Origin of the sequence: Cysteiniphilum sp. JM-1, from assembly GCF_008711525.1 — a bacterium.
GTDB lineage: Bacteria > Pseudomonadota > Gammaproteobacteria > Francisellales > Francisellaceae > Caedibacter.
This window is the reverse complement of sequence record NZ_VXKS01000013.1, coordinates 1-57671: the sequence shown is the minus strand read 5'-3', so window position 1 is coordinate 57671 and position 57671 is coordinate 1. Positions and strand designations below refer to the sequence as shown.

The 57671-nt window shown below is 39.2% G+C and carries 49 protein-coding genes, 1 pseudogene and 1 riboswitch (1 of these 51 running past the window's edge); of the genes and pseudogenes, 16 read left to right on the top strand and 34 right to left on the bottom strand.

The window, feature by feature from the left end; translation table 11 throughout:
• The 3 genes from F3D68_RS07250 to F3D68_RS11235 form a co-directional block, all read right to left on the bottom strand.
• Positions 1 to 1366: the 5' portion of a coniferyl aldehyde dehydrogenase gene (locus F3D68_RS07250; protein ID WP_151193775.1), read on the bottom strand. It extends 47 nt beyond the left edge of the window; the window shows 1366 of its 1413 coding nt (coding positions 1-1366); the start codon lies at positions 1364 to 1366; the stop codon falls past the left edge of the window.
• A 69-nt stretch (positions 1367 to 1435) separates the two neighbouring features.
• Positions 1436 to 2425, bottom strand: a complete 990-nt coding sequence (locus tag F3D68_RS07245) for a rhodanese-related sulfurtransferase (protein ID WP_151193774.1) — start codon at positions 2423 to 2425, stop codon at positions 1436 to 1438.
• A 147-nt stretch (positions 2426 to 2572) separates the two neighbouring features.
• Positions 2573 to 3424 carry a LysR family transcriptional regulator gene (locus F3D68_RS11235; protein WP_191092746.1) on the bottom strand — a complete coding sequence of 284 codons (852 nt, stop codon included), beginning with the start codon at positions 3422 to 3424 and terminating at the stop codon, positions 2573 to 2575.
• Positions 3425 to 3542: 118 nt separating this feature from the next.
• On the opposite strand from F3D68_RS11235, the gene F3D68_RS07235 reads away from it, so the two are divergent.
• Positions 3543 to 3968 carry a nuclear transport factor 2 family protein gene (locus F3D68_RS07235; RefSeq protein ID WP_151193773.1) on the top strand — a complete coding sequence of 142 codons (426 nt, stop codon included), beginning with the start codon at positions 3543 to 3545 and terminating at the stop codon, positions 3966 to 3968.
• Positions 3965 to 5194 carry an MFS transporter gene (locus F3D68_RS07230; RefSeq protein ID WP_151193772.1) on the top strand — a complete coding sequence of 410 codons (1230 nt, stop codon included), beginning with the start codon at positions 3965 to 3967 and terminating at the stop codon, positions 5192 to 5194. Before F3D68_RS07235 ends, F3D68_RS07230 begins: the two co-directional genes overlap by 4 nt.
• A 9-nt stretch (positions 5195 to 5203) precedes the next feature.
• On the opposite strand, the gene dxs is transcribed toward F3D68_RS07230, so the two are convergent.
• Positions 5204 to 7069 carry a 1-deoxy-D-xylulose-5-phosphate synthase gene (dxs, locus tag F3D68_RS07225; protein ID WP_151193771.1) on the bottom strand — a complete coding sequence of 622 codons (1866 nt, stop codon included), beginning with the start codon at positions 7067 to 7069 and terminating at the stop codon, positions 5204 to 5206.
• Positions 7070 to 7286: 217 nt separating this feature from the next.
• Positions 7287 to 7515: riboswitch (cobalamin riboswitch) on the top strand.
• Between the two features lie 27 nt (positions 7516 to 7542).
• Here dxs and F3D68_RS07220 point away from each other — a divergent pair.
• On the top strand, positions 7543 to 9600 hold the full coding sequence (locus F3D68_RS07220) for a TonB-dependent receptor (protein ID WP_151193770.1): 2058 nt from the start codon (positions 7543 to 7545) through the stop codon (positions 9598 to 9600).
• Between the two features lie 93 nt (positions 9601 to 9693).
• Positions 9694 to 10332: a hypothetical protein gene (locus F3D68_RS07215; RefSeq protein ID WP_151193769.1), complete on the top strand. Its 639-nt coding sequence runs from the start codon at positions 9694 to 9696 to the stop codon at positions 10330 to 10332.
• A 184-nt stretch (positions 10333 to 10516) separates the two neighbouring features.
• On the opposite strand, the gene F3D68_RS07210 is transcribed toward F3D68_RS07215, so the two are convergent.
• Positions 10517 to 11008: a hypothetical protein gene (locus F3D68_RS07210; RefSeq protein ID WP_151193768.1), complete on the bottom strand. Its 492-nt coding sequence runs from the start codon at positions 11006 to 11008 to the stop codon at positions 10517 to 10519.
• A 7-nt stretch (positions 11009 to 11015) separates the two neighbouring features.
• Positions 11016 to 11708, bottom strand: coding sequence for an NrdJb (locus F3D68_RS07205; protein WP_151193767.1), 693 nt, complete (start codon positions 11706 to 11708; stop codon positions 11016 to 11018).
• Positions 11709 to 11897: 189 nt separating this feature from the next.
• On the opposite strand from F3D68_RS07205, the gene hutG reads away from it, so the two are divergent.
• Genes hutG through hutI form a run of 4 tightly spaced genes read left to right on the top strand, consistent with a single transcriptional unit; the run spans position 11898 to position 17441 of the window.
• Entirely contained in the window at positions 11898 to 12929 is a 1032-nt protein-coding gene (gene hutG, locus F3D68_RS07200; protein WP_151193766.1) for a formimidoylglutamase, read from the top strand.
• A gap of 29 nt (positions 12930 to 12958) precedes the next feature.
• Positions 12959 to 14659, top strand: a complete 1701-nt coding sequence (gene hutU, locus F3D68_RS07195; RefSeq protein WP_151193765.1) for a urocanate hydratase — start codon at positions 12959 to 12961, stop codon at positions 14657 to 14659.
• Positions 14656 to 16227 (top strand): histidine ammonia-lyase, encoded by a 1572-nt coding sequence (gene hutH / locus F3D68_RS07190; RefSeq protein WP_224728262.1) that lies wholly within the window; start codon positions 14656 to 14658, stop codon positions 16225 to 16227. Before hutU ends, hutH begins: the two co-directional genes overlap by 4 nt.
• A 17-nt stretch (positions 16228 to 16244) precedes the next feature.
• On the top strand, positions 16245 to 17441 hold the full coding sequence (gene hutI, locus F3D68_RS07185; protein WP_151193764.1) for an imidazolonepropionase: 1197 nt from the start codon (positions 16245 to 16247) through the stop codon (positions 17439 to 17441).
• Between the two features lie 369 nt (positions 17442 to 17810).
• On the opposite strand, the gene mpl is transcribed toward hutI, so the two are convergent.
• The 3 genes from mpl to F3D68_RS07170 all read right to left on the bottom strand — a co-directional run bounded on the left by mpl (position 17811) and on the right by F3D68_RS07170 (position 20912).
• Positions 17811 to 19193, bottom strand: coding sequence for a UDP-N-acetylmuramate:L-alanyl-gamma-D-glutamyl-meso-diaminopimelate ligase (gene mpl, locus F3D68_RS07180; protein WP_151193763.1), 1383 nt, complete (start codon positions 19191 to 19193; stop codon positions 17811 to 17813).
• Between the two features lie 182 nt (positions 19194 to 19375).
• Entirely contained in the window at positions 19376 to 20065 is a 690-nt protein-coding gene (locus F3D68_RS07175; protein ID WP_151193786.1) for a 5'-methylthioadenosine/adenosylhomocysteine nucleosidase, read from the bottom strand.
• 85 nt (positions 20066 to 20150) lie between these two features.
• Positions 20151 to 20912 (bottom strand): metallophosphoesterase family protein, encoded by a 762-nt coding sequence (locus tag F3D68_RS07170; protein WP_117003559.1) that lies wholly within the window; start codon positions 20910 to 20912, stop codon positions 20151 to 20153.
• A 290-nt stretch (positions 20913 to 21202) separates the two neighbouring features.
• On the opposite strand from F3D68_RS07170, the gene F3D68_RS07165 reads away from it, so the two are divergent.
• Entirely contained in the window at positions 21203 to 22447 is a 1245-nt protein-coding gene (locus F3D68_RS07165; protein ID WP_151193762.1) for an MFS transporter, read from the top strand.
• Positions 22448 to 22452: 5 nt separating this feature from the next.
• Positions 22453 to 24639: a primosomal protein N' gene (locus F3D68_RS07160; protein WP_151193761.1), complete on the top strand. Its 2187-nt coding sequence runs from the start codon at positions 22453 to 22455 to the stop codon at positions 24637 to 24639.
• A 61-nt stretch (positions 24640 to 24700) separates the two neighbouring features.
• Here the strand turns inward: F3D68_RS07160 and pckA are convergent, their stop codons facing one another.
• Positions 24701 to 26320, bottom strand: a complete 1620-nt coding sequence (gene pckA / locus F3D68_RS07155; protein ID WP_151193760.1) for a phosphoenolpyruvate carboxykinase (ATP) — start codon at positions 26318 to 26320, stop codon at positions 24701 to 24703.
• A 174-nt stretch (positions 26321 to 26494) separates the two neighbouring features.
• Here pckA and F3D68_RS07150 point away from each other — a divergent pair, with 174 nt between their 5' ends.
• Positions 26495 to 28153: a glutamine--tRNA ligase/YqeY domain fusion protein gene (locus F3D68_RS07150; RefSeq protein ID WP_151193759.1), complete on the top strand. Its 1659-nt coding sequence runs from the start codon at positions 26495 to 26497 to the stop codon at positions 28151 to 28153.
• A 1-nt stretch (position 28154) separates the two neighbouring features.
• Here the strand turns inward: F3D68_RS07150 and F3D68_RS07145 are convergent, their stop codons facing one another.
• Positions 28155 to 28721, bottom strand: coding sequence for a DOMON domain-containing protein (locus F3D68_RS07145; RefSeq protein WP_151193758.1), 567 nt, complete (start codon positions 28719 to 28721; stop codon positions 28155 to 28157).
• Between the two features lie 340 nt (positions 28722 to 29061).
• Between F3D68_RS07145 and F3D68_RS07140 the strand changes: the two genes are divergently transcribed.
• Together F3D68_RS07140 and F3D68_RS07135 are read left to right on the top strand one after the other, a co-directional pair.
• Positions 29062 to 30540, top strand: coding sequence for an oligopeptide:H+ symporter (locus tag F3D68_RS07140; protein ID WP_151193757.1), 1479 nt, complete (start codon positions 29062 to 29064; stop codon positions 30538 to 30540).
• Positions 30541 to 30630: 90 nt separating this feature from the next.
• Positions 30631 to 31491, top strand: a complete 861-nt coding sequence (locus F3D68_RS07135) for a mechanosensitive ion channel family protein (RefSeq protein ID WP_151193756.1) — start codon at positions 30631 to 30633, stop codon at positions 31489 to 31491.
• Here the strand turns inward: F3D68_RS07135 and ispD are convergent.
• From ispD to F3D68_RS07095, 8 genes and pseudogenes are all read right to left on the bottom strand, one after another.
• The gene (gene ispD / locus F3D68_RS07130) at positions 31467 to 32162 is read right to left on the bottom strand and encodes a 2-C-methyl-D-erythritol 4-phosphate cytidylyltransferase (RefSeq protein WP_151193755.1); all 696 of its coding nucleotides are present in this window, start codon (positions 32160 to 32162) and stop codon (positions 31467 to 31469) included. The two genes, F3D68_RS07135 and ispD, sit on opposite strands and share 25 nt — an antisense overlap.
• Entirely contained in the window at positions 32159 to 32479 is a 321-nt protein-coding gene (locus F3D68_RS07125) for a septum formation initiator family protein (RefSeq protein ID WP_117001162.1), read from the bottom strand. Before F3D68_RS07125 ends, ispD begins: the two co-directional genes overlap by 4 nt.
• 238 nt (positions 32480 to 32717) lie before the next feature.
• Positions 32718 to 34073, bottom strand: a pseudogene (eno, locus tag F3D68_RS07120) (phosphopyruvate hydratase); the annotation flags it as partial.
• A 79-nt stretch (positions 34074 to 34152) separates the two neighbouring features.
• Positions 34153 to 35070, bottom strand: coding sequence for a ribose ABC transporter substrate-binding protein RbsB (gene rbsB / locus F3D68_RS07115; protein WP_151193753.1), 918 nt, complete (start codon positions 35068 to 35070; stop codon positions 34153 to 34155).
• A 24-nt stretch (positions 35071 to 35094) separates the two neighbouring features.
• Positions 35095 to 36045 (bottom strand): ribose ABC transporter permease, encoded by a 951-nt coding sequence (gene rbsC, locus F3D68_RS07110; RefSeq protein ID WP_151193752.1) that lies wholly within the window; start codon positions 36043 to 36045, stop codon positions 35095 to 35097.
• 19 nt (positions 36046 to 36064) lie between these two features.
• Positions 36065 to 37573, bottom strand: coding sequence for a sugar ABC transporter ATP-binding protein (locus tag F3D68_RS07105; RefSeq protein ID WP_151193751.1), 1509 nt, complete (start codon positions 37571 to 37573; stop codon positions 36065 to 36067).
• Between the two features lie 27 nt (positions 37574 to 37600).
• On the bottom strand, positions 37601 to 38221 hold the full coding sequence (gene yihA, locus F3D68_RS07100) for a ribosome biogenesis GTP-binding protein YihA/YsxC (RefSeq protein ID WP_151193785.1): 621 nt from the start codon (positions 38219 to 38221) through the stop codon (positions 37601 to 37603).
• 207 nt (positions 38222 to 38428) lie between these two features.
• A complete protein-coding gene (locus F3D68_RS07095) occupies positions 38429 to 38914 on the bottom strand; it encodes a low molecular weight protein-tyrosine-phosphatase (protein ID WP_151193750.1) in 486 nt (161 codons plus the stop codon).
• A 200-nt stretch (positions 38915 to 39114) separates the two neighbouring features.
• On the opposite strand from F3D68_RS07095, the gene F3D68_RS11230 reads away from it, so the two are divergent.
• Positions 39115 to 39270, top strand: a complete 156-nt coding sequence (locus F3D68_RS11230; protein ID WP_191092745.1) for a hypothetical protein — start codon at positions 39115 to 39117, stop codon at positions 39268 to 39270.
• On the opposite strand, the gene F3D68_RS07090 is transcribed toward F3D68_RS11230, so the two are convergent.
• The 5 genes from F3D68_RS07090 to F3D68_RS07070 form a co-directional block, all read right to left on the bottom strand.
• Positions 39260 to 40513, bottom strand: coding sequence for an SLC13 family permease (locus F3D68_RS07090; protein WP_151193749.1), 1254 nt, complete (start codon positions 40511 to 40513; stop codon positions 39260 to 39262). The genes F3D68_RS11230 and F3D68_RS07090 overlap by 11 nt on opposite strands.
• A gap of 110 nt (positions 40514 to 40623) precedes the next feature.
• Positions 40624 to 42045 (bottom strand): cryptochrome/photolyase family protein, encoded by a 1422-nt coding sequence (locus F3D68_RS07085; RefSeq protein ID WP_151193748.1) that lies wholly within the window; start codon positions 42043 to 42045, stop codon positions 40624 to 40626.
• Positions 42046 to 42050: 5 nt separating this feature from the next.
• On the bottom strand, positions 42051 to 43049 hold the full coding sequence (gene hemH / locus F3D68_RS07080; RefSeq protein ID WP_411955028.1) for a ferrochelatase: 999 nt from the start codon (positions 43047 to 43049) through the stop codon (positions 42051 to 42053).
• 32 nt (positions 43050 to 43081) lie between these two features.
• Complete coding sequence (tldD, locus tag F3D68_RS07075; RefSeq protein ID WP_151193746.1) at positions 43082 to 44539, bottom strand: metalloprotease TldD; 1458 nt, start codon at positions 44537 to 44539, stop codon at positions 43082 to 43084.
• A gap of 12 nt (positions 44540 to 44551) precedes the next feature.
• Complete coding sequence (locus F3D68_RS07070; RefSeq protein WP_151193745.1) at positions 44552 to 45175, bottom strand: L-threonylcarbamoyladenylate synthase; 624 nt, start codon at positions 45173 to 45175, stop codon at positions 44552 to 44554.
• A gap of 71 nt (positions 45176 to 45246) precedes the next feature.
• On the opposite strand from F3D68_RS07070, the gene F3D68_RS07065 reads away from it, so the two are divergent.
• A complete protein-coding gene (locus F3D68_RS07065) occupies positions 45247 to 45783 on the top strand; it encodes a septation protein A (RefSeq protein ID WP_151193744.1) in 537 nt (178 codons plus the stop codon).
• A gap of 193 nt (positions 45784 to 45976) precedes the next feature.
• Here the strand turns inward: F3D68_RS07065 and F3D68_RS07060 are convergent, their stop codons facing one another.
• The 3 genes from F3D68_RS07060 to F3D68_RS07050 are packed head-to-tail and all read right to left on the bottom strand — an operon-like array spanning position 45977 to position 48535.
• On the bottom strand, positions 45977 to 46897 hold the full coding sequence (locus tag F3D68_RS07060; RefSeq protein ID WP_151193743.1) for a DNA polymerase III subunit delta' C-terminal domain-containing protein: 921 nt from the start codon (positions 46895 to 46897) through the stop codon (positions 45977 to 45979).
• 10 nt (positions 46898 to 46907) lie between these two features.
• The gene (sohB, locus tag F3D68_RS07055) at positions 46908 to 47912 is read right to left on the bottom strand and encodes a protease SohB (RefSeq protein WP_151193742.1); all 1005 of its coding nucleotides are present in this window, start codon (positions 47910 to 47912) and stop codon (positions 46908 to 46910) included.
• A gap of 11 nt (positions 47913 to 47923) precedes the next feature.
• The gene (locus F3D68_RS07050) at positions 47924 to 48535 is read right to left on the bottom strand and encodes a glutathione S-transferase N-terminal domain-containing protein (protein ID WP_117001149.1); all 612 of its coding nucleotides are present in this window, start codon (positions 48533 to 48535) and stop codon (positions 47924 to 47926) included.
• A 166-nt stretch (positions 48536 to 48701) separates the two neighbouring features.
• Between F3D68_RS07050 and F3D68_RS07045 the strand changes: the two genes are divergently transcribed.
• Entirely contained in the window at positions 48702 to 49889 is a 1188-nt protein-coding gene (locus F3D68_RS07045) for a NupC/NupG family nucleoside CNT transporter (RefSeq protein ID WP_151193741.1), read from the top strand.
• On the opposite strand, the gene F3D68_RS07040 is transcribed toward F3D68_RS07045, so the two are convergent.
• From F3D68_RS07040 to F3D68_RS07010, 7 genes are all read right to left on the bottom strand, one after another.
• The gene (locus F3D68_RS07040) at positions 49886 to 50623 is read right to left on the bottom strand and encodes an MIP/aquaporin family protein (RefSeq protein WP_151193740.1); all 738 of its coding nucleotides are present in this window, start codon (positions 50621 to 50623) and stop codon (positions 49886 to 49888) included. The genes F3D68_RS07045 and F3D68_RS07040 overlap by 4 nt on opposite strands.
• A gap of 41 nt (positions 50624 to 50664) precedes the next feature.
• Positions 50665 to 51594 carry an ABC transporter substrate-binding protein gene (locus F3D68_RS07035; RefSeq protein WP_191092744.1) on the bottom strand — a complete coding sequence of 310 codons (930 nt, stop codon included), beginning with the start codon at positions 51592 to 51594 and terminating at the stop codon, positions 50665 to 50667.
• A gap of 36 nt (positions 51595 to 51630) precedes the next feature.
• Complete coding sequence (locus F3D68_RS07030) at positions 51631 to 52044, bottom strand: IS1096 element passenger TnpR family protein (RefSeq protein ID WP_151193738.1); 414 nt, start codon at positions 52042 to 52044, stop codon at positions 51631 to 51633.
• A 172-nt stretch (positions 52045 to 52216) separates the two neighbouring features.
• Entirely contained in the window at positions 52217 to 53596 is a 1380-nt protein-coding gene (fumC, locus tag F3D68_RS07025; RefSeq protein ID WP_151193737.1) for a class II fumarate hydratase, read from the bottom strand.
• Between the two features lie 247 nt (positions 53597 to 53843).
• Complete coding sequence (locus F3D68_RS07020; protein ID WP_191092743.1) at positions 53844 to 55211, bottom strand: LysM peptidoglycan-binding domain-containing protein; 1368 nt, start codon at positions 55209 to 55211, stop codon at positions 53844 to 53846.
• A gap of 20 nt (positions 55212 to 55231) precedes the next feature.
• Positions 55232 to 56257: an Obg family GTPase CgtA gene (cgtA, locus tag F3D68_RS07015; protein ID WP_151193735.1), complete on the bottom strand. Its 1026-nt coding sequence runs from the start codon at positions 56255 to 56257 to the stop codon at positions 55232 to 55234.
• Between the two features lie 90 nt (positions 56258 to 56347).
• The gene (locus F3D68_RS07010) at positions 56348 to 57487 is read right to left on the bottom strand and encodes a hypothetical protein (protein WP_224728261.1); all 1140 of its coding nucleotides are present in this window, start codon (positions 57485 to 57487) and stop codon (positions 56348 to 56350) included.
• Positions 57488 to 57671 lie beyond the last annotated feature (184 nt).

Below are 57671 nucleotides of genomic sequence, written 5' to 3'. Positions count from 1 at the left end.
GAGGGTAAAGCCATAAAGCACTATTGAACCTACCGCGCTGACAAATCGCTTTGGCATTAGAGAATGTTTTAAAGCCTTCAAAACCGTGATAGCGTCCCATACCTGAATTACCAACGCCGCCAAAAGGCAGATCATGCTGCGCGATATGGTTTAACACATCATTGATACACATCCCGCCACTAATAATATTCCTATTAATATACTCTTGTTCAGCACGATCATAACTCAAAAGGTAAGCAGCCAATGGGCGAGGTTTTTGATTAATATAACTTATCACCTCTTCAATCGATTGATAGCTTAATACAGGTAACAATGGACCAAAGATCTCATCTTGCATCACCTGTAAATCACTCTTTGGATTTAATATTAACGAAATAGGTAGTTTTCGACTGTGATCCTTCGTCGCTTTACATTCATCTAGTGCAACAATCTTGATCCCTTGGTCTTTTGCCTCGTCAATATATCCTTGCAAACGATTAAACTGTGCCTCATTAATCACGCTACTATAATCATCATTAGTCATATATTGCGGATACATTTCTTTAAACGCTACGTCCATTTCAGTTACAAATGCCTCAAGTTTCTGCGCATGAACAAATACATAATCCGGTGCAATACAGGTTTGTCCGGCATTTAAGCCTTTGGCAAAAGTAATCATTTTAGCTGCTTTTTTTAAAGGAAAATTTTGACTGATAACTAACGGCGATTTGCCGCCTAACTCAAGCGTCACAGGTGTTAAATTTTTAGCAGCAGCCTGCATTACCTTTCTGCCAATAGCTGTTGATCCAGTAAAAAACAAATGATCAAAGGCAAGTTCGCTAAAACTTTGCGCCACTGTAGCATCACCTGTGACAACCGCCACTTCATCAATATTAAAAGCGCGTTTGCAAATTTCCATAATTATGCGATTGGTTTTAGGTGTATGTTCTGAGAGTTTAATGCACACCCGATTTCCCGCAGCCAATGCATAGATAAGCGGCGACAAACTCAACAAAATGGGATAGTTCCATGGCACCATAATGCCAACAACACCCATTGGCTGATAATAGACATAGTTTTTAGCGGGCTTAAAAATCACACTGGTATGACGTTTCTCTTTAGCCATCCAACTGCGCAAAGATTTAAGGACATACTTAATGGTACCGGTAACTTGAAAAATCTCACTCAACCAAGTCTCATTGGCACTACGATGGCCAAAATCATCACTTACTGCATCAATCAATGCTTCTTCATGCTTTAATAATGCTGAATATAAGCGCTTAAGTTTATCTTTACGTAATGCATAATCAGGATATTGATCAAGTGAAAAGGCTTTTTTCTGTAGTGAAAATAGTTTTAATAAATGCGTTTTATCGATATTTTCCATTGATCTAGCTATCCCTTTGCTTTAAGTAACGAGCTATAAATTAATTTATAGCTCGTTACTTAATTTTTGTTAACGACTCTTATTCGCCAAACGATCTCTTTCGCGCTTTTGCTGTTTCTGTGCTTTACGGATTAACCCAACTTGCTTTGCTTCTTCACCGATATGCAACTCGCCTCGTTCACGTGCTAATTGGCTTTGTTTTTCACGCTCTAAGAAACGCTTTCTTTGTTCAGAGGTATGATTGCCCTTACAATGATGACAAGACACACCTTGCTCATACTCGGGTTTCAACTTGTCTTCTTCAGTAATTGGACGACGGCAAGCATAGCATTGATCATATTGACCTTTGGCTAAATCATGCGTCACAGCAACACGTGAATCAAAAACAAAGCACTCACCTTGCCATAGACTTTTTTCTTCAGGTACTTCTTCAAGATATTTTAAAATACCACCTTCTAAATGATAGACCTCATCAAAGCCCTGTTCTTTCAAAAAGGCAGTTGATTTTTCACAACGAATGCCACCGGTGCAAAACATCGCTACTTTTTTGTGTTTTGTCTTATCTAAATGTTTTTCAACATATTCAGGAAACTCACGAAACGTCTCCGTATGCGGATTAACCGCATTTTTAAACGTACCAATGTCAATCTCGTAATCATTGCGTGTATCAATTAATAAAACGTCAGGATCGGAAATTAAGGCATTCCAATCTTGTGGCTTAACATAAGTGCCACATACTTTAAGAGGATCTAATCCTTCGACACCTAAGGTTACAATTTCTTTTTTTAGCTTCACTTTGGTGCGATTAAAAGGAATATGCTCATCAAATGATTCTTTATGTACCAAATTAGCCAAACGTGCATCAGATTTTAAGAATTTAAGTACCGCTTCAATACCTGCGGCAGTGCCTGCAATCGTGCCATTGATTCCCTCTTTGGCTAACAATAGCGTACCACGCACCATATTATCTTCCATTGTTTTTAGCAATGGTGCTCTTAATGCTTCATAATCGTCCAGTGTGACAAACTTATACAGTGCTGAAACCACGTACTTTGACATGCTATACCCTTTATACCTTATTTATTTCTACTATCTATCATTTGTATTATTGATTTTAAACACACAACCTCAATCAAAATATGATTAATGATGGGTGCCGAGTGAGCGCATTATACACCATTTCATCTAAACGCCAAATAACCGTTTTTATCTGACATTAAAAACCATTTCAATAAGACTCAATAATGGTGAATTTTGCGCATAAACATAATAACTTTGCATATTAGGAATACTCTCAGGAATCTGCTTATTGATACTCAAAAGCATCTCTTTTTCCTGAGCGGCTAACAGGGCTGTTGGTAAAAAGCCATAACCAATGCCTTGGCTAATTGCATGCAGTATTGTCGTATATGAAGAAAAATAAAGTGCATTTTTAATCTGTAACATATCTTTTAATTGAGTTTGCATAATACATTTTAATGTTTTTAACTCCTGTTCAATACCTTTGAAGCCTTTTGCTAAATCACGTGAAATATAAGCATCAAAAATAATATCCGTATAGAGTCTAACATCAAAGCCATGATCTTTAAGCATGTTTTTTTCACCTTCATTAAGTACAACTAAGGCAACATCTACCTCATGTTTAAGCAACAACTCAATGTGCTTTGTTTTATTCTCAACGACAAGGTCATAATCGAATGCTTGATCAAGCTGCATAATCTGGCTGATTTTACAAAATAGACTCTGCTCAAATATTTGTGATAAGGCAATTTTAAGTGTTGGTTTTTTGTGCTTTAAAAAAGGCAGCTCCAACTGATTAATGCGATCAAATTCAAGTAACATTGGTTTAATCAGCGTGTAAAAAGCATGGCCTTTGTTATTAGCAATTAATTTATTATTGGTTCGTTCAAACAATTGAAAACCAACAATATCCTCCAAGTTTTGTAGCTGTTTAGTCAAGGCTGGAGGCGTTAAAAACATTGCTTCTGCACTTTGGCGCAAGCTTTTTAACTCATAGACGGATATAAAAACACGCAACTGTTGCAAGGTATAGTTCATTTAGCTTCTCACCTAATATCATTCAAAATAAGTTAACACCATATTAAATATTATTCAATTTTAATTAACATTAAATTTTGTATACTGCTAACAAGTTCAAAAACCGAAGGTAATTATCATGAATCAACATAATTTAACAATCGTCCGTAACTTTTTAGCTCATCAAAAAAATGCGCAAGCAGATCAAGCATTAGCGCTTATTGCCGAAGATGCACTATGGCATAGTGACAGTATTGGTGCACCATGGAGTGGCGACTTTCACGGTAAAGCTGAAATCATTCGTCACTTTGCCAATATTCGCCAGTCAGTGACCAGTTTTAGCAAAACACCAATGGATATCGTTGCCAGTGACAACACCAGTTTTGTTTATGAGTATGGCTATCTTGAGTGTACTTTTAAACATAATAATGAGTTTTTTGCCACTTACATCATCTCGATTTATGAGATTAAAGATAATCAAATCATCTCTTATCGCGTTTTAGAAGACTCTAATACGCTATATCACACTTATCACAAGACATCTGATACCAAGGAAACCTTATGAATACACGTATAAAACTACTGATTTATTTACTTGCTTTACTGTCTATCTTAACTGTAAACATCTACATTCCAGCGATTCCGACATTACAACAAACTTTCGCTACTACCAAGGCACATATTAGTCTTACCGTTAGCTTTTATATGCTTGGCTTAGCGATAGGTATTCCTTTATATGGAGCGATCGCCGATCATATCAAAACTTCTAAAGTGCTTATTTTCGGACTGACACTTTATATTATTGCGAATGTAATCGCGATATTTTCACCGAATATATCCACCTTTATCTTTGCACGTTTTATTGAAGGTTTAAGTGCTGCCAGTGCGCTTTGCTTATGGCAAGTTTTAAGCTTCACCTACTTTGAAGATAGAGCAAAACATATGATTAATTCAGGCTTTATCATCATTGGTTCAATGCCTGCATTGGCACCGATGTTTGGTGGATTTATCCTATCGTTTAGCCACTGGCAAGCGCTTTTTGTTACCCTAACTATTCTGGCAATTATCCTCATTGCGCTGACATTAAGTCTACCTGTGCCAAACACTGCATTGCAAACTAAAAAGCCACAGCACCCGCTAGAACAAACACATATCGTATTGTCAATTTTAAGACAATATAAACACTTGGTTGTTGATGCGCAGTTTATGGTACTTGCCTTTGCCAGTGCTACGATCTACATGTCGGTATATGTCTACTTATCACAGGTTCCTTTCTTGCTAACAAAGCTTCATTTTGCGACAAAGAGTTTTAGCCTGTTCTTTATACCGATTTCAGTAGCGTTTATTTTGGGAGGCATCTTCTTTAAATTTTTACTGAAAAAAGGCACTTCATTTAAACAGATGTTTATGCTACCTGTCGCAGTTACAATCATTGTTTTTGTATTAGTTGTCATTGCTGAGCTAGCTGGTGTTACTCTATCGGCATGGTTATTAGCCATTCCATTTTTTATCTTTACCATTGGCGCGGGTATTGGCATGCCAAATCTAGTGAGCCAAGCATTGTCACTTCATCCTCATCGCCGTGGAACTGCTGCATCCGCTATTGGGTTAGTGCAAAATCTATTTGCTTTTGCCTTTAGCAGTCTTGGCGCATATCTAACCCGCTTTGGTTATGATGGACTTATTATTTCTTATGCTATTTTGACTGGATTACTACTTACCTTCTTTGGTGCTTACCTTGCCATATCTCAGCGCAAGAAACCATCCCTTGAGACTTGTCCTATTGCTTAATTTATTAACTTAAACAATTGATTCAACTAACTGAATAATACCCTCTACTGAAATACCTACTTCTGCCAGTAATGCATTTTTATCACCATGATCCTGATAATGATCGGGCAACCCGATGTTACGCACTTTGATTTTACTTAATAGGTCATTAGCAATTAGATATTCATTCACCGCAGATCCAGCGCCACCCATAATCACATTTTCTTCTAATGTAATAATCATCTCATGTGATTTGGCTAGCTCTTTAATTATCTGCGTATCTAATGGCTTAACAAAACGCATGTCTATCACGCTAGCATTCAGTTGTTCAGCTGCTTTGATGGCTATTGGCAGCAAGGTGCCAAAGTTTAAAATTGCCACTTGTTGACCTTGGCGCACGCATTTTGATTGTCCCATTCTCAAATCAAAACTTTCTGTAATCTCAGCACCTATGCCTGTACCACGCGGGTAGCGCACCATCGCCGGACCTTGATGTTTAAAGCCTAAGCTTAACATGTGATAACATTCGTTTTCATCACTTGGCGTCATGACAACGGTATTGGGGATACAACGCATAAAGCTTAAATCAAAAATTCCCGCATGTGTCGCACCATCAGCTCCTACAATGCCAGCACGATCCACAGCATAGAGAATATCTAAATTCTGTAAACTCACATCATGAATCACTTGATCATACGCACGCTGTAAAAAGGTTGAATAAATGGCAACAACAGGTTTATAACCCTCACAAGCAAGACCCGCGGCAAACGTCACCGCATGTTGCTCAGCAATCGCAACATCATAATAACGTTTAGGATATTCTTTTGAAAAGCGAATCAAATCTGATCCTTCACGCATGGCGGGCGTGATACCAACAAGCTTGCCATCTTTTGCTGCCATATCACATAGCCACTGCCCAAAGATATTCGAGTAGCTTAGCTTGGCTTGTGATACACCTTTAGTCGCTAAATTTGAGTTAAACTGTGGATTGACATGATGAAACTTAATCGGATCTTCCTCTGCTTTTTCATAGCCTTTACCCTTTTTGGTTAAGATATGCAAAAGCTTAGGACCATCATGGTATTTAATCGTTTTTAATGCTTCAACCAAAGCCTCAATGTCATGTCCATCAATCGGACCCACATAGTAAAAATTAAGTGCCTCAAATAAATTAGCCGGCACAAACATCCCCTTGGCTTGGGTTTCCAAGCGTTTTGCCAGCTCAAAGGCGCCTGGGAGTTTTTTAAGAAATTTTTTACCAGTTTCACGAATATTGTTATAGGTTGAACCCGATAGAATTTTAGTCAAATGACTGGTAAGTGCGCCAACATTCTCAGAGATAGACATCTCATTATCATTTAACACGACTAAAACATCTGAGTGCATACCGCCAGCATGATTTAATGCTTCAAACGCCATGCCTGCGGTTAAGGCGCCATCACCAATAATGGCAACGGATTTAGCATTTGATCCTTTGAGTTTATCCGCTTCTGCCATGCCTAAAGCGGCCCCTATTGATGTACTGGAGTGTCCTACACCAAAGCTGTCATAAACACTTTCACTACGCTTAGGAAAGCCTGAGATGCCACCTGGCTTTTTGATAGTGATCAACTCGTCTGCACGCCCTGTTAGGATCTTGTGCACGTAGGTTTGATGTCCCACATCCCACACCAAATGATCATTCGGTGTGTCATAGACATAATGTAAAGCAATAGTTAGCTCCAAAGCGCCTAAGCTACTGGCAAAATGCCCACCTGAGACATCTAACGTCTCAACAAGAAAGGTGCGTATTTCAGTCGCTAGATGTGTTAATTGAGAAACGGCAAGTTTGCGCAAATCACAAGGCGAGTTAATCTTTGATAACAAGGGATAATTTGCACGATTTGTTTTTGACATAACAACAAGCAATTTGTCTATTTTAGTTCTGTGGCATAGTATCCTTTACTATGCTGGCTTTCTCAAGTAAAACCCTTAATATTCTTTGCTTTTAATGTTATTAACTTAATAGTCAATTGTGCCTTATGCAAAGTCAAAAAGGTCACCTAGATGTAAATGAAAGCTTCGACTAACGCTTAAGCCAACGGTTACACTTGCCATTTGCTCTAAAGCACTCTAATATCGGCGCTTGTTAGGTGCTCATCGTTCTTTATACATGAGTTAAAAGGGAAATTGGTGTAAATCCAATACTGTACCCGCAACGGTAAACCACGCTTTCAAAGATAGCTTAAAAAGCGTTTGCAATCATTCACTGGGCAACTGGGAAGAAGCATTTAGGTCATACCCATCGTAAATCATTTTGATGGGGATAAGTCCGGAAACCTGCCTAATAACAGAACGTTTACGGGGATATAAACAACAAAGAGGGCTCCATGCAACCATACCGTTTTCGCACCTTAAGTGCCATCATGCTATTGTCTATTGTTGGACAAATAAGCTTTGCTGATCAACAGAATAACGACAGTGATAATAATGTCAAAAGTGTCAAAGCCGCTAGCGATGATAAACATTCGTCAGCAACTGAATACACCTTGCCAACGATTGTTATAAATTATGCGAATCATTTAAATAATGATGAAAACAAAACACGAAATAATAGCAATACCTCTAGCGCACCGATTAGCGTATCCTTAATGCCTAATTATGCCAATCAAAGTATTGACCGCACCATTGAGCAAAATGCTTGGGTTAACAGCAATAATAGTAGTGCAGCAAACCCCAGTTTTTATTTAAAGGGGCAACGTGCAAGCGTTTTATTAAATGGTATTCCACTGAATCAATTTAACTCGCAAGCGCAGAATATTTCCTTAATCCCACAAGATAGCATTGAAAGTATCGCTATTGATCCCACAGCCAGTAGCGTGCTCTATGGCGGCATGGGCTTGGGCGGCACGATTAATATTGAACAGAAATTTATAGCTCAAGATAAATATATGATTGGTTTATCTGGTGGCTATCCATTTGGTGCTGGCGTTAATGTCTTTATTAATCAGCTATTAGATAATGAAAAAACGTGGAGTTTACAACTTGCTAATAATAGTCAAAGCATTGATGGCTATCGCGATTATTCACGTAACAATAGCAATAATGCCTATATTGCTTTAATGCACCAAACCAATACCCAAAAGTTGTCACTGAACTTCAGTGACAGTTATCAATATTTACATTTCCCCGGCGCGCTAAATCAACAGCAAAGCGATGATAATCCATGGCAAGCAACAAGTAATGGAAAAGAAAAATATATTAATCACACCGTTAATACACAGCTTAATTTTGAACAAACACTTGATAAACAGTGGCAATTTAACCTTAAATCGCAATATCAACAGCAATGGGCTAATGCCATTTTTGCCGACTCAAACTACTCCTCTAAACAAGGTAGTAGTTTATTTTATTTACGTCCAAGCATTGTATTTGACAATGATTTTGTAAAAAACACGTTTGGTACTGAGTTTAATTATCAAACCTTCAGACAAAGCGCTACCACAAATAATGCGACACAAACCAACATTGCACTATTTAACCAAAGTGACTTTACCTTAGCTAAAAACTGGCAAAGCGGTATTGGCGGGCGTTTTGAGCATAGCTATACTACGGGTGATTTTATCTCGAGAAATAGCTCAGGCTCACAAGTAATTAATATCGGTGCGGGTGATATTTATCTGCAATACAATTGGAGTAAAGCTTTTAATACGCGTGCTTCAGTTTCATATGCCTATCAGCTGCCCTTTATTGATCAATCTAATTTAACACCCGGAACAACGACAAGCTTTGGCTTAAATCCACAAACGGCATGGATTTATCAGCTTGATAACACCTATAAAAACGATAGGTTAACACTTAAAAATAGTAGTTACTGGATGCTGATTAATAATCAAATTGATTACAATCCTAACTTTACAAGCCCTTATACGCCATTTGGTGCGAACATTAACTTACCGCCAACACAAACCATTGGTAATTTATTCGCGCTTGATTACGCATGGCTGCCGAGTTTAAGTCTTGGCGGCAGTTTTGCCTTTAACTTAAACACCTTCAGATCTGGAACTTTTAAAACTTTGGATGAAAATAAAAATCCTATAGATGTGCCAATATCAAACAACCAAGTCCCCGGACAGCCTCCTTTTACTGCGGAGATCCATAGCCATTGGCAATTTAATGACAAACTCTCTTTCTGGCTGCAGGAGCAATATTATAGTGCAAGCTACGCCTATGGCGATTATACCAATACCCTTGCCAAACAAAGCGGTTACTTCCTTACTAATCTGGGTGCCAAGTATCAGCTAGATCATTGGCAGTTTAATTTCAATATTTATAACCTGTTTAATAAGTTCTATTACAGTTATGTTTCAACCTATAATTTAAAAGACCTAAGTTACTACCCAGCTGATAGCATTGTTGCAATGCTTAATATTCAATATCAGTTTTAATAGCGTGTTATGAAACGTGCAACCCTGCTTTCTCTGATTTTGCACATAAGTGTTATCTTAGTTATTGCTCTTTTATGTATCGTTGCCAAATATATGAGTAACACGTCAAATAAACATATTGATATTGCCCTAACCAAAGAAAGTATGCCTGCACATATTGTTTACCTTAGCCAAAGCAAAGTAAGTACTAAGATTCCAAATAGTGCAACAAGCCTTACGTCTACAAGTCCTCAGATGAACATTTCAAAACCATCACCAACAATAGCTTATACGCCGCTGACAACACAAAACGCAAAACTTAAAATTGACAATAATCCACCAAAACAAATACAACCACTACATCACGAAAACAAGAAAATTGAAGCAAATAAATCATCGCCTCAACCGATTAATAAAGATCATCATACTATCAGATTAAATACAACTTTAGCCACCTCTGCCTTTAGTAGTGCCGAAGAAATAAATAATATCATGTCAGAATTGCAAAGCGCTTTAAGTAACTATCTTGCCAAACAATCAGCACCTGATCAATCCTTCAGTACCATGATTACGCTGACAATTAACAGGAAAGGTACATTAGAAAAAATAAACTTCTCACCGTTGCCATCTCAAGTGCTACAGGCGCTTTTGACTCACTTTTTACAATCACAAAATTATACGCATAAACTTTTATTGCCTCATAGTATTAATATCAATATTCCTTTGGAATTAATCGCTGCGTCTTCCAATTAAATATCGCCGCTCCCTGAGGCCAGTCGAAGGGAATCTAAAAAAAGTAAAGATGACTATTGGCTTCGACTGACGCTCAGCCAACGTTTATAGCTACCCAGATTATCCACCGCTCCCTGAGCTAAGTCGAAGGGAATATCAAATATAAAGAAGTGGAAAAGTTGTAGGGGCGTATTGCATACGCCTATTAAACGCCGAAGGGACGCTTAACAATAAACCGGCTTAAGCCAATCCAAAGATAAAGATAACTAAAAAAGCTTAGCCAACCGGCAAAGCTACCGAAACGATAAAGCCAACTAATTTGTGACAATATGTGATTAATATCAGCATTTGCCTGCTGCATTAATACTTGTTGCATATAGGGAATCGCAAGGCTGCTAAATAACACAACCATACTAAAGACTACCAATAAAACCACTGCCACAATGAGATTTTTCTGTACATTCGGACGCGTTAGTTGAATGATTTTTTTAGGGAAAAAATACATTAACACCACAAATTCAGTGATATAAGCGATGATCGTTAAAGCAAAACGCCAACTAAGATCAGCATTAATCTCAGGCAAACGCACAACAAACCAACTTATCACAGAAATTGCAAGCAGCAATGCCGCCCATTTACTCTTAAGAAAAAAACCAAGATAAATGCAAAAAGCAAGATAGAAAAAGGCATAAATCATGATTGATTTATCCGCACTTAGAGTAACCGCAATTTAAGCACGTTAAGCAATTATCCATGCGCACCATCGCTTTGGTGCTGCATTTGCTACACAGTTGTGACTCAGGTGGAAAGTTATTGCTCGCATCATTACTTGGCTGTTGACGTTGATCCAGCTCTTGACGCTTAGCGGCAATATATTGCTTTTGCTCTTCATCTAACTCATCATCTGGTAACATGCCGATTTTCTTTAAATGCTTTTCAATAACATCACCAATCTCAGAAACTAATGAAGGAATATACTTCCCGCCACGCTTTAAATAACCGCCATTAGGATCAAAAACAGATCGTAGCTCTTCAACTAAAAAGGTAATATCACCCCCTTTGCGAAAAACCGCTGAGATAATCAAGGTCAAAGCAATCGTCCATTGAAAATGCTCCATATTTTTAGAGCTTAAAAAGATCTCAAATGGGCGACGCATCTCATGCTCAGTGCCTTCATTTAAAACGATATCATTAATCGTCACATACAGTGCATGCTCTGCCTGGGGTGGCTTAATCTTATACGTTTCACCAAGCAATGATTCTGGTCGCTTGATATTTTCACTCATTTGCTGATGTGATTTTTCTTTTTTTGTTGGTTTAACTGCAACATTGTTTGCCCCATCATCAGGTTTGACAATATTAAAGCCTGTGATTTTTTTCTCTATTTTAACTGCCATTTTTACTCTTTTTACTCTAAACGGTTAATAAAAAATTTGCGATAAATCGCGCATCAAAAGTCGTCTTATTTTGCCTGAGCACGCCGATGAAAACAATCGATAATTCGTTGAAGTTTTGCTTTACTTTTTCACCTAAATAGCTGTTACTCTAGCATTGCACTAAGCACAATAGCAGTATTTTAAATAATTTTGCAGATCGGGGTTGCGATCAAGCACTTTATTGGTAAAGATATTACACATTCCGTAATTAAGTATACTTTTAATCTTATGAAATACCTGCCTGCTAATAGCGCATCAAACTACGCTTCTCGAATGACTGATGTTAACAATGAGTATTTCCATCAACTGATTAAAAGCATTGATCTTAATCAAACGATCAGCACATTAGAAAATGATAAACAACACTTTATCTTAATTGGCTTTTGCTGTGATGAAGGTGTTAAGCGCAATCAAGGTGTTATTGGTGCCAAAGAAGGTCCTGAATACTTCAGACTTGCGTTTTTTAACTTAGCAGCGCATCTAGACAGTAACATCATGCTTTATGATGCGGGTAATGTCTATTGCGATAGCGACGATCTTGAGTCAGCACAGCAGTTATTAGCAGAATATGTCGCTAAAGTCATACAACTCAATGCCATACCGATTGTCATTGGCGGGGGGCATGAAACGGCTTGGGGGCACTTACAAGGTCTTTATAAAGAAAAGCTTAATCCCACGATTGTCAACTTTGATGCACACTTTGATTTGCGAGAAACTTTAACAGGTAACCTTGGCAGCTCAGGCACCCCTTTCTATCAAGCATCACATTACTTAAAGGATCAGCAACTAGACTTTAATTATTATTGCTTTGGTGTGCAGCCATTTGCTAACACCAACCGTCTATTTGATTATGCTCATGCGACCAATACACAATATTTGCTTGCTGAGCACATCAACAACAACCCACAAGATTTGTCATTTATTGACAAAATTACAGCACAAAATAAGCAAATCTATATCACGCTATGTCTTGATGTTTTTCAAGCAGCGCTTGCCCCAGGGGTTAGCGCACCACAAGCATTAGGTATTGATAGCCCTTTTGTCATAAACGCTTTGCGTAAGCTCAAGCAATCTAAACAAGTTATTGCTTTAGATATCGTTGAGCTTAATCCAAAAAAAGATATCGATAACAGAACCGCTAAGCTTGCAGCAGCACTTCTTGCGAATTTTCTACAAGCTTAAACTTAACCCTTATAGGAGGAATTTATACTATGTCACGCACCATCAAAGCCGCAACAGGAACCAAACTTAGCGCTAAATCATGGCTGACTGAAGCGCCTCTTCGTATGTTGATGAACAACTTGGATCCTGATATTGCCGAGCATCCACAAGATCTTGTTGTTTATGGCGGTATCGGTAAAGCGGCACGCAATTGGGAATGTTTTGATAAAATCGTTGAATGCCTAGAGAAGCTTGAAGATGATGAAACACTACTTGTTCAATCAGGAAAGCCTGTCGGTGTTTTCAAAACGCATGCCGATGCACCACGTGTACTGATTGCCAACTCGAATCTTGTGCCACACTGGGCAGATTGGCAGCACTTCAATGAGCTTGATAAAAAAGGCTTGATGATGTACGGGCAAATGACCGCAGGTTCTTGGATTTATATCGGTTCACAAGGCATTGTTCAAGGCACCTATGAAACTTTTGTTGAAATGGGACGCCAGTATTATAACGGTGATTTATCGGGCAAGTGGATTCTCACAGCGGGTCTTGGTGGCATGGGCGGTGCGCAAACACTTGCGGGTGTTTTAGCTGGTGCTTGTGTGTTAGCCATTGAGTGTGATGAAAGTCGCATTGATTTTAGATTGCGTACAAAATACGTCGACTATAAAGCCAAAACCCTTGATGAAGCAATGGCTATTATCAATAAAGCTTGCGCTGAAAAGCGTGCGATTTCTGTCGGACTTTTAGGAAATGCTGCTGAGATTTTACCGGAAATGGTCAAGCGCGGGATTAAGCCTGATGCAGTTACCGATCAAACCAGCGCTCATGATCCATTAAATGGCTATTTGCCAATTGGTTGGAGTTTAGAAAAGGCTAAAAAAGAGCGTCAAAGTAATCCTGATCTTGTCGTTGCTGAAGCCAAAAAGTCAATGAAAGCGCATGTAGAGGCAATGCTTGAGTTTGCCAAGCAAGGCATTCCAACTTTTGACTATGGTAATAACATTCGCCAAGTCGCCTTTGATGAAGGCTTACAAAATGCGTTTGATTTCCCAGGTTTTGTGCCGGCATTTATCCGTCCACTCTTTTGCCAAGGCATTGGACCGTTTAGATGGGTTGCTTTATCAGGTGATCCTGAAGATATTTATAAAACCGATCAAAAAGTCAAAGAGCTTATGCCAAATGATAAGCACCTGCATAACTGGCTTGATATGGCAAAAGAGCGTATCGCTTTCCAGGGTCTTCCGGCACGTATTTGCTGGGTTGGTCTAGGCAATCGTGCTCGCCTTGGCTTAGCATTTAATGAAATGGTCAAAAATGGTGAGCTTAAAGGTCCTATCGTCATTGGTCGTGATCACTTAGATTCAGGCTCTGTTGCAAGTCCTAATCGCGAAACAGAAAGCATGAAAGACGGCTCTGATGCTGTCTCTGATTGGCCGTTATTAAATGCCCTTCTTAATACCGCAGGAGGAGCTACTTGGGTGAGTTTACATCACGGTGGAGGTGTCGGCATGGGCTTCTCGCAACACTCGGGTGTTGTTATTGTTGCCGATGGCACTGAAGCTGCAGCGAAACGCTTACAGCGCGTCTTAACCAATGATCCAGGCACGGGTGTCATGCGTCATGCCGATGCCGGTTATGATATCGCCATTAATTGTGCTAAAGAAAAAGGGCTAAACTTACCCATGGTTAACGCCAATTCAAAAGATGGTCATTGCACCTCAACCAAGAAAGAGGCATTAATATGAGTGAAGTGATGAACCACACAAATACAACGAATAACAAAACATTAAACTCACAAAGCTTTTGCTTAATTCCTGGTGAGCTTAGCCTTCAGGATATTGAGTTACTAATTACGAGCGCCTGCCCTATTCATTTAGATGATCGTGCTTATGCTAAAGTAGCAACATCTCGCAACATTGTTGAAGAAGTGTTAAGTGCTGGCAAAACAGTCTATGGCATTAATACTGGTTTTGGTTTATTAGCCAATAAAAAAATTCCAACAACTGATCTTAAAGAGCTACAACGCCGTATCGTCTTATCTCACGCTACTGGCGTTGGCAAACCACTGGATAATGATACGGTTAAGCTCATCATGCTCCTTAAAATCAACAGTCTTGCACAAGGCTACTCAGGTGTCACACAACAAACCTTAGATGCGTTAATCGCCTTTTATAATCATGGCATTTATCCGGTGATCCCTGAGCAAGGCTCAGTTGGAGCATCTGGTGATTTAGCTCCTTTAGCACATATGAGTATGCCACTTATTGGTGAAGGAGATGTTAATTATCAAGGGCAACGTATCAGTGCACAAGATGCCTTAAAACAAGCGGGATTAAATACGATTGAACTTCAGGAAAAAGAAGGCTTGGCTTTACTTAATGGCACGCAAGCATCAACAGCGATTGCTTTGATGGGTCTGATTAAAGTTGAGCGTAATTTCAGTATTGCTACTATTGCTGGCGCTTTGAGTATTGAGGCAACCTTTGGTAGCATGAAACCTTTTGACCCTGTTATCTCCCAGATCAAGCGCGTTGAAGGGCAAATTATTTTCTCAAAAGTCATGCGCAATTTATTGGAAAATAGTGAGATTATGCACTCACATGATCACTGTGGCAAAGTGCAAGACCCTTACTCCCTACGCTGCCAACCACAGGTGATGGGTGCGGCATGGCAAGTGATCAATGATGCTAAACGCAATTTATTAAATGAAGCTAATGGCGTATCTGATAATCCATTGATTCTGCCCGAAACCAAAGAAATTATCTCAGGTGGTAACTTCCACGCTGAAATGGTCGCCATGAGTGCCGATATGCTGAGTATTGTTTGTGCTGAGATCGGTGCGATCTCTGAGCGTCGCATTGCCCTTTTGATCGATAAGCATTTAAGCGGCTTACCTGCCTTTTTAATTGAAAATGCCGGACTTAATTCAGGCTTTATGTTGGCGCATGTCACTGCATCATCACTAGCCAGTGAGAATAAAACACTAGCCCATCCGGCATCTGTTGATAGCCTGCCAACTTCTGCCAATCAAGAAGATCATGTTAGTATGGCAACTTTTGCCGCACGCAAATTAAATACGATTGCTCAGAATGTATTATCTATCTTAAGTATTGAAGTACTTGCTGCTTGTCAAGGGGTGTCACTAAGAGCGCCACTTAAAACATCGAGTCTATTAGACAGCAAATATCGCCAGATTCGCGCCAAAGTCCCTTATTACGATGAGGATCGCTATTTTGCACGTGATATCGAAAATGCCACAGATGTCATCAAGCAACATGCTTTCTATAGCGATGTTCACACACAGCTTTTTTAAATATTAAAGGTGAGAATATGTACGATTTGATCATCCAAAATGCGCGCCTTGTGACCTTTGATCAAGACGAGCGTATTTTGGATAATGCTACTTTAGTCATTAATCAAGGCAAGATCATTGATATCTTAGTCAAAGGCTCAGTACTACCTAAGGCACGTGAAATCATTGATCACAATGGTCAACTGCTAACTCCAGGACTCATTGATTGCCACACGCATCTTGTCTATGGTGGCAATCGCGCGGATGAGTTTGAAATGCGTTTAAATGGTGCATCCTATGAGGAAATTGCCAACAAAGGCGGCGGCATTCGTTCAACCGTTACAGCAACACGTAACGCCTCTTTAGATACGTTATATCACAGTGCTCACAGACGCCTTAAGCAAATGATGCAGTATGGCACAACCACTTGTGAGATTAAGTCAGGTTACGGCTTAGATATCGATACTGAAATGAAGATGCTTAAAGTTGCACAAAAGCTTAATACATCAAAAGGTATAGATATTATCCCGACCTTTTTAGGTGCCCATGCTTTGCCACCTGAGTTTGATGGCAAGGATCAATATATTGATTTTATTATTACTGACATGCTACCAGTGCTTAAAAAAGAAAATCTGGCACACGTTGTTGATGGTTTTTGTGAAAATATTGGCTTTTCACACGCGCAAATAAAACGCCTATTTACTCACGCCAAAGAACTTGGATTTCAGCTAAAGTTACATGCCGAGCAGTTATCTGACCAAAAAGGTGCGGCGCTTGCTGCTGAGTTTAACGCCTTATCCGCTGATCATTTAGAGTATCTTGCACTTGAAGATATTGCTAAAATGCATGCGGCAAACACGGTTGCCGTTTTATTGCCTGGCGCTTATTATTTCTTACGTGAAACCAAACTGCCTCCGGTGACTGAGCTTTTAAATAATCACGTCAAAATTGCCATTGCCACTGACGCTAACCCAGGTTCATCACCCTTTTTGTCATTACCATTGATGATGAATATGGCATGTACCCTATTTCGCATGACGCCTTATCAAGCCTTTCAAGCAACAACGATCAATGCCGCTTACGCACTTGGCATCCAAGATCAAAAGGGGAGTATTGAAATCGGTAAATGTGCTGATTTAGTCTTATGGGATTGCGAGCATTACAATCAAATTATCTATGATGCAACGTTGAATTATCGCAAAGCAACCATTAAAAATGGGCAGTTATTTGCTTAAACTTTGCTGCACTAATCGCACACTCCTTTCATTTCTGGTTAATATTTTCAAATCACTTCACCGCTGCAAGCAGCTCAAGTGACTTACTTTTGGCATTGCTCCAAAAGTAAGCAAAAACGCTAGCCTCACAAATTTTTTAACGCGCATTTTGCGCTGCTTCACAAACTCGCTACGCTCAAACATGTTGCGCAGTAATCCTCTTCAATGCGCTAAAATTTGCAATGGCATACTCACTTTGCCCATTCAAGTTTTGCGTCAAGTAAAATGGAGCAGATTTTTGCATGTTCGATTACGGAGTACGAGTTTGCAAAGATTCCATTTTACTGGCGTCAACAAAACTTGCAGGGCGAGCTTTTTGATTACTTTTTATTAACTGAAATTACGCATTTTCTCTATTTCGACACCTCGCCTCGCAAGTGCACCTAACTGTTGATGCAACCCATCAAAAGCACCATTACTCATAATGACGTAATGTGTAAAACGCTCGGGTTGTGATTGCTTGAAATGCTCAACAATATTGGCAACCTGATCAAATACCAGAAAGTTATCTTTGGCATACGATGCCGCTTGCCACTGCATCACACTGTTTTGATAAAACCAGATCTCATCGGCGATATTAAGCGCATTGATTAATGCTGATTCTTGCGCGCCCATTTTCATCGTGTTTGAGCGTGGCTCTAAAATTGCGACAACTCTTTCCTTATCTCCAGCACGTGCTTTAATGGCTCTGAGTGTTTGTGCGACTGCCGTTGGGTGATGCGCAAAATCATCATAAATGGCATAGTGATCGTTTTGTGCAATGCATTCAAGGCGACGCTTGACTCCTTTGAAGTTTTTAAAGCTCTCTGTCACTTTATCCAATGAAACACCGAGTGTTTTTAAAACCGCATACGCTGATAGCGCGTTTTTAGCATTATGCTCACCTAATAACGTCCAGTTGATCTTAAGTGTTTTATTGTGATCTATGATCTCAAATTGGCTATAGTCTTGAAGTATAGGCTTAATATCAAGTCCATGCTCAGCTTGCAGCGGGCAACGCTCAGACCAACAGCCCATCGCTAATAGCTTATCAATATGTGTATCCGGCTTAGGATAGATAACTGTAGATTTTCCAGGTAACAGCCGCATCAAATGATGAAACTGGCGATAAATATCCTCGATCGAGTTAAAAATATCGGCATGATCAAACTCAAGATTGTTGACGACTAATATGTCTGGATGATAATGCATAAACTTCGAGCGCTTATCAAAAAATGCCGTATCATATTCATCGGCTTCAATCACAAAGTACTCCGAATCCGTTAAGCGCGATGATACGCCAAAGTCCTGAGTAATCCCACCAACCAGAAAGCTTGGATTTAATCCCACATCATCCATCAGTTTAATCACCATTGAGGTGGTAGTTGTTTTGCCATGTGTGCCAGCAATGGCAATGACTTTTTTATCTTTAAGAATTTCTTGATAAAGCCACTCGGGTCCCGAAAAATACTCAAGCTCGCTATTTAATAAATATTCAACAATTGGCATACCACGGCGCATCGTATTACCAACAATCACCTGATCCGGTTTAAATGATTCAATATCATACTCATAACCGGATATAAGCTTAATGCCTTGAGACTCAAGATAGCTGCTCATCGGTGGATAAACATTTTGATCACTGCCTGTGACCTTATAACCTTTTTCACGCGCTAGTAACGCTAAAGCACCCATAAACGTGCCACAAATACCTAATATATGAATGTGTTTCATGCTAAAAGAAACCTTGTTTAACTATTTACTTTCTAAAACCATATCTTTATAAGTGCCTATGCAAATATTATCGGGTATTTTTGGATTCTCGGATCAAGTCCGAGAATGACCACGCATCGTCATATTCGGGCTTGACCCGAATATCCATTGTTACCAAAAAACTATTGTTTAGGTACTTAACCTTATAACAACCTTACCAACGATAAAATAAGTGTGGCTGATTGCTTGGCTGCTTTCTCAACAAACTGTGGGAAATCATCCACTGCCTGACCATCTGCTGTATCTGAGATAGCGCGCAATATCACGCAAGGGATATTAAGCTCATGACACACTAAGTTAACACTGGCTCCTTCCATCTCAATCGCCTGCGCATTGAAGTGCTTCACAATCATCTCTTTCACTTCTTTGCTATGGATAAACTGGTCCCCCGTTGCAATAACACCTTCTTTTAAGGCAATACCATGCGTATTTGCTGCTTCCTTTAACTTTGATGTTAAGCGCTGACAAGTTTCGATAAACACTTTACTGCCTGGAATTTCGCCCTTTTGGCGACCAAATGCGGTGATATCAATATCATGTTGTACTGTTTGTGTGGCAACAACGATATCCCCAACTTGCACATCTGCTGAGCCGCCTCCTGCGACACCAGAGAATAGCAAAACTTCCGCGCCAAAATGCTCAATCATCACGGTTGCGGTCAAGGTTGAAAATACCTTACCAATTTTACTATAGGCAATAATTAAATCATGTCCATGATAGCGTCCTAGATAATAGGTGTTATTGGCATATTCTTTGGTGTCATAAGTATCTAATTCAGCAAGAATTGGTGTAATCTCTTCGGGCATTGCCCCCATAATTGCAATTTTCATTATTATTTTTGATTTTTCTTGGTCATGATGAATGGCAGATACTATACGCAAAACATTATTGGTTGACCATCAATAACTGAGCTTATAACTAGAACTTAGCATCATAATCAAATGCCGGATGCTTTGATAAATCTATCACACGATGTGGTGATGGCTTGCCTTGTTTACCCGTGGATGTCCCGCCATCATAAACACGTGGGATCCCCCATTTACCACTCCACACTAAACCATCGTGATTATGACCAAACAAAAGCATATCAATCTTGTGCGCTTTAAGTATTTTACCTAAATCATCTGAGTCTTTTAAATGATGAAATGGACGGGGAGAAAAGGGATGGTGATGCAGATAAACCACGCGATATTCTGCATTTTTAACATCTTCATCATGGCTTAAATAATTATCTAAACGCTGTAATTGCGCCTCACCCAACTGCCCCTCGGCAAATAATCGATCATACCAATGAAGCTCTTCTGCCATTGAGTCTAATCCCAGAAAGGCAATATTATCGATAATCGTTTTAATTGGATATTGCACATCAATACTGCCATAAAAAGCTTGTTTAAATGCTGGCACATAACCACTGTAGCCAATCGATCCTGTGCCGTAATCATGATTACCCGGAATCACGAGCACATGAAACCCCGCGCGCTTTAAGCGATTGATCTGTGCTAAGGCTTCATCATAAGCACCATCCTTTGTTGCATCCTCGACAATGTCGCCAGTAATGACAATAATATAATCACCCGCCTTTTCCTTGGTAAAAATAATGCGTGTAACTAAATCACGCATAACTGAAGATAGGTTTTCATAACCTAAATGGGTATCAGTTAAGTGAATAATCCGTTTCATTGCTTATCCTTTTATCTGTTGGTTGTAACTTTAATTTGCAAGCATCTAAGCAATGGTTTATTGGTAGTCATGGATATTTGGGTCAAGCCCGAATATAACGGTTAGCGGTCATTCTCGGACTTGATCCGAGAATCCAAAAAAAACACCTAATAATATTTGCATAGCTACTTAAGATACGACTTCAGTATAGTCAAAACTTTCGACATAAAAGAAAATTTATCTCTAGTCTTGCCAAAATTTCATTGATAGAATCAGGCAACCCCGATGTGAATATGGACAGATCAATCAATATGCTTAATAAAAATCAACGTAAAATTCTATGGTTATCAAGCTTAGGTGGCATGCTTGAGTTTTATGATTTCATCATCTACGCACTCCTTGCTGGCTATATATCACAGCTTTTTTTCCCGACGCATTCAGCAATTAACTCACTTTTAATTGCCTTTAGTGCTTATGCTGTTGGCTATTTTGCACGACCATTTGGCGGCATTATTTTTGGACATTTTGGTGATAAATATGGCCGCAAGAAAACCTTTACCATTTCGATCTTAGTGATGGCATTATCAACGTTTGTCATTGGTATTTTGCCAACCTATCAAAGCGCTGGCATGTTAGCTCCTATTTTATTGGTGATCTGTCGCATTGCCCAAGGCTTCTCTGTCGGTGGTGAAATCCCTGGTGCTATTACTTATGTCAGTGAATCAGCGCCGGATAAAAAAGCCTTTATGACTGGTTTTGTCTTTTGTTTTTTAATCTCAGGCGTCGCCATTGGTTTTATTGTTGAAGCGCTTTTATTGCAATTTTTTAGCCATGAGCAAATGCTTATGCATGTGTGGCGTGTGCCCTTTATTTTGGGTGGCATTTTTGGCTTTATTGCTTATTATCTACGTAAACAATTGATGGATATTGAGGACTTTCAACCCTTTATCCAAAAAGAATACGCTTTACCAATTACCAAAGTCTTGCACACCCATGGTTGGAACTTAGTCTATACCACCATCATTGTCTCATTCGGTGCATTATGCTTTGTGACCTTATTTTTATTACTTCCAGCCTATTTTGGCACTATTCTTAACTTGCATTTGAAAAATTTTGTATGGGTTAATAGCTTGGGCGTTATTATTCTGTCAGTTTTATGTATTATCGTTGGTTTTTTTGCCGATAAAATCAATAGACAAGTGATTCTATTATTAACCACTATCATCACAATGATTGCCAGCTTTTTTATCTATCACATCTACACACAAAGCCAAGATATTTACTTCGTTGCTATCGTTCTCAGTGCAATTATTTGCGCGTTATGCTGGGGCAATATCCCTGCAATGCTTATTGATGCTTTCAAACAAGATGTGCGTTACAGCGGCATCGGTTTTGCTTATAATCTAGGTTTTGCTGTTTTTGGTGGTTTAACGCCAACGATTGTTATTGCTGCCATTAAAACCAGTGGTAACTTAATGGCACCTGCCTATGTCTTGGCTATTGGTGCCCTTATTACCCTTATTACTATGCTCATTAATCGCATAATCAAAAAATAACATTTATGACTATTGTTCGCGTTCTTGTGCATGGTCCCTTTACGGATGGGCTTGATTATCTTTATTCAGTAACAGCGACACCAATACTTTTCACCCGCGTTATTGTCCCACTTGGCACACGTAAGGTAATTGGTGTCATCAGTGAGATTAACCCCAAAGTTAGCTTACCCAAAGATAAACTTAAGCCCATTATTAAAGTACTTGATCAAAAGCCGCTGTTATCAACAGAAGCGATTGATCTGATTAAATGGCTTGCCAATTACTATCAGTGCACATTGTATCAAAGCTTAAGATTATCGCTACCAAAGCACTATTTGCAAAAAGAACACCCCGAATGCGCCAAGCAAATTATTTATACCTTAAATACTGCTGATCATAATGATTTTAAACCTGCTAAGAATGCACATAAACAGCATAAAGCATTAGCGTTATTGCGTGAACATGGCGGTGTTTCGCATGATACCTTTATCAGCCATGAGATAACATTGACAACCATAAAATCACTCATCAACAAAAATATCATCACACAATCAAAGCATAGGCTCTTTCCAAAAACTCACGCCACAACAGCGATAAAACCGCGCACATTGACTAGCGCACAGCAAAGCGTTGTTGATGCGATTTGTCAACACCTTCATCAATTTAAAACCTTTTTGCTTTTTGGCGTAACGGGCAGTGGCAAAACAGAAGTGTATATTGAAGCGATTAAACCCGTGATTCAAAGTGGCAAACAAGTATTAGTTTTAGTGCCTGAGATCAACCTTACACCCCAAACGTTGATGCGCTTTGAGCAAAACTTTAATGAACCTATTGCAGCTATTCACTCGCAACTGACTGACCAAGCCCGCTTTGAGCTGTTTGTTAAAGTCCAAAATTCTGAGATTAATATTATTATCGCAACACGCTCAGGTCTTTTATTTGACACGCCAAATCTTGGCATGATTATCGTTGATGAAGAGCATGACGCCTCTTATAAGCAACAAAACATTCCTACCTATCACGCGCGCGATATTGCGATTGTCAAAGCGCAAAAATATAATATTCCAATTATCTTAGGTAGTGGCACGCCATCTTTAGAAAGTTATTATCATGCGTCAAATGGCAAATATCATTTATTAACCTTAAAAAATCGCGCATTGAATCAAGTCAGTAATCAAGTACATATTATTAACTTGCAAAAAAGTAAAACACAAGCGGGCTTGAATCCGATATTGATTGATAAAATCAAACAGACGATTGCCAACAATGAACAAGTCCTGTTATTTATTAATCGTCGCGGTTTTGCCCATAGCTTAATCTGTCAAGATTGCGGTTGGTGTGCTAACTGTAACCAATGCGAGAAACCATATACCTTACACACCAAGCCTCAGCATCTGGCATGTCATTTTTGTGGCAAAGCACGTGAGATTATTCTGCAGTGCCCTAATTGCCAATCACATAACTTATCAGACATTGGACAAGGTACTGAGAAACTCGAAGATGAATTAACCGCTCTCTTACCAACAGCTAATATCGCGCGGCTAGATCGCAGCTCAACGCAAAAAAAAGGCGCACTTGAAGATGTGCTTAATGACATTAAATCACAACATATCGATATTATCGTTGGCACACAGATGATTGCTAAAGGGCATGACTTTCAGAATGTTAGCCTTGTCGGTATTATCAATGCTGATGCAGGCTTTTACAGTCAAGATTTTCATGCTGTTGAGAGAACCGCGCAATTGATTATTCAAGTCGCCGGCAGAACGGGACGAGGCAGTAAACCAGGAGATGTTTATATTCAAACCTATCAGCCAGATAATCCTATATTACAATTAATTCTACAGACCGATTATAAAAAATTCTTAGAGCATAGCCTTGAAACACGCAAGCTTCTTAGCTACCCGCCTTTTTCCTATCAGGCATATATTTACGCCCAAGCAAGTAAGACACAGACCTGCACGCATGCCTTGCAACAACTAAATCATGCACTTGTAAACTGTAATGAACAAAAAAAATTACACTGTCAAATCTCGCATGTGCTACCTGCAATTAATATCAAACAAGCAGGACATTATCGCTTTATGTTGATGTTGACAGCGGGTACACGCAAACAGCTTAAACAACTGTTAAATGAGGTTAGTAATGACATTAAGCTTGCGCGTAAAAAGGTAAAGATCACCATTGATATCGATCCTGTAGATATTAAATAGAACCCCACGGGCTTGAGCCCGTGGGGTTCTATTTAATTTTTTCCCTGATTTAAGTCACTGGTTAAACCAAGGCATCAGACTTTGGGCCGTATTGCTCATACTTTTTACCTAAGTCATTATTAGTAAATTTCTTGAAGTTATTGACAAACATCTCAGCAAGCTTCTGATATTGAGCATCATAGGCAGCTTTATCTATCCACGTATTGCGTGGATTTAAAATATTACTGTCAACATCATGCAAAGCTTGCGGAATCTCAAAACCAAACATTTCATCTTTGCGTAATGGCGCATGATCAATCGAACCATCAAGTACCGCATCAATGATTGCACGTGTATCTTTGATTGAAATGCGATGCCCTTTACCATAGCCACCACCCGTCCAGCCGGTATTAACCAAATAAGCACTGGCACCATGCTCAAGCATTTTCTTACCTAAAATTTCAGCATATTTTGTTGGGTGAAGTAATAAAAATGGTTGACCAAAGCATGATGAAAATACGGCTGTTGGCTCTTTAACACCTAGCTCAGTACCGGCAACTTTTGCCGTGTAACCAGATAGGAACTGATACATTGCCTGCTCAATCGATAGCTTTGATACAGGAGGTAGTACACCATAAGCATCACAGGTTAAGAAAATGATCTTAGTTGGGTGCCCTGCCTTAGATACAGGCTTAACAATATTATCAATATGGTAAATAGGGTAAGAAACGCGTGTATTCTCAGTTTTTGCATTTGATGCGAAATCAATGCTTTTATCATTGTTTAAAACCACATTCTCAAGTAATGCATCACGACGAATCGCATGATAAATATCTGGCTCATTTTCTTTAGATAGATTAATGGTTTTAGCATAGCACCCGCCTTCTAAGTTGAAGATGCCATCATGATCCCAACCATGTTCATCATCACCGATTAGCTCACGCTTTGGATCAGCGGACAATGTTGTTTTGCCTGTACCTGATAGACCAAAAAATAGTGCTGAGTCACCTTTCTTACCGACATTTGCAGAACAATGGAAAGAGCCGATCTCTTGCAATGGTAAGAAGTAATTCATCATCGAGAAAATGCCCTTTTTGATCTCACCACCGTACCATGTACCACCAATTAAAGTCATACGCTCAGCGATATTAAATGCCACAAAAGTTTCTGAGTTTAAGCCCCATTTTTGATAATCTTCACATTTAGTTTTGCACGCATTTAAAATTGTCCAATCTGGGGTGAATTTTTTAAGCTCATCTGCTGTTGGGCGGATAAACATATTTTTAAAGAAATGCGCCATCCACGCAACTTCAGTCACCAAACGAACAGACAATCGTGTTTCAGGATTAGCACCACAAAAGCCATCCATAACATACAGTTTTTTATCATTAAGCTGTATCGTTGCCAATGTTTTTAAGTGTTGCCAACTTTCAAGAGACAATGGTTTATTGTCTGAGCCATCTTTTGCCCACCAAACATTTTTCTTGGCTTCAGCCGTTTCAACGATAAATTTATCTTTTGGTGAACGCCCTGTATATTTACCCGTATCTACAGCAACAGCACCAGTAGCTGTTTCAACCCCTTTTTCATACCCTTGAGCAGTTGCTGACGTTTCGTGATCATATAAGCCTTCATAAGAAATATTGTGAAATATTTCTTTTGTTTCATTAATTCCGCATTTTTTCAACTGATCAAGTAGCATTTTTGTAAATTCTCCATTGTTTTGTGCATAAATATAATAATATGCCAAAGAAAAATGAACAACCCACGCTAACCAACTTTATCAAAATTTTATTCGCTTTACTAAGCTTGCTATTGAGCTCGCTGATAAAGCACTTTACAATAACGCGGTTAGTTAAATAAACCTGAGCAAACAATGTCTGAAACTGCACACAAGACCAATTTTATACGTAATATTATCGATAGAGATCTTGCTAACAATAAAACTCATGGCAAGGTGATTACACGCTTTCCACCAGAGCCTAATGGCTACTTACATATCGGGCATGCCAAATCGATTTGCCTTAACTTTGGTTTGGCACTAGCTTACCAAAAAGGACCATGTCACTTGCGCTTTGATGATACAAATCCAGCTAATGAAGAAGCAGAGTTTGTTGCAGCAATCAAAGAAGATGTTAAATGGCTTGGCTTTGATTGGGGAGATAATCTTTTTTATGCCTCTGACTATTTTGAAACACTCTACGCGCTAGCGGTTAAGCTAATTACAGAGGGTAACGCCTATGTTTGTGACTTAACAGCAGATGAAGTGCGCGCTCACCGCGGCACACTAACTGAAAGCGGTAAAGATAGCCCATATCGCCAACGCAGTGTTGAAGAAAATTTACAAAAATTTGAACAAATGCGTCAAGGCCTCTTTGATGAAGGTACGTGCACCTTACGCGCTAAAATTGACATGAGTGCTGGCAATATAAATATGCGAGATCCAGCACTTTATCGCATTAAGAAAGTAACGCACCCGCATACTGGAGAGCTTTGGTGTATTTACCCTATGTATGATTTCGCGCATGCTGCCTCTGATGCTATTGAGAACATCACTCACTCACTTTGCACCCTTGAGTTCCAAGATCACCGCCCATTGTACGACTGGGTTGTTGAAAAATGTGGATTTGAGAATAAACCTCAACAAATTGAATTTTCACGCTTGAATTTAAACTACACCATTACCAGCAAACGCAAACTAAAATATCTTGTTGAACACAAGCTTGTTGCTGGCTGGAACGACCCTAGAATGCCTACTATTCGCGGATTACGTCGCCGTGGTGTGACACCCTCTGCTATTCGTCGTTTGATCGATCTTGTCGGCATTTCAAAGCAAGACTCCATTACTGATTACAGCTTATTTGAAGAGGTCATTCGTGATGATTTAAATCAAACAGCTGAACGTCGCAATGCCGTATTAAAGCCGTTATTGGTTGAGATCGATAATCTAGCAAACGAAGTACTCAATGTGCCGAATCATCCACAAAACCCTGATTTCGGACGCAGAGATATTAGCATTTCAAACCGTATTTATATTGAACAAGATGATTTTATAGAGCAATTAGAGAAAGGTCATAAAAAGCTCTCTTTAAATGGACGCGCGCGCTTATTAAATGCGTACGTGATCGAATGCTATGACCTTGAAAAAGATCACTTGGGTCATATCACCAAATTAAAATGTCGCTATCTGCCAGAAACACTAGGTGGCAAAAAACCAAATGACGGTATCAAACCACAAGGGATGCTCCATTGGGTGGATGCTAATAATTACATCAATGCCGAAATCAGGCAGTATGATCGCCTATTCAACTGCGAAAACCCCGCTGCCTTAGACAATTTAGAGCAAGGCTTAAATCCACACTCTTTAGTGGTTATTAACAATGCCAAGCTTGAAGCTTCATTAGCACAGACTGAAGTCGAAACACGTTTTCAGTTTAACCGTTTAGGTTATTTTTGTGCTGATCAAGTTGAGCATAGCGCTAGCAATATTGTCTTTAATCAAATTGTTAATCTTAGAGATACCTGGGCAAGTTAATTTATTTAGGCAACTTTATCTCCGCACTAGTGCGATACTGATGATAACTAGTGAAATTCTTTGCGCCATTTTTGCCATAAGCTAATATTATGGGAATATCTTCGCCTTGAGTAAACGTATAATTATATTTAGCAGATGATGGCGTCATTGGCAGTGTGAAACTAATGGTTGTTAGCCCTTTCTCCACTTTGCCCGAAACCAGTTTAACCGCTGGCGTACCGCCTAAAGATATAACACTCTTGTGTGGTGGACGTCCTTTCACCCCATACTCCTGTGATAACTGCACTTTACCATCGGCATCAACATATCCCAACACCATCATCGCATCTACCATCGTATTGTTAACACCAAATCCGACGGCAACCCATCCCGTTGTCTTGGCACTTAATGTAAACTTGATATTTTTATCTGCTTGCAACTGATAAGACAAGTACATATTCTTCAAATGCAGTGAACACACACCCTCTTTGCACACCTCATTAGGTACTTTGGCACCCGCAAATACAGCTGTCACCATCAAACTACTTGTTAACATTAATCTTAAAGTTTCCTTTACTATTCTATTCATGTATTTTCCTTATTTAATGTGATGAATGATAAGGACATTTAAGCACAGCAAATCTCGTAATACAATTACAGTAAACAGCAAAAACAGCACTCAAAGTTATCATACGAAATGTATCAAATGATAAAATCATTTTAAAATGGAGCAAATTTACAGTCGCTTACTTATTTTAAGTTGATTTTAAACATAAAAGGATTTATAAATACTGCCAGAGCGGAAGAAGTCAAAAAATAAGATCTAGAAAACTACTATGAATCAATAATGCCATTGATTCATAGTAGTTTTGTCGGTGTCTTATATACATTCTGACTCTAAATGTTATAAAAAACACGGGAGAAACTACATGTCAAATGAGGTTATTGCCTCTAGAGGTCTACCTAAACCATTTTGGGTGATCTGGGGAATCGAATTATGGGAGCGTTTCGGTTATTATGCGACGCAAGCTATTTTAGCACTCTACTTTGTAAGTCACTTAGGGTTTAGCCAAGAGCTAAGTATTTATACTTTTGGCTCTTTTTCAGCCTTTGTATATGGATTTGTTTGGGTTGGCGGCTATGTTGGCGATAAATACCTAGGTGCCAAGCGTACTGTTGCACTCGGCGCCATTATTTTACTCATTTCATATATTGCATTAGCAATGTCAACTAAGGGCACGATATTTTACGCGCTTGGCGGGATTATTGTCGGTAATGCGCTGTTTAAAGCAAATCCATCATCACTTATTTCTAAGTTATATGAAAAAGGTGACCCTGCTTTAGATGGTGCGATGACCTTATATTATATGGCAATCAATTTAGGTTCATTCGTTTCTATGCTAATTGCCCCAGTTGCCGCACAAGCTTTTGGCTGGGAAGCAGCCTTCTGGATCAGTGCTTTTGGCTTATTACTTGGTCTTTTAAACTACTTTGTCTTTTATAAAGTCTTAGGCTCTCTATCGACCGAGGCAGGCGCAAAACCAATGATTTTCGGTCGTTTGATCACCATTATTGTTGCATCAATTGTTGCTGTTATTGTTTTTGGTAAACTGCTACCGCATACAGAAATTTGTTACACGATTGTTTACATTGTTGTTGCAGGTGGTTTCTTATACTTCTTAAAAACCGCCTTAAGCTTAAAAGGCTCTGATCGCATTCGTATGCTTATTGCATTTCTTTTGATTCTTGAAGGGATTGTCTTCTTTGTTCTTTACAACCAGATGCCAACTTCGCTAACATTCTTTGCTGTGCACAATATCGATAACAACCTCTTTGGTTGGACAATTCCTGCAGCTTCTTACCAAGTTTTAAACCCACTGGTAATTATTATTGCCTCACCTATTTTGGCTGTGATTTATAGAAAACTACCAGGAACGCACGTTACAAAATTCTGCTTTGGTATGACATTGTGTGGTCTTGCCTTCTTGGTACTTTTTTTACCGCGCTTTACTGCAGCTGAAACGGGTCTTGCTTCACCTTGGTGGATGGTACTAACTTATACTTTACAATCTACGGGTGAGTTATTAGTTTCTGGTCTAGGTGTTGCCATGGTTGCTGAGCTTTGCCCACGCGCCATGTCTGGCTTTGTTATGGGTATTTGGTTCTTAACATCAATGTTAGCGGGTCCACTAGGTGCGTTTGTTGGTAATATGACTTCTCCACCAAGTGGTGTGACATTAAGCACAGTCGAAAGTCTCCATGTCTATACAGGGGTGTTTGCACAAATCGGTATTGTTACCTTGATTATTGCCGCAATTATGTGGCTCTCACGCCCAATTTTGAATAAGTATATTCATGATAAAAAAGAGATCACCAGTGACCATCAAATCAATGAAGTCATCAACTAAATAACTTCTTTATATTTCCACTTGCACTATTTGCTATTTTCTGTAACTTTAGCTTCATCAATAAATCTTTAGACTTAAAGGACTGACTTCATGGAGTTTCAGACACAGAATATTAATCAATATTTTCAATGGATCATATCGCTTATCTTAGAACATTTGCCTAGCGTTGTTCTTGCGCTGATTATTTTTGTTATTGGACTTATTCTTGCCAAAGTTGTTCGATCAACTACGCAAAAGCTACTCTTTAAAACCAAGCTAGACAAAGCGGTAACGATGTTTTTAATGCAGATATTGCATATCTTTCTGGTTATCTTTGTCATTTTGATTGCCTTGAGTGAAATGGGTATATCCACTACCCCACTAACTGCCGCAATTACGGCACTTATTGTTGGTATCGGTATGTCATTAAGAACCTCTGCTAATATCGTTGTTTCAGGCATTATGATTGTCTCAACACGCCCATTTAGAATTGGCGAATTTGTTGATATGGGCGGCACAACAGGAATTGTCGAGGCGATTAACTTTGTCTTTTGTACACTACGTACTACCGATGGTCGTGAAGTCAAAGTGCCTAATAGCTTAGTGACTTCACGCATTATTACTAATTTCTCTAACAACGAGTTTCGTCGCAATGATTTCATTATCGGTATTGGTTATAGCAGCGATCTAAAGAAAGCAAAGTCACTATTGCAAGAGCTTGTAACAAACAATGCAAGCATTATTCAAGAAGGTGATAAAGCGCCTATTATTCGTGTTGATGCTCTAGCTGATAGCAGTGTCAATTTACTGGTTCGCTATTGGACAAAGCGCGCCGACTTTCAGGAAACTAAATGGGCTCTAACCGAGCAGACTAAACTTTGCTTTGATGATAATGATATTGAGATCCCCTTCCCTCAAAGATCATTACATATCGAAAATATTCCGGCTCAACTTAGCGTTGATAAAAAATAATTGGCAAGCACCAGATCCTCTGGTGTCGTGATTTTAATATTACGCTTATCGCCATCAATGATAATAGGCTGATGATCAAGCGCTTCAATTGCAGATGCCTCATCCGTCACAACAATATTATTGTGTAGACAAAAATAATAACCCATCAATAAACTGCGATAGCGAAATACCTGTGGCGTTTGCGCAAGATAAATCTGTTTTCTATCGAGCGTTTTAACGATATTAAACTCCGTATCGACGGCTTTAACAGTATCATGAGCTGCGGTGGCGAGAATCCCACCAATCGCATTTTCAACACGAATAGCCGCATAAAGCCTTCTGATATCATCTAAGCGCACACAAGGTCTTGCGGCATCATGTACAAAAACCCAATCATCATCACTAGCAACATTTTTCAAAGCCATCAAGGCATTGCGCACACTATCACTACGCTCTTTGCCACCGGCGCATATCTTAATGCGTGCATTGCTGATATGAATTGAGTTTTTCCAGTAACGATCTTTTGAGTCAAGTGCGACCACAACCAGATCAAAGAAGGGTTCGCTTAATAAGCGTGAAATCGTCGTATCGAGAATCGATAAACCATTATCCAGTTTAATGTATTGCTTTGGAATATCATGATTCATGCGACTACCAATGCCACTTGCCGGGATCACTAGAATTCGTTTCATTGACTATCTTCCTGTAATGCCACTTTTTTATCCTGCGGTGTAACGATTTGATAGAAAACCTCACCATTTTTGATAAAGCCAAGATTAGCACGCGCCATGCCTTCAAGCACGGAGTCATTTTGACGCAAAGAGACAATCTCTGCATACCAATGCATATTACGCGCTAAAAGCTCATTATTTTTTTGCTGCTTGACGCTTACCTGTCCATTTAGCTCATGCGTGGCAAAGAAACCTGTTTTGCTCCACCAAAAATCGTATTGTAAGGCAACAATGCCAATAAATAGTACAGCAATAAACAGGGTGTAACGTGAGATCATTATATTTTTATTTTTTAGGTTTTATGTTTTTGATGTTTTCTTATGCTTTTGGCTGAGCTTCTGCTGTTGCATCACTTCCAACCGACTCAGCTTTTTTAATTTCTTTGTCCTCTTGAGACTGAGCATCATTCACTAAACTTTCCGTTTTTTCAACGATATGTTCCTTGACTTCAGTGGTATGATTTTTTTCATCTTCAACAATGACGATTGTCTCTTCAACAACAGTATTTTTTTGTGCTACATGCGCTTTTTCTGCTTCATCTGTTTCAGCATTTTGCTCAGCAGTTGAATCATCAGCATCAACATCGTCACTAAAATTAAATGTCTTAAGTCCAGGGTAGATGGCATTATCTGCTAAATCTTCTTCGATACGTAATAACTGGTTGTACTTAGAAACACGATCAGAGCGGCATAGTGAACCTGTTTTGATTTGTCCGGCACCCGTTGCCACCGCTAAATCAGCAATCGTCGTATCAGATGTCTCACCTGAGCGATGTGAAATAACACATGTGTAACCTGCTTCAGCTGCCATTGCCATCGCTTCAAATGTCTCACTTAATGTACCAATTTGATTGAGTTTAACTAAAATTGAATTAGCAATGCCTTTATCAATTCCTTCACGCAAAATTTTGCTATTGGTCACAAACAAATCATCACCAACTAATTGCACTTTTTTGCCTAAGCGTTCAGTTAATAACTTCCAGCCTTCCCAGTCATTTTCAGCCATGCCATCTTCGATAGAAATAATCGGATAGCGATTAACCCAATCTTCTAGATAATCAACAAACTCCGCTGAGCTTAGTGATTTATTCTCAGATGCCAACACATACTTGCCATCTTTGTAAAACTCACTACTGGCTAGATCTAGCGCGATATAAACTTCTTCACCGGCTTTATAACCCGCCTCTTCAATCGCTTTTAAAATCATTTCAATCGCCACAGAATTTGATGGCAGATTAGGTGCATATCCGCCCTCGTCCCCTACACCGGCAACGCTAAAGCCTGCATTTGCTAGAACTTTTTTCAAGGTGTGGAAGATTTCAGCGCCACAACGAAGTGCATCAGAGAATTTATCAAAGCCAACTGGCATAATCATAAATTCTTGCATATCGACATTATTATCAGCATGCTCACCACCGTTGATTACATTCATCATCGGCACTGGCATAATATACTCTTTAGAGTTCATCAAATAACGATAAAAAGGTTTTCTAAGGTGTGAAGCTGCCGCTTTAGCACATGCCAAAGACACCGCTAGAATCGCATTAGCACCTAACTTTTCTTTATTTTCAGTACCATCTAGATCAATCATCGTCTGATCAACCAAACGTTGATCTAAAGCATCTAAGCCAACAACCGCTTTTTTAATTGCTTTATTGACATTATTCACTGCTTTTTGCACGCTTTTGCCAAGATAGTTCTTCTTATCACCATCACGTAATTCCAGTGCTTCTCTGGTGCCTGTTGATGCACCTGAAGGTGCAGCAGCACGCCCAAAAGCACCTGATTCTAAAATAACATCGGCTTCAATTGTTGGATTACCACGGGAGTCTAAAATTTGTCTTGCAACAACATTACTAATTTTTGCGTTCATTGTTTTACCTTTAATTTGTTCATTCCATTCCTAAAAACTGGCATAAGAATACCAATATTTGCTCTAAATGCCTAGCAGATTAAGCGTTAGATTGAGTGACTAATCTCAAAGGAACAACAATATGCGGATTTACCTTTTCACCACGCAAGAATTTAATCGCCGCCTCAACACCAAGCTCACCCATTAAATACGGTTGTTGCGCAATGGTTGCTGCCATTTTTCCGGCTTTAACGGCATTGATACCCTCTTTCGTGCCATCAAAACCGATAAGGATAATATGCTTTTTACCTGCTTCTTCAATCGCACGCATAGCACCCAATGCCATCTCATCGTTTTGCGCAAAAATACCATTAACATCAGGGTTGGCTTGTAATAAGTTTTGCGTAACATTCAAGCCTTGTGTGCGGTCAAAATTCGCTGGCTGCTTAGCTACAATCTTGATATCTGATGTTGCCATTTCAGTATCGAAACCTTGACCACGCTCTTTAGACGCTGAAGCACCTGGGATCCCTTGAAGTTCGATAATTTTGCCACTGTTATTTAAGCGATCAATCATGTATTGCGCTGCCATTTTGCCACCTGCCACATTATTTGACTCAATATGTGACAATACTTTGCCTGAATCAGCTGTGCGATCCAAGGTAATGATTTCAACACCATGCTGATTCGCATATTTCACCGCATTAGAAACGGCTTGTGAATCGGTTGGGTTGATAATAATCACTTTAATGTTCTTAGTCACTAAGTCTTGGACATTAGACAGCTCTCTGGCGGGATCATTGCGTGAATCAAGGGTGATGACTTTATACCCTTCCGCTTTTGCTGTTTCTTCCGCGCCATTTTTCATACTAACGAAAAATGGATTATCTAAAGTTGAGACCACAAATCCAACCGTTTTATCATTATCATTTGAGCTGCCACACCCTGCCACTATGAGCATTGCGGCAACACCAATAATGGCAGTAATCACTTTAAAAATACGTGTTTTCATTTTCATTTATTCTCCATGAGGTTAGTTACACTAGTTTTTCACTTTAAAATCAAATAATACCGCGATCAATATGACCAAAGCCTTGACGATCATCTGATAATACGAGGAAACGTCCATTAAGTTAAGCGCGTTACTTAATAAACCGATAATAAGCGCGCCCATCAATGTGCCCATAATCTTGCCTTTTCCACCAAAAAGGCTCGTACCACCCAATACCACCGCAGCGATTGCATCAAGCTCATAGCCTGTACCTGCAGTAGGTTGTGCTGATGACAGACGCGAGGTAATAATCATTGCCGCAACTGCTGATAAAGCGCCTGAAATGGCATAAACAGCAAACTTAATACGATTAACACGAATACCGGCAAGCTTTGTTGCCTCTTCATTGCCACCGGTAGCATAGACATATCGCCCAAAACGCGTGTATTTCAACACATAAAAAGACACCGCAAAAACCACTGCCATAATATACACAGGAAAAGGAATGCCCAATAAACTACCCGTACCAATAAAAGCAAAAGCATCAGAGCTTGTTGCCACCGGATAACCATCACTAAACACCATCGTCAATCCACGAAATAAAGTCATGGTAATCAATGTTGCAATAAACGGTTGCACCGCGCCTTTAGTGACAATCGTACCACTGACACCGCCAAAGATAACACCGACTAAAATCGTCAAAGGAATAACCAAATAAATCGGTACCATCCACTGTAATAAAAACGCACAAACAACACCACAAAGTGCTAATACAGAGCCAACCGATAGATCAATACCTTTGGTTAAAATAACAAACGTCATACCCACTGCAATCACGGCATTAACAGATGTCTGTTGCAAAATCACTAAGATATTATTCCACGTCAGAAAGTATTGATTCAAACATGACATCACAATAATCATAACGACAAGTGCCAGTGCCGCCTTATGCTCGATTAAAAATTGCTTATTCACTTTACTCATCACTCTATTTTTTAGCATTACTCTCCCCTTAAACCATTTAAGCAATTGCCAATTTCATTACCGCTTCTTGCGAGATATCATCTGCCATCAACTCACCCTTTATCTCACCTTCACGCATTACTAGCATACGATCACTCAAACCAATCACCTCAGGCATTTCTGAGGAAATAAATAAAATCGCCAAACCCTGCGCTTTAAGCGCATGAATCAAGCGGTATATCTCGCGCTTTGCCGCGACATCAATACCACGCGTTGGCTCATCTAAAATTAACAGCTTCGGTTGACATAATAAACCCTTGGCAATCGCAATTTTTTGCTGATTACCACCGCTTAGATTACTGACCAGCTGATCTTGATTAGGTGTTTTAATTTTCAGTTGATCGATATACTTAGAAACCACTTCTTTTTCTTGTGATCGATCAATATGTCCAAATGCATTTGAAAGTTGTTTAAGTGATGCTAGCGTCATATTCTCTTTAACACTAGCACCCAAAACAAGTCCATCAACCTTGCGGTCTTCTGAGATATAAACAATACCATGAGCTAAAGCTTGTGTTGGGTTGTTTACGCGAATCACCTCATCTGCCAACGTCATTTGTCCCTTTTTAATCGGATGACAACCGTAAATACTGCGCGCAAGCTCTGTCCTTCCGGCACCAATTAGCCCATACACACCCAGCACTTCACCTTGATGAATAACGAAACTTGCTGGTTTGATTTTGTCATTACTAATATTCTCTGCTTTAAATAATTGCTGCATTGACTGCTCTGGCATCTGAGTATGCTCTGGCGATGATAATACTGTCATCTTACGACCAACCATTTTCTCAATGATTTGTTCATGCGTTAACGCATCTGTTTTACTCTCGATAATAAACTGACCATCACGCATGATCGTAATATCATCACAAATCTCAAATATTTCTTCCATGCGATGCGAGATATAAATAATGCACTTGCCTTCGGCACACAGTTTTTTGATGATTTCAAACAAACGTCTGACTTCTTTTTCAGTTAATGCATCGGTCGGTTCATCCATCACAATAATTTGTGCATCTAATGATAAAGCTTTGGCAAGCTCCAGAAGTTTTTGATCACCAATACTTAAGTTATTCGCCAAGCTTGATGCCTTTTGCTGCATATGCAACCCATGAAGTATTTTATCAACTTTGTGATAGGTTGCTTTCCAATCAATACTTAAGCGATTGCGCATGACCTCACGACCCAAGAGAACATTCTCAGCAATTGTGAGATCCGGCAATATATGTGGCTCTTGATGCACCATAGCGATGCCCGCTGCTTGCGCTTTGGCAATGCCATCAAACTCAACCTTTTCACCAAAACAATAAATCTCACCTTCATCTTTTTGGTAAATACCATTTAACACCTTCATTAACGTTGATTTACCAGCACCGTTCTCACCCAAAAGCCCCATCACTTTGCCGCGATACGCTGATAAGCTCACACCATCTAATGCTTTAGTCCCTGGAAAACTTTTATGAATATTCTCTAAGCGTAATACACATTGATCTTCATGCCTTTGCACAATCTTCCCCCTCTTAAGATTTAGCCGCTAGATACTTTCGAAATCAACAAATGGTAGGTTATACCATTGATCGAGCTTATCTTTTAACTTATCTAACCCCATTTTGTTTTGCGCTGAAAACAATTGAAAACTAATATTCTCAGGTGCGCGCACTTGCTTTAAATAGTCACGTAATAAGCGCTCAGCTTTTGCTTTTTCTGAATTATTAAGCTTATCCGCCTTGGTTAATAAAACATGTAAGTTTAAATCATTCTGTATTGCTGCTTCAATCATCATACAATCAAAGCTTTTAATCGGATGACGAGAATCTACAAGCAACACTACCCCCTTTAAGCACACTCTGGTGGTCAGATACATCTCTAGCGTTTTCTGCCAACTTGCTTTGATCTTTTCCGATACTTTGGCATACCCATAACCAGGTAAATCGACCAAGCGCTTATGCTCTTCCAACTCAAATAAATTGATCAGCTGCGTCCGCCCTGGTGTTTTACTGACACGTGCCAACTTCGTCTGTTCGGTTAATGCATTTAGCGCACTGGATTTACCCGCGTTAGAGCGCCCTGCAAACGCTACTTCAATCCCATAGTCATAAGGCAACTGCTCAACTAATGCCGCCCCCATCACATAGGTTGCCTGACGGTAATTCATCGGTTTGAACGATGGTGATTCACCTGCTTCATCAACGACTGCTTGTGGCTCTTTGATGTTTTCCAAATCTTTCACTTTGTCTATTTTGCCTACTTTGTGTACTTTTTTTATTTCTTTGACTTTTTTTATTTTTTTATCATTCATAACATATCTTCTTTATTTTCATCATCACATACCCCCAAAAAATGAGGCTATATGCAACATATCCTATCTTTGTTTTAATTCAGCTTTTAATGCTTCCAGTAAATGTCTGCACGCCGTGTCAATCATCAAATACACTTGGTCAAACCCATCATTATAATACGGATCTGGCACATTATTCATTGCCAAAGTAGGCGCATATTGCAGCAATTTTGTTACTTTTTGCATATTACTATTTGGCGCAATCATCTGCATATCTTTGAGATTCTTATCATCCATGGCAATCAGATAATCATAATGCTCAAAATCTTCTGTCACTAGCTGCCTTGAACGCAAGTCACGAATATCACAATCATATTTCAACGCTGTTGCTATCGTTCTTGGGTCAGAGGCATCACCTTTGTGCCATTGAGCAGAGTGTGTGCCCGATGATTCAATTTCAAAATAAGGTTCTAAATGCGCTTGAGCAACAAGCTTACGCAAGATACCATGCGCTGTTGGTGAGCGGCAAATATTGCCCATACAGACAAACATGACTTTAATCTTTTTCATATGCTTGATGACAACCATGAGGGTTAATCATTATTCCTGAGGCTAGTGTATTACATTTGACTAGGGGATTAACAGCACTATTTATCCTCATTATGTCGCATTGGGTATTATTTCAACTACATTTCTTTCGTATTTATGGCAAAAATTTAAATCTTGATCTACTTTAAACAATGAACCAATCAACTTTTAGAGGTAACATTATGATGAAGATAAAAAAACTTGAAAAAGAAATCGCTGAAAGCATCGACAACCCAAAAGATAAAACCATCAATACCAAGTCAGCTAACTTATTTATCAGTAAATTCAAACCGATTGCTTACGGGTTTGTGCTACCGATGAAAACGCTTAAACACTAGTAAAACATAAAGTCATTAGCCAATAACATCCTAGAAAAATCAAACTCAATATTAAACCAATACAAAGAAAAGATGCAAAGCGAAAAGCAAATATTTTCACACGCTCAGCCGATTGAAAAAGAATGACATTACTGGCTGCCCCCAACATGCTAAGATTCCCTGACAATGTGCTACCTACCGCAAGTGCGATGAATAACTCACTTGTCTGTCCATATGGGTTTAATAACGGTAGCAATAACATTACTGCGGGCACATTAGATAACATTTGACTTAACACAAAACCAATCATAATAAGGCTTAATGGATTAAGCAGCCATGCTTGATGCGTACTTAAAAAGCTCTGCGTTATCCCTGTTAACCAAACCGCATGCATAAAAACAAACATCGCAACAAAAAAGATGATACTCGTCCAATCTAGATGTTTAAATACAGCCATTCGTCGTTGGTAAGCAATGATAATCGGCAAACAAGCAATAAGGGCAATATAGGTTAGCGAAATCAAAGGCATCTCAATGAGCGTTAATAGCACTTTGAGTATAATAAGTATGACAAAACTTATCAGGGCGATGATGACAGGAGTAACTGCTTTAACATTTATTGAAACACTTTCAGTCATTGAGATATTAGTGCTCATCGGTAGGCATAGCTCTTTGCGAGATACAAATGCAATCAGTCGATAACAAGCGTAAAGCGTGATCATACTGGGAATAAATAAGTAGCCAAAGAAACTAATAAATGGGGTACTTAGATGTCCAGCTATCAGCAAATTCTGCGGATTACCAATTGGGCTAAAAACACTGCCAATTGTCATACTAAACGCCAGAGCATATAAATATGGCGTACTGGCAAGCGAATGGCGTTTAATCAAGGTTATTACAATATCAGCGCCAACAATCGCAATCGTATCATTAAGAAAAAGTGCTGATAACAAACCACTGCCAAAACACAGAATACATAGTAACTTCTCTTGTGAGGCATGACGCACAACATACTTTACCAACATCACATCCAACAACCTACTATCATGTAATGCGCTACCGATAAAGAAAACTGTAATAAGGTAGAAAATCGTCGGCAAATCAATCGCCTGCCAAGCCTGCTGCAGCGAGATATTGCCACTAGCGATAACAATAATGGCGCATACCAACATTACCAGCCAAATAGGCGCTGAAAATCGCCCTACTTTACGCAAAGACGCCGCAATAAAAATAATAACCAACAATAAAAGTGGTAAATAATGCACTTTCTAGTCGCCACCAAGGTTAAAGTCCGATAAGTATAATCTCTCCATTTACAGATGGGTAGCTCCATAGGAAATCAATAACCAACTCACCTAGCTACGCCATACTAAAACTACAAATTTTTATAGTAAGCTAACGCCTCCTCTCTCGAGACTTTAAGATCAACAACTGGATAAGGATAATCTTTACCAAGAGTGATACCAGCTTGTTTTAAAACACTCTCCGGTGCTGACCACGGTGAGAACAAATACTTATTCGGCAGTTGATTCAATTGAGATAAATAACGACGAATATACTCACCATCGCCATCAAACTTTTGCCCTTGAGTGACTGGATTAAATATGCGAAAAAAAGGTGCCGCATCAGCGCCACTTCCTGCAACCCATTGCCAATTGGCACTATTATTAGCTAAATCGGCATCAACTAAGCAATCCCAAAACCATTTAGCACCATGGCGCCAATGAATATGACAGTTTTTTGTTAGAAATGACGCGACAATCATTCTAACGCGATTATGCATAAATCCCGTTTGCCATAGCTCCCGCATTCCCGCATCAACAATTGGAACACCTGTTTGACCCTGTTGCCATGCTGTTAATAATCTCTGATTATCTTGCCATGGGTAATGATCAAACTTTTGCTGCCAATTGTGATCACTTAATTGTGGATAATGATAGAGCAATGCATAATTAAACTCGCGCCATATAATCTCTGATAAATAGGTCTGTTTGTTATCGTTATCACATTTTCTCTGACGCACTTTATCCCAGATAATATGTGGCGAGATTTGCCCAAAATGTAAAAAAGGGGCAAGCCTAGATGTTACATTTAAGCTTGGGATATTGCGATTATGCTGATAATCATGTAAATGATGCTCAATAAAGGTTGCTAAATAGTGATGCGCCGCTTTCTCACTGATTTGCCACTGTGATAATACCTTCTCTGACCATTCATGCTGGGGTAATAAGTCCAGATCCGCTAAACTGCTATTACTTGCTTTAACTTCAGTTAAGCAGTTTTGCATCTCTTTAATCTCATCCAATGGTGCTCTTGGCGGCATGACTTGCAATGCTTGACGTTTGAATGCACTAAAGACTTTGTAAGGCTGACCATCACTCTTTAATACCTCCCACGGCTCCCACAATAAACTACCATTAAAACTATGCACATCTATTGCGTGCGCTTTCAATTGCGCCTTAATATGTTTATCTCGCGTGACTTGCCATGGTGTATATAAGCGATTCCAAAAAACCTGCTTAATGTCATAGCGATCAATAAGCTCAATAATGATTTCATAAGGGTCACCTATAAAAAATTGTAATCGATGATGAAGTGTCTGATTTAAGGATTGCAATGCATAATGAAGCCATGCTTTAGTCGCTGCACCCATTTGCCAGTCTTGTGAATCAGTATCATCAAGAATATAAATCGGCAGAACCACACCACTTTTGAGTGCTGCATTCAGCGCTGGATTGTCGATAATTCTTAAATCTTGGCGAAACCAAAGAAGAACTTCTGGCTTTTGCAGCGTCATCGATATTACTCACCAATAATGGTTTTCAACATCTCAATATGCTCATCACGATCATTCAAACATGGGATAACGGCATAATGCTGACCACCGGCATTTAAAAATGTCTCGCGTTCCGTCTCTTTTAATTCCTCCAAGGTTTCCAAGCAATCAGCAGCAAATCCTGGCGCCATTACTAGCACATTTTTTTTGCCCTTTTTGGCAAGATTTGCCAACACTTCTGTTGTATATGGTTTAAGCCACTCTTTGGGTCCAAAGCGAGATTGGAAAGATAGTTGAATATCTAGCTTTGTTTCACTCAGTGCACTTTTAAGTAGTTCAAAGGTTTGTAAGCAATGTGCTTGATACGGATCACCCTTTTGTACACACTCCAGTGGAATACCATGAAATGACAATAACAACACATCTGGCGTGAAATCGATCGTCTCCAGATAACTTAAAACACTCTGTTTTAATGCCTTAATATAAGCAGGATGCTGATAATACGGGGCAACACCAACAATATTAGGTTGATAACGCATTGTTTGCAATACACGAAAAACCTCATCATATACAGACGCCGTTGTTGTGGCTGAGTACTGCGGGTAAAGTGGCACAATATTAATTTCAGTAACGCCTTGGACACTCAACGCCTCAATCTTTGCTTTAATCGATGGCTCACCATAGCGCATTGCAAAATCAACGATCACCTCATTGCCTAACTTATCGGCGAGTTTACGTGCTTGAGCTTGTGTGTAATACATCAAAGGTGATAATTGTTTATCCTCAAACCAGATTCTTTGATAAAGGTTAGCCGTTTTAGGGGAGCGAAATGGCAAAATAAACAAACGCAAAATGGGTTGCCAAATGAATGAAGATGCTTCAATCACACGCCGATCAGACAAAAATTCTTTAAGATATTTGCGCACATCTTTGACTTGATATGAGTCAGGAGTTCCCAAATTAACCAATAGTATTGCTTTCTTAGCATTACTTATTGCCTTTCCTTTATTGCTCATCTTCTTTATCTCATCCATTTTTTTATTGAAGTTATACACTTCTACTCACAACCACCAACCGTTATTTCATCGATCTTTAAACTGGCTTGCCCAACACCAACAGGCACAGACTGCCCATCCTTGCCGCAAACGCCAATGCCTTTATCCAAAGCAAAGTCACTACCCACCATCGAGATTTTTTGCATCACTTCCGGACCATGACCAATCAAAGATGCACCTTTGACCGGATGCATAATTTTACCATTTTTGATCAAATACGCTTGATCCATCACAAACACAAATTGCCCTGAGGTAATGTCTACTTGCCCACCATTAAAATGAGTCGCATAAATTCCATAATCAATACTTTGGATCATCTCTTCAAGCGTATCCTCACCTGGCAACATATAAGTATTGGTCATTCTTGGCAATGGTAAATGCGCATAAGATTGTCTTCTACCATTACCTGTTGCTGATACACCAAAAGCTTTCGCTGAAATTCGATCGTGCATATAGCCTTTTAAAATACCGTTTTCAATCAACACCGTTTTCTGAGTTGGTGTCCCTTCATCATCAAAATTAAGCGAGCCACGACGATTGGCAATACAGCCTTCATCAATTACCGTGCATTTCTCTGAGGCAACTTTCTGCCCAATTTTTCCTGAGAAATGCGAGCTTTTTTTGCGATTGAAATCACCTTCCAAACCATGCCCTACTGCTTCATGCAAAAGTACCGCCGGCCAACCTGAGCCAAGCACCACTGGCATTTTGCCACTAGGAGCGGGCTTTGCCTGAAGATTAGTTTTAGCGCCCTTATATGCCTCATCAACATAAGACTTCCATAGATTATGCTCAGTGAAATAATGATAGTCATAGCGCCCACCGCCACCGGCTGAAAAGCTTTCACGTTTTTGATCTTCCTTAGCATCAGCAACCATAATTAAACTGACATTCATGCGCACCAACGGTCTTACATCCATTACACACAAACCATCGGTATTTAAGATCAACACCATTTCCATATTCGAGGCAATGGAAACCGTGACTTGCTCGATATTGCTGTCTAATGATTTAGCATAAGCATTAATTTGATGAAGCAGTGCAATTTTATCTTCCGCAGGCATACTATCCAATGGGGACAATGCTGGATAATGGCGAATAATGTGTGGCGTGTTAAGTTTTTCAACCCTATAGGGATTAGCACTGTCTTTTAATAGGTAAAGTGCCGTTTTAATGAGTTTCTCAATGGTGTTCAGATGCAAATCATCAGCATAAGCAAAGCCTGTCTCACCATCAAATACGGCTCTGACACCAATGCCTTGCTCAATACCAAAGCTGCCATGTTTGACGACACCGTCATCTAACATCCAGCTTTCAGAGATTATCTTTTGCAAATACAAATCACCAAAATCAATTCGCTTTTGGCTTAATAAGTCCAGTAAGCCTTTTAATTTCTCCAAACTTAAATCAAATGGCTGTAATAACTGTTCATTAATAATACTGTAATATTGATCCTGCATTTTCTTCCTAAATTATTCAAATATACTGATATCACCACTGCCAACACGCAATATTTCGACAGGGACTTCGGTCATATCCACAACCGTTGTTGGTTCATAACCACAATAATCCGACTCTAGAATATAATCAATCATCTGCGCACAGGGTTCATTGGCAAAATCCTCGCTATATACAAGCGCATTATCCTGATCTGGCAAGATAAAGGTGGTACTTAATAGCGGTTCGCCTAAAGCCTCACTTAACATCAAAGGTACTGGATGATCCGGCACACGAATGCCAACGGTTTTTTTGCTTTTGTTTAACATCAATCCCGGCACTTTACTCGTTGCTTGCAAAATAAAGGTGTAACCACCCGGTGTTGCCCTTTTGAGTAAACGATAAACACTGTTATCAACCTTGGCATATTGCGCGATCTCAGATAAATCACGACAAATAATTGTGAAATTATGTTTATCATTCAAATCACGAATCTTTTTTATTTGCTGCAACGGTTTTTTCAAGCCCATCTTGCATCCCAAGGCATAGCCTGAGTCTGTCGGATAGGCAATCACCTTGCCATCATTTAAGGCATTAACAATTTCTGCTAAGACAGCCTTATTCGATGAGTAAGGATTTATTTCAATGTATTGGCTCATAGCAGCTTCTTACTTTATACTGGTCGCGAAAATTTGTGCTAAGTGTACCACTAACCCTCTCTGGAGAGAACATGAAGAAACTGCTTTTTGACTTTTTCCCTATTATCATCTTTTTTGTCGTCTATAAAATGTATGACATCTACACTGCGACAGTGGCACTTATCATCGCCACCGCAATTCAGCTAACCTATGAAGTTATCCGCTATCGCAAAGTGTCAATGATGCATGTTGTGACTTTTGTCTTGGTGTTAATCTTGGGAGGTGCCACCGTTTACTTCCATGATGAAGCATTGATCAAATGGAAGGTAACGATTGTGAATTGGTTATTTGGTGTAATTTTTATCTTTTCAACCTATTTAATGCAAAAGCCGATTATTCAACGCCTGATGGAAGAAAGCATTGAACTGCCACAAAAAATTTGGAAACGCCTTAATAATATCTGGGGTGTGTTTTTTTTATTTTTAGGCGCGATTAATCTTATTGTTGCTTATAATTTCTCAACAGATATTTGGGTAGACTTTAAGCTTTTTGGTATGCTTGGAATTACTTTTGTATTTGTTATTGGTCAAGGCATTTTTCTTGCTAAGCACATTGATCATAAAAAATAATTGCTCTAACCATATTCCTGCCCACTTTGATTGTATAGTTGGCTGAGCGTAAGTCGAAGCCTCTATAAAGTGTGACACTCCCAAACTTACCATGCTTCGACTAACTCTCAGTGCACCGCTTCGACTGATGCTCAGGGTACGGTGAGCACTTGTGGGTAAATAGTTAGTATTAGCCAAAATAATGGCTCTTAAACTACGCACATAGCTCTATCAAAAAACTCTCAATAGCTAGTTGTTTATTGACATTATAATGCTTACCTTCATAGGCTTTAAGCTTTAGTAGGCGCTGATAAAAACCATATAAAGCAATATGGTCATAGCGCTTAATCAATCCCTCTAATAACGCTTTTTGCTCTTGTGTTGGCATGGTTTGTAATGAGTCCAAACGATAATAATAAGCATCAATCAGTAAACTGGTTAACCAATAAATTGCATCCTGATAATAGGCATTGATATCAATGCTTAATGCCAAGGGCGACAACTGACCTTGAATAACCTGTATCAGCTCCTTACGTAATTGCCAGAAACTCTTATCTGTCTTAATGCGATCAATCACCCGCAGATCCGCCTTACTAATGGCTAATGCTTTGGCAATATCCTCATCATTCATTTGATACTTTTGTGTGAGATACGCTTTCTTTTGCGCCAATGTTAGCGCCAGATCAAATACTTGTACGCGCGAGCGCAATGTTGGCATAATCCACTGTAATTGATTAGTTGTCATCAGAAAATAAGTATTCTCTGGCGGCTCCTCCAAACTCTTTAATAGCGCATTAGCAGCAGATGTATTTAAGGCTTCCAATGGGCAAAGGACAATCACCTTAGCTTTAGCGCCGTGGCTTGTTAGATAGATACCTTCTAATAGATTTTTGATCTGATCAATCTTGATTTGTCCATCATCTGCTTTTTGATAAAAAACATCCGCAGCTGTCGCAAGATCATCTACAACATCATGCCCTAATAAAACAGCCGTGAGTTTAGTCAGTAATGGTTCAAGTGGCAAATGATCAATATTATTTAATAAAATCCCGTGTGCTAAACGATTTTGCGCTAATGATGCTTTGATCTGCTCAATAAAATCCGTATGAAAAACACTTATATCAATATCAGACATCTATTGGCACTCATGGTCCAACGCGTTGAAAGACTTTCAATGCACTGTGACACATACTCGAGAGTTTTGATTTTTTTGTTTTATATTCGATATGGAATAACTTTAATGATCCTGATTGGTATTTATCCAACAAATAGGCATCACTAGTTTTAAGCGCATCAACTAAATTTAATTCAAGGGCAGATTGCCCAAACCAGTACTCACCCGTTGCCACTTTCTCAATATCTAAGTTCGGTCTGAAGTGAGCAATATGCTCTTTAAAAAGCTTATGCACCACCTCAAGCTCTTCTTTAAATTTTTCACGTCCCTCATCGGTATTCTCACCCAACATTGTCAAAGTGCGCTTATATTTGCCTGCAGTGTGTAGCTCAACATCAACTCCCTTATCTGTTAGCAGCCGATGGATATTTGGCAATTGCGCCACGACACCAATCGAGCCAACAATGGCAAAAGGTGAGGCAATGATCGTATCAGCAACTGATGCCATCATATAGCCACCACTCGCGGCAACCTGATCAATCACAGCAGTTAACTTAAGATTAGCCTCTTTAATGCGTGCTAGTTGTGCGGCGGCTAAACCGTAACCATTGACTGCCCCGCCTGGACTTTCTAAGCGGATAACGACTTCATCATTTTTATTGGCAATCTGCAAAATAGCATTGACTTCTTCTGCTAAGGCTTCACTTTGTGAGGCTTTGATATCACCCTTAAAATCAATGACAAAAACATTGCTTAAATCATCATGTTGCGCTTTGTGTGCAAGCTTTAGCTTTTCTTGGTTTGCCTTATGCATTTTTTTAAATGCTGATTTATTTAGCACTTCATGCGCTAACTGCTCTTGGCGTTGTTGATAAGCTTCATTTAATGATTTAACAACCAACTGCCCTTTTTTGTTACTCGCTTTACCCTTTAGTGATAAAGCCAAGATAAACCCAAAGGCAATAACTATAGCAATAACAATTGTTGCTGCCTCAAGCACGAAAAACAAATAATTAATGGCATAATCTGCCCACATACGATGAACTCCTAGTGACGACGGTAAACTTTCTTAACCTGTTTTGGTAAGGTGCGTTGAAATGACTCGCGCGCGAAAATACGCTCAGCATATTTGGTAATATCCCCTAATGACTCATCAAGCGGAATACCTTGCAAAGGCAAAGCATGCAACAATGCCGCCAATGAGCAATCTGCCAACGTCATTGAATCTGACATAAAAAATTCATTCTCTGAAAAGATCGGCTCAATGGCTCTAAAGCTATCAACCAATGCCACTTTAGCTTCTTCAACTTTTTTCTGATCCGTGCCGCACAAGATAAAGTTAAGCAATGAATACCACTCGCGATCAATTCGTGTCATCGCCAAGCGCGTACGTGCACGCTCAACCGGATAGTTTGGCAGCAGTGAAGGTGCCGGATAACGCTCATCAATATAAAGCATCACCACCTCAGGATCATAAATGACATAGTCACGCTCTTTTAAAATCGGTAACGTTCCTTCAGGGTTTAATTCTAAAATCATTTCTTTATCAATGATTTCATCTAACTCAACCACCTTGAAACTCATACGTTTTTCTTCCAAGGCAATGCGTGCGCTATGCGAATACGGGCAATCTTTTTTTATAAAAAGTGTGATATACATGAAACAGTTATTATCTATAAAACAAAATGATAGACAATGGTAAATGGTTTGCCCTAGTTGGTCAATTGCTTCAATTTGAAATTCCTAAATTACATGACATTTTAATCCAAAAGTATTAAGATGCGCCCGTTTGCCTAAATTCAACTAACGAGGGAGTTACCACACAATGCTAAAAATTTTGCATTTTTTACTCGCATTGATCATTCTTGCTGTGATCCTATATCTCACGAGCATGAATCGTAAAAATATTAAAGCACGTTTTATTATTCAGCTGATCATTATTGAAATTATCGTCGCTTATTTCTTATTAAAATCGGCCGTTGGCGCTGACATTATCAGCTTCATTTCAAGTGGTTTTGATTACGTTATGCAATACGCGATGGAAGGAACCAAGTTTGTCTTTGGTTCGGTCGTACCTGAAAACTTCGTCTTTTTCTTTAATGTATTAATGCCAATTGTTTTGGTGTCAGCTTTAATTGGTATCTTGCAATACCTTAAAGTCTTACCACTTATTATCCGTGGTGGCGGTTGGATTTTGTCCAAAATCAACGGCATGGGCAAACTTGAATCTTTCAATGCCTTAAGCTCACTGATCTTGGGACAGTCTGAAAACTTTATTGCCTATAAGAATATTCTATCTGAGATTTCAGAGCGCAGAATGTACACGATGGCCGCCACGGCAATGTCAACCGTGTCTCTGGGGATTGTTGGCTCATATATGCAGATTTTAGATTCTAAATACATCATTGCTGCTTTGATTTTAAATATGCTAAGCACCTTTATTGTTTTGCATATTTTAAACCCATATGACTACTCCAAAGAGCAAAGCTTTGAAGATATGAGCTTGCATGCTGATAAAAAGCAAGCTTTCTTTGAAATGCTTAGCGAGTATATTCTTGATGGTTTTAAAGTAGCGATTATCGTTGGCGCAATGCTGATTGGCTTTATTGCATTGTTGGCAATGTTAAATGGTATCTTTAACGGCATCTTTGGCATCAGCTTTCAAACCTTATTAGGTTATGTGTTCTCACCTATTGCTTGGCTTCTTGGCATTCCAGGCAATGAGATCGTTCAAGCCGGTGGCATTATGGCAACTAAGCTTGTTTCTAACGAGTTTGTTGCGATGTTGTCATTAAAAGATCAATTGACACATTTCTCAACGCACAGCGTTGCAATCATCTCTATCTTCTTAGTGTCCTTTGCTAACTTTGGCTCAATTGGCATTATCGTTGGCTCCGTTGCTGCCTTAAATGGCGAGCGCGCTAAGTTTGTGTCACGCCACGGCTGGCGCTTAGTCTTTGGCGCAACAATGGTCAGCTTTTTATCAGCGTTGATTGCTGGATTGGTGATTTAAAACATAAAAACCCGAATTAACACAAACCCTAAAATTGCGCCTGCCAAGGGTGCTAATATCGGCACCCACGCATAGCTCCAATCACTTGAACCCTTGCCTTTAATGGGCAATAAAGCGTGTGCAATTCTTGGTCCCAAGTCACGTGCTGGATTAATTGCATAACCTGTAGGACCTCCCAAAGATAAACCAATCCCCCAAATGGCAAAACCAAAGACATAAGGCAAAGAGCCATTGGCAAAGGGTAAATTGTTACCATAGCTAATCAGGGCACCGACAAACACAATTAACAATGTTGTTGCAATCAGTTCCGTGACAAAATTGCTGCCCTTATGACGCATTGCCGGATAGGTTGAAAATACCATTAACTTAAAGTGCGCATTATCGGTATATTGCCAATGTGGGTAATAGGCAAGCCAGACAAGAACTGCTCCTAAAAAACAGCCAATTACTTGAGCAATCCATAATAATAAGACTTCGCCAAAGGAAGGATAAACACCACCTAATAGATACTTGGCTAAAGTGACCGCAGGATTAATATCCGCTTGTGCCGAGCCTGCGGCTTGGGCAACAAACACTGCCATCATCACCGCAAAACCCCAACCTGCCGTAATGACAATCCAACCACTGTTTTCCGCTTTGGATTGTTTTAATAAAACACCTGCGACCACACCACCGCCCAAGAGCATCAACACAAGGCAGCCAAGCAATTCCCCAAAAAAAGCACTATGCAACATAAATCATCCTCCTGTTATTTTCTTGCAAAACAGCAACAAAGCTAATCTGCGGCGCTTAATATATCACAGATATTTTTGACACCCGTCAATATTTGTGGAGAAAACTGCGAAATGCCATCAGATGACAACTGAAAAACATGTTTATTTTTTACAGCGAATAAATCCTGCCAACGCTGCCACATCGATGCTTGGTCAATATGCCACTTGGTTATATTCGATAACATGATAATTACACTAGGATTGCGCTCAATAATCGCATTGATATTTGTTTGGAAACTGACGTTATTCATATCTTTAAATACATTCACACCTCCGCATTGAGTGACAATATCATTTAAAATCCCGCTACCTCCGGCGACAAAAATCGGTTGAGTTGCTAATTGCAATAATACCCTTGGTTTATGGCGCTTAATAGCAGGTGTTGCGTTGTGTTTAATGATTGCCTCAAGTTGTGTTACAAAGCTTTGCTGCAATGCAGTCCCTGCATTTTTTAATTGAATACTCGCACCAATATCGGCAAATGACGTTGCTAATGATTTAAGGTCCTCGGCATTAAAAACTACCACTTTAATGCCAAAACGTTCGAGCAAGGCAATCACTTGCGGTTGCGTTTGTCCAGTCCACGTAATCACTAAATCAGGTGATAAGCTGATAATTTTCTCAACATTAAGCGCTTGGAATGAACCAATGTTCTGGTAGTTTTCATAATATTTAGGCTGCCCAGCATAATAAATACTGCCGATGAGTTTGGTATTAATCTCAGCCTTCGCGTTCTCTTTTGTTGCTTGTTCAATCACATCATGAATAATTGCTGTGGTATTGGGTGACAGTGAGACCACTGTAAAGACTTTAGTTGTATTGGCATATAGTGATTGTATTGGTAATAAAGAAAGCACAAACCAAAAGACAAGTACACAATATTTAAAATAGTGTGATTTTAAAATAATTGAATCATTTTTTCTGGCATACATGAGAGTATCAAAATCAAACATTATTCTAAGCGCAATTTAATAGAAATCATCTTCATACTCTGGATACTGCACAGGATTCCCACCGACTGAGCTTACTACTCTTGGATATTTAGCCCGACTATTATAGGTTGCGTCTTTTTTGTATTTCATTACACGAAATATCCAGCTATCGCCAAAATCAAAGTGCAAAAACAAATTAAGCTGCTCATCATTTGGAAATAAATCATCAAGTGTAATTTCACCCTCTTGATGAGTCTTAAATTTCATAATATTGTCACTATAAGGTCCACTTGTTCGCTTTCCCATATAGAATTCATGTAGATGATCATTATCAAATTTAAAGATTTTCAATATAAATGGGCATAACTCTTCTAACGTCATTGTGCTTTTGACTTCACACTTTTTGTATGAATCCAGTACTTGTATTTTGATATTCCAAATTTCACTCATAATAATCTCCTACTATTTTATATTCACTTTCTAATCCACAGATATATCACTTTTATTAAAGTCCAATATCCTCATGCTTGTTTTCTGCCGTCACTGCAGCCAATAAATCGGCTAATAAATAATGTTTAGGCTTTACAAATTCAATTGTCACCTGTTGTTTTTCTGCCATTGTTTACACCATTTTATACGGATCAACGACCTGATCAAACTCTTGTTGTGATAAAAACTTCAATACCTTGTTTGCTTCACTTAATGACGTGTCATGCTCATCAGCATAATGCGCTAATTGTGATGCCTTATCATAGCCAATCACCGGACTTAATGCCGTTACTAGCATTAAGGAATTGCGCAAATACTCATCGATCTTTTTCTTATTAGGCTTAGTCCCTTCAAGTAAATAATGACTAAAGTTAAGCATGCTATCAGATAAAATATTGATTGATTGCAAAATATTATAAATCATCATTGGTTTATAAACATTCATCTCTAAATAGCCCGCACTACCACCGATGGTTACGGCAACATCTAGTCCAAAAACTTGCGCGCATGCCATCGTCATTGCCTCGCACTGTGTTGGATTGACTTTGCCTGGCATAATGGATGATCCTGGTTCATTCGAGGGAATCAAAAGCTCATGAAATCCCGCGCGGGGTCCGCAACTTAAAAGGCGAATATCATTAGCAATCTTAAATAATGAATTTGCCAACACTTTGATCTGCCCCATTAGTGCAACCAATGCATCATGCGAGCCTTGTACGGCAAATTTATTAGCTGCTGATACAAAGGGAAGTCCCGTGATTTTAGCTATATATTTACATGCCTTTTCAGCAAAGCCTTTGGGTGCATTTAAGCCCGTACCCACGGCAGTGCCTCCAATCGCTAATTGATAAACATCGATAAGCGCATGCTCTAAACGCGCAATATTTTGTGCCAACATCTCAGCATAGCCTGAAAATTCTTGACCCAAGGTTAATGGCACGGCATCTTGCATATGGGTGCGTCCAATTTTAACGACCTTGTCCCATTTCTTAACTTTTTTGGTGAGTTCTTTATGCATCAGCTTAACCGCAGGGATTAATGTCTTCTTAATTGCCACTGCTGCTGAGATATACATCGCCGTTGGAAATGTATCATTGGAGGACTGCGACATATTCACATGATCATTAGGATGAATAGGTGTTTTACTGCCAAGTTTACCACCAGCAATCTCAATCGCACGATTAGAAATTACTTCATTAACATTCATATTTGATTGCGTGCCACTGCCTGTCATCCACACATGTAACGGAAATTGATCTTCGTGTTGACCATCAATAATCTCATCTGCTACTTGGGTAATGAGTGCTTTTTTATCCTCTGGCAAAATACCTAAATCACAATTCGCCATTGCGGCAGACTTCTTTAAAATAGCAATAGCCTTAATGACTTCATGCGGGATACGTTCCTGACCAATCGAGAAGTGAACTAAAGAACGCTCGGTTTGCGCACCCCAGTATTTACTATTATCAACCTCAATCTCGCCTATACTATCGGTTTCTTTGCGTGTATTCATTCACTTGGTTCCTTGTGTTTATTAATTATTTGTTGATTGGGCGTATGCAATACGCCCCTACGTAATGTATATATTCATCAGACTTATGCAATGCGCCTCTGCGTAATGCATATGTTCATCGGGCGTATGCGATACACCCCTGCGTAATGACTATTACCTCTCCCCTTGTGGGAGAGGTCGTGCAGCTTATGCTGCACGGGTGAGGGGTAATTAAAACTCAACTTATTCTTGATTCTTCACTATCTATTTAAAATGCATAAAATTGCGATAACTTCTCAACATTTCCATTCTGGCGAATCTCAAAACCTAACGCACTGGCACCATTAAATTTACCAACCGCACCCAAAAGCTCACCTTGTGTCACATCTTGCGACTCTTTCACACTTATACTACTTAAATTATTATACGCTGAGATATAGCCATCTTTGTGACTGACAATCACCATCTGACCATAGCCGCCCATGCCAACACCAGCATATAGCACACTACCTGTGGCTGCGGCATAAACTTCCGTGCCTTGAGGTACATCTATCTCACGCTGTTGATCAATGCCATCTTTATCAAATGTACCGGACTCTTTTAATGGCCATTGCCATGAAATACCGGCAACCGTTTTACCACTTGGTAGTGATGCTTTAGAAGTATTTGGTTTTGTTTTGGTTTTTTCGGCTAGCACAGGTGTTGCCATAGTCGCTACTGGCGCTTTAGCTGCCTTGGTTTCAGTTGTTTTATTTGTTTTATTTGCTTCAACTGTTTCAGCCTTAACTGATTTGGCTTTTGTTACTGGTTCATGCGCTACACTTTTGACTACCACAGCTTTTGGCTCAGCCGCTGAATGTTGCTCAGGTGCAACAACACGCAATTTCTCACCAACATAAATCATACTTGGTTCTTTAATATCATTCCACGCTTGAAGATCAGCTAAACTCACATTATTGGCAACCGCAATCTCAAGCAAAGAATCACCTGATTGCACGGTATAAAACCCTGTTTTACTTTTAGCGATATGATGTGTCACAACACCCACATTATCATCGTTTTGCGCTAAATCATGCATATCTAGCTCTTTATCTTGATTGATCACTTTATCTTGCGCTGTTGCTGTCACTGGTGCTGACTGCGCACTTTGGCTTTGTGCTACAGGAGCTGCATTGGGGTCAATAACGGGGATATTACTTGCATGCTGATTAGAAACACTCGTCGACTCCGATACAGCCGAAACTTTAGAGCCTGTTCCGATTGAGCTCGTATTCGCCACTGGATTATTTGTGCCCACTGGCACTAACACACCACCTTGATAGGTATACATTTGCCCATCACGCCGAATTTTCTCACCTGGCAAAGGCCCGACACGAATCGTTGATCCAGGTGTGAGCACATAAGGCGATTTAAGCTTATTCCATAAGATAAGTGTTCTTTCAGTGACATTAAAGCGACGGGATATATCATACAATGAATCACTAATTTGCACCGTGTAATAGGTTTGCTGTGTTGGAATATTGGTTACTGGCGCGCTTTGCTGTTGACCATTAAAGAATTGATTAATTGCACTACAGCCTGATAATACGAGAATTGCCGTAGTTAATGCGACTATTTTTTTAATTTTTTTTATCACATAAGCTCCTTTGATAGGATCTATTTCCAAGAGTCCTTTGACGTTAGCATTGTCATAATTTTTTGCAACATTTTTTCGGTATTCTGCCCACTCATTCCGGAAATAAAGAAGTAAGGCTCATTTTTATTCCAACCAATGCCTTGCAAAATATGCTCACAAATGTCATCAACTTCATCCTGAGGCAATTGATCAATTTTATTGAGCACTAACCAGCGTGGTTTTTTATAAAGTGCTTCACTGTACTTTTTAAGCTCATTCTCAACTTTGTGATAATTTTCAATTGGATCTGAACCATCAACCGGTAACACATCCACCATATGCAACACACATTTGGTACGTGTTAAATGCTTCAAAAACTTCAAACCTAGTCCTGCGCCTTCTGCAGCACCTTCGATAACCCCAGGAATATCGGCAATAACAAAGCTTTCATATTGCCCAACACGAACAACGCCTAAATTAGGATACATCGTGGTAAATGGATAATCAGCGACCTTTGGTGTTGCCGCGGAAACCGCTCGAATTAACGTTGATTTACCCGCATTGGGCAAACCTAACAAACCGACATCAGCTAATAACTTAAGCTCTAAACGAATCTCAAAAGACTCACCCTCTTCACCATAGGTAAATTGTCTTGGCGCTTGGTTGGTACTACTTTTGAAATGAACGTTACCAATACCACGTCGTCCACCTTGTGCCAATTTCAACGTATCACCATCTTTAAGCACTTCACCGACTTTTTGATTGGTGGTTGCTTCATAAGCAATCGTACCAACGGGAACGATAAGGTACAAATCCTCACCCTTTTTACCCGCACATTTCTTGCCTTCACCAGGCTTGCCACTTTGCGCTTGGTAATTGCGCTGATAACGATAGTCAATCAGGGTGTTAACATTCTCATCTGCAAATATAAACACACTTCCACCATGACCGCCATCACCGCCATCAGGTCCGCCTTTAGGGACATATTTCTCACGTCGAAAACTCACACAACCATTGCCACCCTTACCCGCATGCACGGTAATTACGGCCTCATCTACAAACCTCACAGTAACCCTTTTTATTATCTTTAGTATTTACGCTGTCTATGATCCAAGAATTTAACGAAAATGTACAGTATAAAAACTAACAAATCATGCTCAACTAAATAGTGAAATAGCTTGCGCCAAGTAGTGCGCAATAAAAAAACATAAACGCCAAATAATGACGATCAACGCAAATGAAATAGCAATACAAAATCCCACATGTTTTTGCGTTTTCTCATTTACTGCATTTAAAACAATATAGGCAATAAAGGGTGTAAATATGATGATGAGCGCTGGGGATATCAAATAGTACATTATTTGAACAATCATTTTCTGCATGTCAAGCAAATAAGTAACAAGCGTAGTAGCAAATAAAAAACAGCCAACAAGCAGATACATTTTGATTAGTTTAGTCCTTAAGTGATTTCCAACCTTAGTCTTAAACCAAAAATGTAAAACAGATAGATATAGCATTTCCATAAACAAAATTAACCATAAATTTATATCAAAATTAAACGTATTTTTCATAACTACATGTGTGAATGCGTATCTTGCCACATCGATGATAATAAAAAATAAAGCAATCATTATGAGATCACTTTTGTAAAAGCTAATTTTCTCCATCCTTAAACAAGATATAAAAAATTTCAACGGTAAGTTCTTGATGAAAAAGAACTTAAGAGGAAACTTTTTCATTGCGATAATAAACGCTAAAATTGAACATATTAAAATGTATAATATCAATGTATCAAAGAAACGAATAAAGTTTTGACTACTCAAGAAATGCAGCAGCGATTTAGAAAGAAAAAACTCCCATGTTTTTGTATAGGCAAAGGTATAAATGCCGCAACATAATGAAAGAAACGTTACTCTTGATTTTAAATTTTTGTTTAAGGTGATTATTTTTGCCAGTGTCAAGATGAATACTGCACGAATTAATGGCATAGAAATAATCATGAGCGCTAAACTTTCCGCTAAATAGGTAGAGAGCATCAAGATAATTGCAATAAGTAAAAGCAATTTCCAATACCCTACATAGTCGTATAAAAATCCTATGGCAATAATGAAAAGCAAACTCAGTGGAAAGATAATTAAACTGAACAAATCAAAGTAAGGTGAAACCGCGATAATGTTTTGCGTTTTTATATCTACTGGGATAATTTCAAAGCTAAGATTAAAAAATATAACATGGAAGTCATCAATTACCACTATAAGCGATAGCAATAAAAATATCCCAAGACATAACATCGACAAAATATACGCTTTAAATCGGGAGTGTGATCTCAATTTTTAATCCTTTTTCTATATTCAGTATTTTTTATCAAATGTCAACTAACTTTTCCGGTTACGACAACTAACTTTGCCGATTTATAGCAAAAAAATTATTTTTTCATACGATAACTTTCTCCTTCTAGGCTAATCACGGTTGCATGATGTA

What these genes read in the sequence shown, in the direction of transcription:
- fumC (WP_151193737.1), bottom strand. Translation starts at nt 53,596, where the DNA reads ATGAATACACGCAAAGAAACCGATAGTATAGGCGAGATTGAGGTTGAT.
- F3D68_RS07230 (WP_151193772.1), top strand. Translation starts at nt 3,965, where the DNA reads ATGAATACACGTATAAAACTACTGATTTATTTACTTGCTTTACTGTCT.
- yihA (WP_151193785.1), bottom strand. Translation starts at nt 38,221, where the DNA reads ATGAATTACCGTCAGGCAACCTATGTGATGGGGGCGGCATTAGTTGAG.
- F3D68_RS07035 (WP_191092744.1), bottom strand. Translation starts at nt 51,594, where the DNA reads ATGTATGCCAGAAAAAATGATTCAATTATTTTAAAATCACACTATTTT.
- ispD (WP_151193755.1), bottom strand. Translation starts at nt 32,162, where the DNA reads ATGAAACGAATTCTAGTGATCCCGGCAAGTGGCATTGGTAGTCGCATG.
- F3D68_RS07040 (WP_151193740.1), bottom strand. Translation starts at nt 50,623, where the DNA reads ATGTTGCATAGTGCTTTTTTTGGGGAATTGCTTGGCTGCCTTGTGTTG.
- F3D68_RS07045 (WP_151193741.1), top strand. Translation starts at nt 48,702, where the DNA reads ATGCTAAAAATTTTGCATTTTTTACTCGCATTGATCATTCTTGCTGTG.
- F3D68_RS07235 (WP_151193773.1), top strand. Translation starts at nt 3,543, where the DNA reads ATGAATCAACATAATTTAACAATCGTCCGTAACTTTTTAGCTCATCAA.
- F3D68_RS07085 (WP_151193748.1), bottom strand. Translation starts at nt 42,045, where the DNA reads ATGACGCTGCAAAAGCCAGAAGTTCTTCTTTGGTTTCGCCAAGATTTA.
- F3D68_RS07220 (WP_151193770.1), top strand. Translation starts at nt 7,543, where the DNA reads ATGCAACCATACCGTTTTCGCACCTTAAGTGCCATCATGCTATTGTCT.
- F3D68_RS07165 (WP_151193762.1), top strand. Translation starts at nt 21,203, where the DNA reads ATGCTTAATAAAAATCAACGTAAAATTCTATGGTTATCAAGCTTAGGT.
- dxs (WP_151193771.1), bottom strand. Translation starts at nt 7,069, where the DNA reads ATGTCAAAAACAAATCGTGCAAATTATCCCTTGTTATCAAAGATTAAC.
- hutU (WP_151193765.1), top strand. Translation starts at nt 12,959, where the DNA reads ATGTCACGCACCATCAAAGCCGCAACAGGAACCAAACTTAGCGCTAAA.
- tldD (WP_151193746.1), bottom strand. Translation starts at nt 44,539, where the DNA reads ATGCAGGATCAATATTACAGTATTATTAATGAACAGTTATTACAGCCA.
- rbsB (WP_151193753.1), bottom strand. Translation starts at nt 35,070, where the DNA reads ATGAAAATGAAAACACGTATTTTTAAAGTGATTACTGCCATTATTGGT.
- F3D68_RS07060 (WP_151193743.1), bottom strand. Translation starts at nt 46,897, where the DNA reads ATGTCTGATATTGATATAAGTGTTTTTCATACGGATTTTATTGAGCAG.
- F3D68_RS07030 (WP_151193738.1), bottom strand. Translation starts at nt 52,044, where the DNA reads ATGAGTGAAATTTGGAATATCAAAATACAAGTACTGGATTCATACAAA.
- sohB (WP_151193742.1), bottom strand. Translation starts at nt 47,912, where the DNA reads ATGTGGGCAGATTATGCCATTAATTATTTGTTTTTCGTGCTTGAGGCA.
- F3D68_RS07065 (WP_151193744.1), top strand. Translation starts at nt 45,247, where the DNA reads ATGAAGAAACTGCTTTTTGACTTTTTCCCTATTATCATCTTTTTTGTC.
- rbsC (WP_151193752.1), bottom strand. Translation starts at nt 36,045, where the DNA reads ATGCTAAAAAATAGAGTGATGAGTAAAGTGAATAAGCAATTTTTAATC.
- mpl (WP_151193763.1), bottom strand. Translation starts at nt 19,193, where the DNA reads ATGAAACACATTCATATATTAGGTATTTGTGGCACGTTTATGGGTGCT.
- F3D68_RS07145 (WP_151193758.1), bottom strand. Translation starts at nt 28,721, where the DNA reads ATGAATAGAATAGTAAAGGAAACTTTAAGATTAATGTTAACAAGTAGT.
- F3D68_RS07210 (WP_151193768.1), bottom strand. Translation starts at nt 11,008, where the DNA reads ATGATTTATGCCTTTTTCTATCTTGCTTTTTGCATTTATCTTGGTTTT.
- F3D68_RS07140 (WP_151193757.1), top strand. Translation starts at nt 29,062, where the DNA reads ATGTCAAATGAGGTTATTGCCTCTAGAGGTCTACCTAAACCATTTTGG.
- F3D68_RS11235 (WP_191092746.1), bottom strand. Translation starts at nt 3,424, where the DNA reads ATGAACTATACCTTGCAACAGTTGCGTGTTTTTATATCCGTCTATGAG.
- F3D68_RS11230 (WP_191092745.1), top strand. Translation starts at nt 39,115, where the DNA reads ATGATGAAGATAAAAAAACTTGAAAAAGAAATCGCTGAAAGCATCGAC.
- F3D68_RS07160 (WP_151193761.1), top strand. Translation starts at nt 22,453, where the DNA reads ATGACTATTGTTCGCGTTCTTGTGCATGGTCCCTTTACGGATGGGCTT.
- F3D68_RS07125 (WP_117001162.1), bottom strand. Translation starts at nt 32,479, where the DNA reads ATGATCTCACGTTACACCCTGTTTATTGCTGTACTATTTATTGGCATT.
- hutI (WP_151193764.1), top strand. Translation starts at nt 16,245, where the DNA reads ATGTACGATTTGATCATCCAAAATGCGCGCCTTGTGACCTTTGATCAA.
- hutH (WP_224728262.1), top strand. Translation starts at nt 14,656, where the DNA reads ATGAGTGAAGTGATGAACCACACAAATACAACGAATAACAAAACATTA.
- F3D68_RS07170 (WP_117003559.1), bottom strand. Translation starts at nt 20,912, where the DNA reads ATGAAACGGATTATTCACTTAACTGATACCCATTTAGGTTATGAAAAC.
- F3D68_RS07245 (WP_151193774.1), bottom strand. Translation starts at nt 2,425, where the DNA reads ATGTCAAAGTACGTGGTTTCAGCACTGTATAAGTTTGTCACACTGGAC.
- F3D68_RS07050 (WP_117001149.1), bottom strand. Translation starts at nt 48,535, where the DNA reads ATGTATATCACACTTTTTATAAAAAAAGATTGCCCGTATTCGCATAGC.
- F3D68_RS07095 (WP_151193750.1), bottom strand. Translation starts at nt 38,914, where the DNA reads ATGAAAAAGATTAAAGTCATGTTTGTCTGTATGGGCAATATTTGCCGC.
- F3D68_RS07150 (WP_151193759.1), top strand. Translation starts at nt 26,495, where the DNA reads ATGTCTGAAACTGCACACAAGACCAATTTTATACGTAATATTATCGAT.
- F3D68_RS07070 (WP_151193745.1), bottom strand. Translation starts at nt 45,175, where the DNA reads ATGAGCCAATACATTGAAATAAATCCTTACTCATCGAATAAGGCTGTC.
- F3D68_RS07205 (WP_151193767.1), bottom strand. Translation starts at nt 11,708, where the DNA reads ATGGCAGTTAAAATAGAGAAAAAAATCACAGGCTTTAATATTGTCAAA.
- pckA (WP_151193760.1), bottom strand. Translation starts at nt 26,320, where the DNA reads ATGCTACTTGATCAGTTGAAAAAATGCGGAATTAATGAAACAAAAGAA.
- F3D68_RS07135 (WP_151193756.1), top strand. Translation starts at nt 30,631, where the DNA reads ATGGAGTTTCAGACACAGAATATTAATCAATATTTTCAATGGATCATA.
- F3D68_RS07215 (WP_151193769.1), top strand. Translation starts at nt 9,694, where the DNA reads ATGAGTAACACGTCAAATAAACATATTGATATTGCCCTAACCAAAGAA.